At 62.3% G+C, this 57,671-nt stretch carries 47 protein-coding genes, 1 other RNA gene and 4 pseudogenes (1 of these 52 running past the window's edge); 31 read left to right on the forward strand and 21 right to left on the reverse strand.

The genetic code is table 11. The features are described 5' to 3' along the window. Positions 1-404: 404 nt before the first annotated feature. Both APH44_RS19025 and APH44_RS29810 read left to right on the forward strand, forming a co-directional pair. Positions 405-2,114 (forward strand): GMC family oxidoreductase, encoded by a 1,710-nt coding sequence (locus APH44_RS19025; protein ID WP_256216573.1) that lies wholly within the window; start codon positions 405-407, stop codon positions 2,112-2,114. Between the two features lie 17 nt (positions 2,115-2,131). Beyond that, positions 2,132-2,359: pseudogene (locus APH44_RS29810) on the forward strand (integrase core domain-containing protein); the annotation flags it as partial. An 89-nt stretch (positions 2,360-2,448) separates the two neighbouring features. Here APH44_RS29810 and APH44_RS19030 read toward each other — a convergent pair. The 3 genes from APH44_RS19030 to APH44_RS19040 all read right to left on the reverse strand — a co-directional run bounded on the left by APH44_RS19030 (position 2,449) and on the right by APH44_RS19040 (position 8,275). Next, positions 2,449-4,152: a LeoA/HP0731 family dynamin-like GTPase gene (locus APH44_RS19030; RefSeq protein WP_054894027.1), complete on the reverse strand. Its 1,704-nt coding sequence runs from the start codon at positions 4,150-4,152 to the stop codon at positions 2,449-2,451. Next, positions 4,152-7,400, reverse strand: a complete 3,249-nt coding sequence (locus tag APH44_RS19035; RefSeq protein ID WP_054894028.1) for a DUF726 domain-containing protein — start codon at positions 7,398-7,400, stop codon at positions 4,152-4,154. The genes APH44_RS19030 and APH44_RS19035 overlap by 1 nt, the downstream gene beginning before the upstream one ends. A gap of 290 nt (positions 7,401-7,690) precedes the next feature. Next, the gene (locus APH44_RS19040; RefSeq protein WP_256216578.1) at positions 7,691-8,275 is read right to left on the reverse strand and encodes a restriction endonuclease; all 585 of its coding nucleotides are present in this window, start codon (positions 8,273-8,275) and stop codon (positions 7,691-7,693) included. 250 nt (positions 8,276-8,525) lie between these two features. On the opposite strand from APH44_RS19040, the gene APH44_RS19045 reads away from it, so the two are divergent. From APH44_RS19045 to APH44_RS19055, 3 genes are all read left to right on the forward strand, one after another. Continuing rightward, positions 8,526-8,885 (forward strand): nucleotide pyrophosphohydrolase, encoded by a 360-nt coding sequence (locus APH44_RS19045; RefSeq protein ID WP_054894029.1) that lies wholly within the window; start codon positions 8,526-8,528, stop codon positions 8,883-8,885. Then, positions 8,882-9,859 (forward strand): hypothetical protein, encoded by a 978-nt coding sequence (locus APH44_RS19050; RefSeq protein ID WP_054894030.1) that lies wholly within the window; start codon positions 8,882-8,884, stop codon positions 9,857-9,859. Before APH44_RS19045 ends, APH44_RS19050 begins: the two co-directional genes overlap by 4 nt. Before the next feature lie 706 nt (positions 9,860-10,565). Further along, positions 10,566-10,790, forward strand: coding sequence for a hypothetical protein (locus APH44_RS19055; RefSeq protein ID WP_054894031.1), 225 nt, complete (start codon positions 10,566-10,568; stop codon positions 10,788-10,790). Positions 10,791-10,866: 76 nt separating this feature from the next. On the opposite strand, the gene ssrA is transcribed toward APH44_RS19055, so the two are convergent. Both ssrA and APH44_RS19060 read right to left on the reverse strand, forming a co-directional pair. Then, positions 10,867-11,258: a transfer-messenger RNA gene (gene ssrA / locus APH44_RS29295) on the reverse strand. A gap of 105 nt (positions 11,259-11,363) precedes the next feature. Next, a complete protein-coding gene (locus APH44_RS19060) occupies positions 11,364-11,657 on the reverse strand; it encodes a hypothetical protein (protein WP_054894032.1) in 294 nt (97 codons plus the stop codon). 352 nt (positions 11,658-12,009) lie between these two features. On the opposite strand from APH44_RS19060, the gene APH44_RS19065 reads away from it, so the two are divergent. Genes APH44_RS19065 through APH44_RS19075 form a run of 3 tightly spaced genes read left to right on the forward strand, consistent with a single transcriptional unit; the run spans position 12,010 to position 14,614 of the window. Further along, positions 12,010-13,449, forward strand: coding sequence for a cytochrome ubiquinol oxidase subunit I (locus APH44_RS19065; RefSeq protein WP_054894033.1), 1,440 nt, complete (start codon positions 12,010-12,012; stop codon positions 13,447-13,449). 3 nt (positions 13,450-13,452) lie between these two features. Then, positions 13,453-14,460 (forward strand): cytochrome d ubiquinol oxidase subunit II, encoded by a 1,008-nt coding sequence (cydB, locus tag APH44_RS19070; RefSeq protein ID WP_054894034.1) that lies wholly within the window; start codon positions 13,453-13,455, stop codon positions 14,458-14,460. A gap of 13 nt (positions 14,461-14,473) precedes the next feature. Next, a complete protein-coding gene (locus APH44_RS19075; RefSeq protein ID WP_063546145.1) occupies positions 14,474-14,614 on the forward strand; it encodes a DUF2474 domain-containing protein in 141 nt (46 codons plus the stop codon). A gap of 168 nt (positions 14,615-14,782) precedes the next feature. Here APH44_RS19075 and APH44_RS19080 read toward each other — a convergent pair whose 3' ends face one another. The 3 genes from APH44_RS19080 to APH44_RS19090 form a co-directional block, all read right to left on the reverse strand. Then, positions 14,783-15,028, reverse strand: coding sequence for a DUF3077 domain-containing protein (locus tag APH44_RS19080; protein ID WP_054894036.1), 246 nt, complete (start codon positions 15,026-15,028; stop codon positions 14,783-14,785). A gap of 533 nt (positions 15,029-15,561) precedes the next feature. Then, positions 15,562-16,686 (reverse strand): methyltransferase, encoded by a 1,125-nt coding sequence (locus tag APH44_RS19085; protein ID WP_054894037.1) that lies wholly within the window; start codon positions 16,684-16,686, stop codon positions 15,562-15,564. 91 nt (positions 16,687-16,777) lie between these two features. After that, positions 16,778-17,491 (reverse strand): autoinducer binding domain-containing protein, encoded by a 714-nt coding sequence (locus APH44_RS19090; protein ID WP_054894038.1) that lies wholly within the window; start codon positions 17,489-17,491, stop codon positions 16,778-16,780. 204 nt (positions 17,492-17,695) lie between these two features. Here APH44_RS19090 and APH44_RS19095 point away from each other — a divergent pair, with 204 nt between their 5' ends. Next, positions 17,696-18,472: a ferredoxin--NADP reductase gene (locus tag APH44_RS19095; protein ID WP_054894039.1), complete on the forward strand. Its 777-nt coding sequence runs from the start codon at positions 17,696-17,698 to the stop codon at positions 18,470-18,472. 42 nt (positions 18,473-18,514) lie between these two features. On the opposite strand, the gene mscL is transcribed toward APH44_RS19095, so the two are convergent. Then, entirely contained in the window at positions 18,515-18,928 is a 414-nt protein-coding gene (gene mscL / locus APH44_RS19100; protein ID WP_054894040.1) for a large-conductance mechanosensitive channel protein MscL, read from the reverse strand. Positions 18,929-19,107: 179 nt separating this feature from the next. On the opposite strand from mscL, the gene radA reads away from it, so the two are divergent. The 8 genes from radA to APH44_RS19140 all read left to right on the forward strand — a co-directional run bounded on the left by radA (position 19,108) and on the right by APH44_RS19140 (position 30,429). Next, on the forward strand, positions 19,108-20,475 hold the full coding sequence (gene radA, locus APH44_RS19105) for a DNA repair protein RadA (protein WP_054894041.1): 1,368 nt from the start codon (positions 19,108-19,110) through the stop codon (positions 20,473-20,475). 72 nt (positions 20,476-20,547) lie between these two features. Beyond that, a complete protein-coding gene (locus tag APH44_RS19110) occupies positions 20,548-21,051 on the forward strand; it encodes an RNA polymerase sigma factor (RefSeq protein WP_054894042.1) in 504 nt (167 codons plus the stop codon). A 68-nt stretch (positions 21,052-21,119) separates the two neighbouring features. Next, complete coding sequence (locus APH44_RS19115) at positions 21,120-22,109, forward strand: FecR domain-containing protein (RefSeq protein WP_054894043.1); 990 nt, start codon at positions 21,120-21,122, stop codon at positions 22,107-22,109. A gap of 334 nt (positions 22,110-22,443) precedes the next feature. Next, positions 22,444-25,113 (forward strand): TonB-dependent receptor, encoded by a 2,670-nt coding sequence (locus APH44_RS19120; protein ID WP_177339349.1) that lies wholly within the window; start codon positions 22,444-22,446, stop codon positions 25,111-25,113. A 78-nt stretch (positions 25,114-25,191) separates the two neighbouring features. Further along, a complete protein-coding gene (locus APH44_RS19125) occupies positions 25,192-25,809 on the forward strand; it encodes a heme acquisition protein HasA (RefSeq protein ID WP_054894045.1) in 618 nt (205 codons plus the stop codon). A 162-nt stretch (positions 25,810-25,971) separates the two neighbouring features. Beyond that, positions 25,972-27,735, forward strand: coding sequence for a type I secretion system permease/ATPase (locus APH44_RS19130; protein ID WP_054894046.1), 1,764 nt, complete (start codon positions 25,972-25,974; stop codon positions 27,733-27,735). A gap of 2 nt (positions 27,736-27,737) precedes the next feature. After that, positions 27,738-29,084 (forward strand): HlyD family type I secretion periplasmic adaptor subunit, encoded by a 1,347-nt coding sequence (locus APH44_RS19135; protein WP_054894047.1) that lies wholly within the window; start codon positions 27,738-27,740, stop codon positions 29,082-29,084. A gap of 4 nt (positions 29,085-29,088) precedes the next feature. After that, a complete protein-coding gene (locus APH44_RS19140; protein ID WP_054894048.1) occupies positions 29,089-30,429 on the forward strand; it encodes a TolC family outer membrane protein in 1,341 nt (446 codons plus the stop codon). 248 nt (positions 30,430-30,677) lie between these two features. Here the strand turns inward: APH44_RS19140 and APH44_RS19145 are convergent, their stop codons facing one another. The 3 genes from APH44_RS19145 to APH44_RS29815 all read right to left on the reverse strand — a co-directional run bounded on the left by APH44_RS19145 (position 30,678) and on the right by APH44_RS29815 (position 33,057). Continuing rightward, positions 30,678-32,195: a nucleobase:cation symporter-2 family protein gene (locus APH44_RS19145; protein WP_054894049.1), complete on the reverse strand. Its 1,518-nt coding sequence runs from the start codon at positions 32,193-32,195 to the stop codon at positions 30,678-30,680. Positions 32,196-32,455: 260 nt separating this feature from the next. Next, positions 32,456-32,830 carry a PilZ domain-containing protein gene (locus APH44_RS19150; protein WP_054894050.1) on the reverse strand — a complete coding sequence of 125 codons (375 nt, stop codon included), beginning with the start codon at positions 32,828-32,830 and terminating at the stop codon, positions 32,456-32,458. A gap of 86 nt (positions 32,831-32,916) precedes the next feature. Continuing rightward, the gene (locus APH44_RS29815) at positions 32,917-33,057 is read right to left on the reverse strand and encodes a hypothetical protein (protein WP_153774733.1); all 141 of its coding nucleotides are present in this window, start codon (positions 33,055-33,057) and stop codon (positions 32,917-32,919) included. A gap of 208 nt (positions 33,058-33,265) precedes the next feature. Between APH44_RS29815 and APH44_RS19155 the strand changes: the two are divergent. The 3 genes and pseudogenes from APH44_RS19155 to yjiA all read left to right on the forward strand — a co-directional run bounded on the left by APH44_RS19155 (position 33,266) and on the right by yjiA (position 36,598). After that, positions 33,266-35,332: pseudogene (locus tag APH44_RS19155) on the forward strand (carbon starvation CstA family protein). A gap of 13 nt (positions 35,333-35,345) precedes the next feature. Next, positions 35,346-35,543 carry a YbdD/YjiX family protein gene (locus tag APH44_RS19160; protein WP_054894051.1) on the forward strand — a complete coding sequence of 66 codons (198 nt, stop codon included), beginning with the start codon at positions 35,346-35,348 and terminating at the stop codon, positions 35,541-35,543. An 80-nt stretch (positions 35,544-35,623) separates the two neighbouring features. Next, positions 35,624-36,598, forward strand: a complete 975-nt coding sequence (gene yjiA, locus APH44_RS19165) for a GTPase (RefSeq protein ID WP_054894052.1) — start codon at positions 35,624-35,626, stop codon at positions 36,596-36,598. Positions 36,599-36,666: 68 nt separating this feature from the next. On the opposite strand, the gene glyA is transcribed toward yjiA, so the two are convergent. Together glyA and APH44_RS19175 are read right to left on the reverse strand one after the other, a co-directional pair. Next, positions 36,667-37,920, reverse strand: a complete 1,254-nt coding sequence (glyA, locus tag APH44_RS19170) for a serine hydroxymethyltransferase (protein ID WP_054894053.1) — start codon at positions 37,918-37,920, stop codon at positions 36,667-36,669. A gap of 323 nt (positions 37,921-38,243) precedes the next feature. Continuing rightward, a complete protein-coding gene (locus APH44_RS19175) occupies positions 38,244-42,065 on the reverse strand; it encodes an EAL domain-containing protein (protein ID WP_054894054.1) in 3,822 nt (1,273 codons plus the stop codon). A gap of 371 nt (positions 42,066-42,436) precedes the next feature. On the opposite strand from APH44_RS19175, the gene APH44_RS19180 reads away from it, so the two are divergent. Next, complete coding sequence (locus APH44_RS19180; RefSeq protein ID WP_054894073.1) at positions 42,437-42,829, forward strand: hypothetical protein; 393 nt, start codon at positions 42,437-42,439, stop codon at positions 42,827-42,829. Between the two features lie 86 nt (positions 42,830-42,915). On the opposite strand, the gene APH44_RS19185 is transcribed toward APH44_RS19180, so the two are convergent. After that, positions 42,916-43,215, reverse strand: a complete 300-nt coding sequence (locus APH44_RS19185) for a hypothetical protein (protein WP_054894055.1) — start codon at positions 43,213-43,215, stop codon at positions 42,916-42,918. A gap of 360 nt (positions 43,216-43,575) precedes the next feature. On the opposite strand from APH44_RS19185, the pseudogene APH44_RS19190 reads away from it, so the two are divergent. The 5 genes and pseudogenes from APH44_RS19190 to gdhA all read left to right on the forward strand — a co-directional run. Then, positions 43,576-43,836: pseudogene (locus APH44_RS19190) on the forward strand (general stress protein); the annotation flags it as partial. Then, positions 43,837-43,929, forward strand: a pseudogene (locus tag APH44_RS30455) (general stress protein); the annotation flags it as partial. Between the two features lie 60 nt (positions 43,930-43,989). Next, positions 43,990-44,865 carry a manganese catalase family protein gene (locus tag APH44_RS19195; RefSeq protein ID WP_054894057.1) on the forward strand — a complete coding sequence of 292 codons (876 nt, stop codon included), beginning with the start codon at positions 43,990-43,992 and terminating at the stop codon, positions 44,863-44,865. A 387-nt stretch (positions 44,866-45,252) separates the two neighbouring features. Further along, positions 45,253-46,920, forward strand: coding sequence for an energy-dependent translational throttle protein EttA (gene ettA / locus APH44_RS19200; protein ID WP_054894058.1), 1,668 nt, complete (start codon positions 45,253-45,255; stop codon positions 46,918-46,920). Between the two features lie 299 nt (positions 46,921-47,219). After that, positions 47,220-48,560 carry an NADP-specific glutamate dehydrogenase gene (gene gdhA / locus APH44_RS19205; protein WP_054894074.1) on the forward strand — a complete coding sequence of 447 codons (1,341 nt, stop codon included), beginning with the start codon at positions 47,220-47,222 and terminating at the stop codon, positions 48,558-48,560. Positions 48,561-48,668: 108 nt separating this feature from the next. Here gdhA and APH44_RS19210 read toward each other — a convergent pair whose 3' ends face one another. From APH44_RS19210 to APH44_RS19225, 4 genes are all read right to left on the reverse strand, one after another. Further along, a complete protein-coding gene (locus APH44_RS19210) occupies positions 48,669-49,166 on the reverse strand; it encodes a GreA/GreB family elongation factor (RefSeq protein WP_054894059.1) in 498 nt (165 codons plus the stop codon). 68 nt (positions 49,167-49,234) lie between these two features. Beyond that, on the reverse strand, positions 49,235-49,591 hold the full coding sequence (locus APH44_RS19215; RefSeq protein WP_054894060.1) for a hypothetical protein: 357 nt from the start codon (positions 49,589-49,591) through the stop codon (positions 49,235-49,237). 110 nt (positions 49,592-49,701) lie between these two features. Continuing rightward, positions 49,702-51,555, reverse strand: coding sequence for a DUF4105 domain-containing protein (locus APH44_RS19220; RefSeq protein ID WP_054894061.1), 1,854 nt, complete (start codon positions 51,553-51,555; stop codon positions 49,702-49,704). A gap of 78 nt (positions 51,556-51,633) precedes the next feature. After that, positions 51,634-52,122, reverse strand: a complete 489-nt coding sequence (locus APH44_RS19225) for a DUF3015 domain-containing protein (protein ID WP_054894062.1) — start codon at positions 52,120-52,122, stop codon at positions 51,634-51,636. Between the two features lie 252 nt (positions 52,123-52,374). Between APH44_RS19225 and APH44_RS19230 the strand changes: the two genes are divergently transcribed. From APH44_RS19230 to APH44_RS19250, 5 genes are all read left to right on the forward strand, one after another. Further along, positions 52,375-54,813 carry a Lon protease family protein gene (locus APH44_RS19230; RefSeq protein ID WP_054894063.1) on the forward strand — a complete coding sequence of 813 codons (2,439 nt, stop codon included), beginning with the start codon at positions 52,375-52,377 and terminating at the stop codon, positions 54,811-54,813. 160 nt (positions 54,814-54,973) lie between these two features. After that, positions 54,974-55,312: a hypothetical protein gene (locus APH44_RS19235; protein WP_054894064.1), complete on the forward strand. Its 339-nt coding sequence runs from the start codon at positions 54,974-54,976 to the stop codon at positions 55,310-55,312. Between the two features lie 99 nt (positions 55,313-55,411). Beyond that, positions 55,412-55,900 carry a TIGR00645 family protein gene (locus APH44_RS19240; protein ID WP_054894065.1) on the forward strand — a complete coding sequence of 163 codons (489 nt, stop codon included), beginning with the start codon at positions 55,412-55,414 and terminating at the stop codon, positions 55,898-55,900. Between the two features lie 136 nt (positions 55,901-56,036). Next, a complete protein-coding gene (locus APH44_RS19245; RefSeq protein WP_054894066.1) occupies positions 56,037-56,342 on the forward strand; it encodes a DUF6482 family protein in 306 nt (101 codons plus the stop codon). 86 nt (positions 56,343-56,428) lie between these two features. Beyond that, positions 56,429-57,046 carry an FKBP-type peptidyl-prolyl cis-trans isomerase gene (locus APH44_RS19250; RefSeq protein ID WP_054894067.1) on the forward strand — a complete coding sequence of 206 codons (618 nt, stop codon included), beginning with the start codon at positions 56,429-56,431 and terminating at the stop codon, positions 57,044-57,046. Positions 57,047-57,163: 117 nt separating this feature from the next. Here APH44_RS19250 and APH44_RS19255 read toward each other — a convergent pair whose 3' ends face one another. Beyond that, positions 57,164-57,409 carry a hypothetical protein gene (locus tag APH44_RS19255; protein ID WP_054894068.1) on the reverse strand — a complete coding sequence of 82 codons (246 nt, stop codon included), beginning with the start codon at positions 57,407-57,409 and terminating at the stop codon, positions 57,164-57,166. Between the two features lie 146 nt (positions 57,410-57,555). Continuing rightward, on the reverse strand, positions 57,556-57,671 hold the 3' portion of the coding sequence (locus APH44_RS19260) for a zinc ribbon domain-containing protein YjdM (protein WP_054894069.1). It continues 226 nt past the right edge of the window; the window shows 116 of its 342 coding nt (coding positions 227-342); its start codon lies off the right edge, out of view; the stop codon is at positions 57,556-57,558.

Below are 57,671 nucleotides of genomic sequence, written 5' to 3' on the forward strand. Positions count from 1 at the left end.
CCAAGAGTCAGTGATGTAGGATATCTTGCGGCTGTCATAAAGCTCATTCATCTTGGTCATCTTGTGCTCCTGAAGGGCGAACCCCTGAGTTTCGGTTTGGATAACGACGAACGCATGAGGGCCGGCTGTATTCCAGGTTAAACAAGAAGCAGACCTATCCGCCCTACAGGCTTGGGGGCCATGTTGGGTGAGGAATAACAGGGCCGGCAACTGGCAGACTTGTCAGTTGCTGGTTGCCTGTAGGGCTTCTATATTCAGCGCTTTTGTTTGTATTTGGATTGAGTCGGCTACGAGTATTCACAAAGCCAGCACCCTGTGTCGGCAGGGGAGCAGCATTCAGTCATGCAGCCACGGCTTGAGCTCGGCCAGGTTGCTGATGACCACTTGATGTGCCAATTCACTCCGTGGCTGTCATCCTGCTGCTGTTCCTGGTGCTGGTGACCTACGTGCCTTTCTTTTTGCCGGCGCGCCTTGCGCCGGGTCGGATAATCGACCGATACCTGCGCGGCACGCTGCGCAGCAGAATCTTCGGTTCCTACTGGCACTCAGGGACTGAACGCATGCAGCAACTGATTGATCGCACTTACGACTTCATCGTCTGCGGCGCCGGCACCTCAGGGTGTGTGGTCGCCGCTCGCCTTGCCGACCAGCCCGGCGTCCGTGTCCTGCTGATCGAAGCCGGCAGTGCCTACACCGGCCCGGAGGTCACCGATCCCGCGCAATGGCCGGCGAACCTCGGTTCCGAGCGCGACTGGGGTTTCGAGGCGCAACCCAACTCCGCCTTGAACGGCCGCCGCATGGCGTTGAACATGGGCAAGGGCCTCGGTGGCGGCTCCAGCATCAACGTGATGGTGTGGGCACGCGGGCACCGCACCGACTGGGACCACTTCGCCGAGGAAAGCGGCGACCCCGGCTGGGGCTACGAATCGGTGCTCGGCTATTACCGCCGCATCGAAAACTGGCAAGGCCAGCCCGACGGCCTGCGTCGCGGCTCGACCGGCCCCGTGCACGTCGCCCAACCTCGCGCGCCCCAGCCCCTCGCCTTGACCACCCTGGAGGCCGCCAGCCAACTGGGCATCCCCCGTTTCGATAGCCCCAACGGCGAGATGATGGAAGGCCCCGGCGGCGTCGCCATCGCTGACCTGCGCATCAAGCAAGGCAAGCGAGAATCCGTGTACGACGCCTATATCGCGCCGCGCCTGCACAACCCGAACCTGCACATCCTCACGCACGCGCTGGTGGCGCGCGTGTTGTTCCAGGGCCGCACGGCGATTGGCGTCGAGGTCGTGGTCGACGGCCAGTTGCAGCGTTTCCACGCGACGGGCGAAGTGATCCTGTCGATGGGTGCGGTGAACACCCCCAAGGTCTTGATGCAGTCCGGCATCGGCCCGGAGGCCGAATTGCGCGCGCACGGCATCCCGTTGCTCAACGTATTGCCTGGCGTGGGGCGGAACCACCAGGACCACGTCGCCTTCGGCTGCACCTGGGCGTACTCGCAGCCGCAGCCGGTCGGCGGCGGAGGTTGCGAGGCCACTTTGTACTGGAAGAGCGACGCCCGCCTCGACGCGCCGGACTTGCTGCACTGCCAACTGGAATTCGCCGTACCTTCACCCCCCGAGGTCGGCATTGCCCCGCCGGCGCAGGGCTGGACGATGTTCGCCGGCTTGGCCAGGCCCGTCAGCCGCGGGCAGTTGCGGCTGTCGGGCGCCGGGGTGCTGGACAGGATGCTGATCGAGCCGAACACCTTGAGCGCGCCGGAGGACATGGCCGCCGCGTTGGCTTCGGTGGAGTTGTGCAGGGAGTTGGGGAACCACCGCGCGTTTGCCGGGTTGGTGAGCGGAGAGGTCGTACCTGGGCCGCGGGATAGGCAGGGGATGGAGAGGTTCTTGCGCAACTCGGCGGTGAGTTTCTGGCACCAGTGCGGAACGGCGAAGATGGGCCGGGATGAGAGGGCGGTGGTGGATCGAGCGTTGAGGGTTTATGGGGTGAGCGGCTTGCGAGTGGTGGATGCTTCGGTGATGCCGCGGATCACCGTGGGGAATACGATGGCGGCTTGTGTGGTGATTGGGGAGCGGGGGGCGGACCTTTTGGTGGGCAGTCGAGCGGTGTTGTAAGGGGTCTGCTGATACGCAGCTTTCGAGGGGACGGGTGGGATAATGCACCGATGGAGCGTGTATTTCGCAGTTGGAAATCAGACTGGATACCGACCACGGGCTACCTGACCGGGCAACAAGTTCAACGAGACATTGGCCAATACCTGATGAGCCACTACAACTGGATCCGACCTCATCAGTTCAACGATGGACTGGCTCCGGCGAAAGCTGAAGAAAAACTCAAAACCGTGTCCGGGATGAGTTGACCACTACATATCGACGATAGGGCGTGAGCCGACGAAGCCCAGAGTTGCAGCCCCAGGCTTCTGTTTGCCCCGTGCGAGTATTGGGGCGGTTAGTTCAACGTTCTGAACTCAGCATCGATGGTTTCAGCTTCAACCCGCCATGCCTGGAAGAGCTGTCGACGCACCCGGCTTTCATCCAGATTGCTTTGCAGCTCTTGTCGGCGAGTATTGAGCTGAAGGTAGTCGGGGAAGAATTCTTCCTTGAAACGTTCAGCGTTCACCAGAGCGATGAAGTCCTGGCGCTGTTTTTCGAAGTTGTCGACCATCGTTGCAATGGTTTTCTTGAAGGCTTCTTCGCGTTTGTATTGCTCCCAGCTGTCCCACGCTTCGAGTGCCACACCCAGCAAAGCCAGGGCACCATTAGCGCCCTTGGCGAATTTTACTGCGCCCCAGGGTTTGAATTTCAGGTACTTGCCGATATCCATGCCAACCGTCTTGGCAATTGTCGAGATGCCATCTCGAGCGGCCAGTACCGTGGTGTTGTTGATGAGATTGCCCTTGAGCACGTGGTTGATGCCTTGTTTTCCGAGGGCTTTGACCGTCGTATTGAAGTGATTGACCTCACTGTCGAAGCCAACCTGCATCTTCTCGACCTCAAGCGTGATCGACTGGGTCTGGCGGCTGAACTCGTTTTGCAGCCGTGTAGCGAGGATGATGCCTTCGGCACCGACCTCTCGTTCGAAGAAATCGGTGAACGTTTCAAGGCTACAGCCTTTGGCCTGCAGGATCAGATCGGCGAAGTAGCGCGTGGCAAACTCGCGCAGGCTGATACGTGCTTCTTCGATCTGCTGACCGGTGCTTGCCAATTGCTTACCTAACCGACCATTGAGCTCTTCGAGTTTGCTGACTTCGAGGGAAACCTTGTGGTCGTTCTCGACAGCGATCGGCAGTTGGTTGTTGAGCACATCGCGAATTACGCTGGTGCGCATTTCATTGGCCAGCGCAGCGCTCCCACCATTGTGCTCAATCTTCGCTGTGGTCGCCGTCTGCAGGGTTGCGATATGCGACAGCGCCTTGAATTCTTCAAGGTTGGACAGCCAGTGCTCGGCCCCCAGGTCAAAGGGATTGGCAGCCACTGCAACTATCGAAAGATCGGCTGCTTCCTGATCGCTCAGACCAATCTGTTCGCGAAGCCTGCCCGTGACGTTATCGTGCTTGATCTGCAGATTGGACTGATAGTCCTGTTCGTCTTCAACATCAGCCACCTCATCGAAGCGACTGAGCACGAACACCGTGCGCGGCAACAGGCCCAAGGTGCGGAACAACCAGGTCAGGTCTTCCTTATGGCTTTCCTTGATCGGGTTGGTCGAGTTCATCACGTACAGCACCAGGTGAGATTCGCTCACATACTTCTTGGTGATGTCCTTGTACTTCTCGATGGCGTGGGTTTCGGCGTTTTCCTGCTCCTTGAAACCGAACAGGCCCGGGGTGTCGATCAGTACGAAATCATCATCGACCTCGTAGATTTTCACCTCGTTAGAGGACTCTGCATGACTGATCTTCATACTGGATTTATCCAGCTTCTCCATCCAGGCTGCCGCGATTGATGTCTTGCCCTCGGAGAAGCCGCCGATCAGTGCGACCTTGAGCTTTTCACCGGATACGCTGTTGATGGCGTTCCTCAACTTGCTGCTCAGGGCCCCGTCGATCGGCACGCCGGCCTTTGCACCCTGGTCGAGAAAACCTTGCAACCGTTCGAGCAGCGACAGTGCGTCGGCCTGTTGGGCCTTGAATGTCTTGAGGGTATTTTCCATTACAGTTTTCCTGCGATTTCGATTTGGCGGGAGAGCACTTTCAGGCGTTTGGTGGAGCGCGCCAGCGTTTCAACCTGGCTGGAAGCTTGCTTGGCAGGTGCTTCCAGCGCCCGATCAAGTTGCTCGATCGTCTTCTGCATTTCGCTTAGTGCGCTTTCCAGATTTTCACGTAACGCACTGCGCAGTTGTTCGGTAGCGCCGAGCAGGTTTTTATCGGTTGCCTGGCGTTGCTGAGATTTCTTGAAGTCGGAATCGAATGCGCCCCAGATCGCTTTGCCAACCGAGATCAAAGCGGTCAGTACCGAAGCCCCCACGAACCACAGGCTGGCACCGCCGGTGAAGGGGGCTGCTGCGATTCCCAGAAGGCTGGCGATCAGTCCCGCAACCTTGATGCCATTGTCGATTTTGATATTGAGTTTGAAAGGCTGATTGAACTTCATGCTGCCGAGCTTTCCATAGCTCGCGGTCAGTTCCTGAGCATGCTTTTCGAATCGCTTGAGAATATCGTCGGCAGCCTTCTGGAAGGTGCTCACTTCAACGTTGATGACCTTGGGTAACTGCTTGCCCAACGCGTGTTGCTGTTCCTCAAGCTGTCCGCTCAGGGCCGCCTTGAAGGCATCGTTGCTGATGTCTCCTTCGATCTTCGCATAGACGCTGTTTCGCACCTTACTGGCGAAGCCGTGGATCAAGGTCTCGCCTGATGATTCAAGGCGCTTCTTCAGCGCATTGAAGCTGCTGTTCAACTGACTCTTGGCGCTTTGCTCTTCTTCGTTGAGCTTGGCCGCCAGCGCCGAAAGCGTTTGTTGAACACCTGAGAGCGTGCCGGTGGTGTCGGTGAGTGCTTCATTGGCCTTATTGAAGTTGGCCCGAATGATCTTGGACTGGCCATCACGGATCAATTTCTCGTCGAGCAACTGCAGGAGGCCTCGCAGGCGAGACTTCTCCAGGAGTTCGTCGGCACCAAAGTCCGCGAGCACCTTGGCCCGACGATTGGCGTTCGATGAACCCGGCGCGAAGTGATGGGTCGAGGCAAGGAATGCTGGCAATGCGGTCAGCGCGAACACCTCCCGGTAGTGTTTGCCAAGCTGGTCGGCCATCTTCTGATCCAAGCCGGCAAGACTCGTGGTTTCGTCTTCGGAAACCAGTGGTCGGCCGTTCAGGGAGTTCTTGGGGCTGGTGATCTTCTTGTTGAAGATTGTCCAGACTTCGGTTTGTGCAGAGAGATGCTTCTTGATCTTCTCCAGTGTGCCCAAGTTCTGCCCATCGCCCGTCTGCGGAGGTGCTGCCTGGTTGGTGACGTAGAATACGGCGTGAGCAATTTGTACGGCGCGCTCGATCTCCTCCAGTACCAACCCTTCCTTGCCTTCGATACCCGGTACATCCAGCAAGGCGAAGGGGTGGCCGTCCAGCTCGAGGTCATAACGCTGTGTTTTCCGGGTGAAGTCGGCACTACCGTCACCGATGATCTGCCCGTCAGCGTGGACCTTCAGCTCGGTCACCAGTTGCACCAACTGAGTTTCAACTTCCAGGCGCTGTTGTACGAGCGTCCGTTGCTGCTCATTAGTCGCTGCCTGTTGAGCGGTAAGCGCCGTACAAGCATCGTCGCGTGCACGGGTGACTTCGGCTAACTTCTGCTCAAGTTCAGTGCGGGCGTGCTCGGCTTTCTGCCGTTCGGTTTCCAGTGTCACTGCAGCGCTGTCGCGTGCTGCCGTGGCGGTGGCCAACCGGGCAGTGGCATCGTTGAGCTGTAGTTCTTCCGGCATTTTTCTGAACAGGTTCAGCAGCGTCTGCCAGAGCGAAGCCGTGCTTTTACGTTCGGCGAGAAGGCTGTGCAAACGGGTAACGGCAGCTAGAGCATCTTTGTGTGCGTGCTCGTGTTGCTGGAGCGTGTTGTCCAATCTCTGTGTCAGCTCGCTGGACTGGGCATTGGCCCGATCCAACGCTTCGCGAGCCTGCTGGTAGGGTTGCTCGTACTGCTGCACTGCGGCGGTCAACTGCCGCGTGAGTTCATCAATTCGCGCTTCGGTCTCCTCAATGCTTTGTTGCAAGCGCTGGAGGTTTTCTTCAGTCAGTTCGTACTGTTCGTGCAGCTTGCGGAAGGCCTCCTGGCTCGCCCGCTTGCCTGGCTCCTGCAGCAGAATCCGCAACGTCTCGATGAGTGTCGACTTGCCTGCCCCGGTTTCACCATAGAAGGCAATGGTGAAGGTGTTCCACTCGGCATTCTTCTCCAGTTCCGCCAACCGATCGAACAGCGCGGTACGATGTTCGGTGAGCCGCCGCAGCGCTTCCTTCCTGGCCAGGTTCAAGGCTTCGTCGTCCGAAGAGTGCCTCAGCTCACCGATGATGAGGGCCAACTCATCGTTGATTTGCTGGTAAACCTCGCGGGGGCTGTTCAGTTCGAGAGTCATGTAGGGTTCTTCGGTGGATTTTTCGGGCGCCTGGGTTGGCGGGAAAGCCTCAGCATGAACGAGGGGTGGCTCAGGAGCGTTCGGCGTAATTGCTTTGAAACGTGTTTCGGTCAACACCTCGGGGAGTCGCTCCCAGTAATCTGTGTGACCGAAGTCGTTCATTTCGACGCTTTCGAAATGCTCGACCACGTTGCGTCCCAGGCAGGTTTCGCCCCAATTGAGCAGCAACGTCCGGTCTGTCTTCGAATACGCGTTGATCATCCTGCCTTGCAGGCGTTTGCGCATCTGACTCGCTTCAATGGCTGAGACCTCGACTGCCGCAGCCATCAGCAGTACATCGTTGATTGCCAACTGATGCCTTTTGGAGAAGCTTTTCAGACTGCTGACCACCACCCGACCGCCAAGAGAGTGGCCGATCAGATTGATGGTTTCGACCTGGGGGTGTTTGGTGCGCAGGTACTCTTTCAGTTGATCGAGCAGCACAACACCCATGCTCTCTGCACGAGCGCGGGCATCGCTGAAGTTCTTCAGACGGTCTTTGACCACGGCCCCCACCAATCCCAAGGAAGGACCGAAGCCCCCGGTAGCGCCGACCGGTACGAAGTTAAGGCTGCCCGCACCCAGCGACCAGAATGAAGCGATGTCGAAGTGCAGATAATGGTTTGATGGCCAGAACGCAAAGATATTGATGAAGTTACCGAGTTGCGCGGGAATTCTTTCAAGCAGGAGTTGCTTATCTTCGTCGTTGTGCCCGGCGCTGTAGCCATGGATGAAGATGTTGGCTTCGGTCGTGTTGGTGCTGGAGGACGGCGACGACTGGAACAGGAATGGCAGGGACATCGGCGGCTCCCTATCTGCAGGCGTGCTGCTTGCGGGGCGGTATTGGCCGAGAGGGGGAGTCTGAGTACTCCAGGCACAGATGCGATGAGGTCTGGCGCCTGAGGAGGGAGTCCTTGGCTTGGTCCATAGCTGCAACTTCCTTGTGATCGTGAACCGGGTTTCGTGTGGATGCCTGGAAGGGAATTTACCTCGTTTAGGTGGCATATTGCCATGCCTGGGGCAGGAACGACGCAGATTCCCTGCGGAGATCGGCGCAGGCGCATGGGCAGGAGGTCAACGCCACGGCGCAGTTAGTCCTCGGTGAAGTAGTCGCTATCCAGATGCTTCACTTCGTAGACCTGTTTAACGCTGCAGCCAAGGTTGTAATCGACCATCAGGCCGGCGAGTTCGGCACCATCGATAAGCACTACTTTGATGTCCAGGCTCAAGGCAGCGTCGCGGGCTCCGGCGGAGAAGTCGGATGTCGTGATGAAGACGCCTTTACGGGCGCGTTTACGGGTCAGCGCCCCGATGAACTTGTCGATCTCCGGCCGATGCACCGTGTTACCCCAGCGCTTGGCTTGCAGGTAGATGACATCCAGCCCGAGCTTGTCTTCCTTGATGATGCCGTCGATACCATCGTCGTTGGTTTGCTGGGTTGCGCTGCCGGCCTCTTTGCGTGAACCCCCGTAGCCCATGGCGATCATGAGATCGACTACTAATTGCTCGAAGAATGTCGGCGAAGCGGCGCGGACTTGGGCGAGGAGGTCGTCTGCCAGCGATGGCGTTGAGGAGCCATCGAGCGTTTGCCGGTTGGTGAGCGGGGAGGTGGTGCCTGAGCTGGGGGGAGGGAGGGTAAGGAGCGGTTTTGCGCACCTCGGCAGTGGTTTTGGCATCAGTGTAGGACGGCGAAGATGGGCCGGGATGAAGAGGTGGTGGTGGATTGAGCGTTGAGGGTTTATGGGTGAACCGGTTGCGAGTGGTGGATGCTTCGGTGATGCAGTGGGGGGAATACGATGGCAGCTTGTGTGGTGATTGGGGAGCGGGGGCGGACCTTGTAGTGGGGGGCGAAGCGTTGTTGTAGACAGGAAAATTCCTACGGGATACCGTTTCGCATTCCTACATTTATGCGCGCGATTTCCTTCCATGGATGCCCTGAAATCCCTGCGGACTGAACTGGCCGCGTTCGCCACCGAGCGCGACTGGGATCAATTCCATACACCCAAGAATTTAGCGATGGCCCTGTCCGGCGAAGCCGGCGAGTTGCTCGAGCGTTTCCAGTGGCTGACTCCAGAGCAAAGTGAGCGTAATGCGCTTTCGTCAGAGGCGCTCGAGGCAATCGAAGAAGAGATGGCGGATGTGCTGCTGTACTTGGTGCGTCTGGCGGATCGTCTAAACGTCGACCTTGAAATCGTTGCCCAGGCCAAGCTCAAGCGGAACGCAGAGAAATATCCGGTCAGTGAAGCCAAGGGCAATGCCGTCAAGTACTCGAGGCGAAGCGAATGACGCCTCGAGTGTTTTATCAGCCCTGCTCGCAGCCGATTGCTCGCAAAAACTTGCAGACCACCATTCTCAACCCAGTGCTGCTCGACGATATCGCGGACCTGCTGGAGCCCGAGTTACTGGCAGACCTGTATAAAGCCTACCCCGCAGGCAAGTTGTGCATCTGGGGGTTATCCTCGCCCAGAACCAGAAATGCCTGGCTCGCCATGGAGCCGGGCGACACCGTCATCTTCAATACCGAAACCGTCGTCACCGTTAGTGCATGTTTTACCCATCGCACACACAATCGCGAGCTGGCCTTGAGGCTCTGGGGCTGGGCAGATGCTGGGGCTGGAAAAACCTGGGAGAACATCTACTTCGTCACTGACGTTCGTCATCACGCTATTCGTTTCAAAGCCATTCAGGCACTAGCCGACAGTGGGCAGGATCGGTCTTTCTCTGGTTACGACGATGTGCAAAGTGCAGCCATTCTGGATCGTTATCCGGAGCTGGACCACGATTACTTCCCTGACCACGTCACGCTGGATGAGGCGCGTCGAGACATCCAGTCGACTGATGGAATGGGGACACGACCTACCCGGTTGGAGCACAAGTACATCGTGCGTCACCTCTTCCAAGGCAAGCCCACTGGCCACTGTTGCATTTGCCTGAACGAGTTCCCCAGGCACCTGCTGGTGGCGGCACATATCAAGAAGCGATCGGCTTGTAGCACGAAGGAAAAGCTCGATATCGAGAACATTGCTGTCCCCATGTGCCGACTGGGTTGCGATCCGCTGTTCGAGCATGGCTATCTCGCTGTCAGGAACGGTAAGGTCGTCCGACATCCTTCGCGTGTAATGACCGAGGCTACGGAGAGCTACGTGGAGAGGGTGCTTGGCACGCAGGTCATGGGTTGGAGCAGGAAAAATCGGAAGTATTTCGATTGGCATCTGGATGCCCATGGGTTCGAGCCTGGTGTACTGGCTGATTTGGAGTGACGACATCGTAAGTTGATGGTCGTGGAGTGTGCGAGGTTGCAGGCCAGTGAATCGCCCCTGGTTTCCTAGGCACTCTCCACGCTCAGGAAATAGCGTTTCTCATACTCTGCTGGCGACAGCTGCAGAAATCCTGGCGATAAGGGTGATCGCGTCCGCTTAAAAATATGCGGACACCATCGCTCTTGAAGCCGGAGTTCGAAAGGTGAGTTCGCCGGACGCTTACCATCGGTCGCCCCAGTGTGCTAATTGGTCAAGCTACCCACTTTTAGGAAATTTCCTTCCACGCTAGCGGTTGCGAACAGATTCGCCCTAAGGCTACATTCCCCAAGTCGCAGCAAAATCCGCGACCAGGTGTAGGAACCTGCTGGTAAACTTGGCGCACGCACTAGGCGCCCCATCTCAACGGCTGGCGCCTTTTTTGCGCCCGCTGCGATGTCATGGCGGCTGTGTGTGGGCAGGCTTCGGCCTGGCCGGGTTCCAAGTTTCCCGGTATTCCTACCCCATGCACAGCTGCCACCCAATCCCGTAGGAAGGATCGTGGTAGCTCCAAATCGCAAACTTGGAGTCTCATGCATGCTTATTCGCATTCTGAGCAGGATCCTCGCATCCGCTCTCCGCCGCCCAACCTCTGCGGCCACCCCATCCCCAACGTTTTACCCGATCGACAGCCAATCCCTCGCCAAACGTGCCAAGCGGGAGGTGTCCCATGGCTGACCGTGAGCGCTTGTCTACCCTCCAAAGCTACGTCTGGACTCTCGAACTGCTAGGAGAGGCGCTGGTCCAGCATGACGAGGTGCTGGAATGTGAGCACAACCCGCAACTGAGCTTGCGTAACACAGCGGGCATTCATCAAGCGATCCGGATCATCAGTCGGCTGGCCAGAGAGCAGTTCGCGAAGCTGGAGGCTATGAAGGAGGAGAGGGGAGGGTGATGGCGTGCTGCCGTTGAAACACTGAATCCCAGGCACAAAAAAAGACGCCCAAGGGCGTCTTCTTCTGTTTCGGATTTGGTGGAGCCGGGGGGATTTGAACCCCCGTCCGCCAGTACTCCGCTGTCGGTACTACATGCTTAGCCGTGTCTACTGAGTTAATCCGCAGCCGCCCGACGGGCAGGGTGCTTTGGACGAGTTGGGTAAGTTTTAGTCGCTTTGCCCCCAACGTGCTACACGACGATCCTGTTCTGTATGACAATCACTTCGGGTTTACAGGCATCCCCTAGTGATTGCTGGAGCCGAAGCTACCAGGAGAGCGGGCTCAGCTGCTTACGCAGCGAGAGCGTAGCCCTCGTAGTTTTCGTCATTGGCAACTATAGAAAGTTGCAACAGTGGATTTACGAGTTCTGTTACCAACTCGGCATGCACCTAGAGTTTCGCTACCGGCGTCGAATCCTGATCGGCCCCACACTCAGCTCTAGCTGACGTATCTCTCGACACGTGCCGCCGAGTATACGCCTTTGCGCGGGCGGCGTCGACTGCTGGTGCCGCCGCCCGTTGCAACAGAGCGGCTCAGGCGCCGCTGCCGCCGGCCGAGCCGCTGCCTTTCTCGGTTTTCTCAAGACGCTCCAGCACCTTGCTGGTGATGGCGATGCACTCTTTGGTGTCACCTTTGGCCTGGGCGGCCTTGGCTTGGTCGACGTGCTCGGTGATGGCCTTGTCCAGGCCTTCGGATGTGGCACCGGCGGTGGCCATGCTGTCGTCGATCTTCTGCAGGTTCAAAGCGCACAGGTCATCGGCAGCGAATACAGGCGAGGCCAGCAGGGTGGCGGCCGCGAAGAGGGCGGAAAGCGCTGTACCTTTCATGGGTGTCTCCTGGTGAAGGCCTCTGGAAGGTGGGCCTGAAAGGTGGACTGTGGCCATTGGCCAAGGGTTCCATCGGGTTGATCGGGCGATCCACCAAACCCGTCGCGAGTAAAGAGGGTGAGGCAACGGGTCACGCGGCAAACAACCACACAGCCTGCCCTGGCATTCGGGACTATGCTTCCCAACAGCCGTTGATCTGGATCAATCGTTCCAGATGAAACGAGTTGGCCGCCTGGCCAGAATCCCTGCGATCGAACAGAACAATTCGACAACAGCGCACTCGATTACCGTGGGGGCAGTGAGCGCGAGGGTCACGAGCCCGAACGCGCGGATTACCTGAAGAGGAAGCACTATGTTCGGTTTAGAGGCCTTGGAGCTCGCCCGAATCCAGTTTGCGTTTACCGTATCCTTCCACATCCTGTTCCCGGCCATCACCATTGGCCTGGCGAGCTACCTGGCGGTCCTCGAAGGCCTCTGGCTGAAGACCAACGACAACGTCTACCGCGACCTCTACCACTTCTGGTCGAAGATCTTTGCCGTCAACTTCGGCATGGGGGTGGTCTCGGGGCTGGTCATGGCCTACCAGTTCGGCACCAACTGGAGCCGTTTCTCCGATTTTGCCGGTGCCGTGACTGGGCCTTTGCTGACCTACGAAGTGCTGACTGCCTTCTTCCTCGAAGCGGGTTTCCTCGGGGTCATGTTGTTCGGCTGGAACCGCGTGGGGCGGGGGCTGCACTTCTTCGCCACGGTGATGGTGGCGCTCGGCACGCTGGTGTCGACCTTCTGGATCCTTGCCTCCAACAGCTGGATGCAGACGCCCCAGGGCCACGAGATCATCGATGGCCGGGTGGTGCCGGTCGACTGGCTGATGGTCATCTTCAACCCTTCGTTCCCCTACCGCCTGATGCACATGGCCACCGCTGCGTTCGTGGCCACGGCGTTCTTCGTCGGTGCGTCGGCGGCCTGGCATCTGCTGCGCGGGCGGGATAATCCGGCGGTGCGCAAGATGCTGTCGATGGCTATGTGGATGGCGTTGATCGTCGCGCCGATCCAGGCGGTGATCGGTGACTTCCACGGCCTGAATACGCTCAAGCACCAGCCGGTGAAGATCGCCGCCATCGAGGGTCACTGGGAGAACAAGCCCGGCGAGCCGACGCCGCTGATCCTGTTCGGCATCCCCGACATGAAGGCCGAGACCACGCGCTTCAAGGTGGAGATTCCAGCGTTGGGCAGCCTGATCCTGACCCACAGCCTGGACAAGCAAGTGCCGGCGATGAAGGAGTTTCCGCCTGAAGACCGGCCGAATTCGACCATCGTGTTCTGGTCGTTCCGGGTCATGGTCGGGCTGGGCTTCCTGATGATCTTCGTCGGCCTGTGGAGCCTGTGGCTGCGCAAGCGCGGCACGCTCTATACCTCGCGGCCGTTCCTCCATCTCACGCTGTGGATGGGGCCGTCGGGGTTGATTGCGATTCTTGCGGGCTGGTTCACCACCGAGATCGGTCGTCAGCCGTGGGTGGTGTATGGGCTGATGCGCACGGCGGACGGGGTGTCGAACCACAGCTACGGGCAGCTCGGCTTCACCCTGGTGATGTTCGTGGTTGTGTACTTCGCGCTGTTCGGTACCGGTCTGGGCTACATGATGCGCCTGGTACGCAAAGGGCCGCACACCGGGGAGGGTGACGCACAGCCGCCGGGCGGTCCGGGGCAGAAACGCACGCCAGCGCGGCCGTTGTCGGCTGCCGACGATGGTGGTGCGGACCACGATACTGCCAGCCTGAACAAGGGGAACTGAGCCATGGGTATCGATCTTCCGCTGATCTGGGCCGTGATCATCATCTTCGGGGTGATGATGTACGTGGTCATGGATGGCTTCGACCTGGGAATCGGCATGCTCTTCCCCTTCGTCAAGGGCGAGCGTGACCGTGATGTGATGATGAACACCGTCGCCCCGGTATGGGACGGCAACGAGACCTGGCTGGTGCTGGGCGGGGCGGGGCTGTTCGGGGCTTTCCCGATGGCCTATTCGGTGGTGCTCGAAGCGCTGTACCTGCCGCTGATCCTGATGTTGGTCGGCCTGATCTTCCGTGGCGTGGCCTTCGAGTTCCGCTTCAAGGCCAAGGACGACAAGCGCCACCTGTGGGACAAGGCGTTCATCTGGGGTTCGCTGGTGGCCACTTTCTTCCAGGGCGTGGCGCTGGGGGCCTTCATCGAGGGCTTCAAGGTGGTAGACCGCCACTACGCTGGTGGCGCATTTGACTGGCTGACGCCGTTCAGCATCTACAGCGGCCTGGGGCTGATCGTGGCCTACACGCTGCTGGGTTGCACCTGGCTGATCATGAAGACCGAAGGGCCGCTGCAGAAGCAGATGCACGACTTGGCGCGGCCGCTGGCGCTGGTGCTGCTGGTGGTGATCGGCATCGTCAGCCTGTGGACGCCGCTGGCTTATCCACAGATCGCCGATCGCTGGTTCAGCATGCCCAACCTGATCTGGTTCATGCCAGTACCGGTGTTGGTGCTGGTGACCTTCTATGGGTTACTCAAGGCGGTGGCGCGCAACGCCAACTACACGCCGTTCCTGCTGACCCTGGTGCTGATCTTCCTGGGCTACAGCGGGTTGGGCATCAGCCTGTGGCCGAACATCATCCCGCCGTCGATCTCGATCTGGGATGCCGCTGCGCCAGCGCAGAGCCAGGGCTTCATGCTGGTGGGGACGCTGTTCATCCTGCCGTTCATCCTGGGGTACACCTTCTGGAGCTACTACGTGTTCCGCGGCAAGGTGACCCATGACGATGGCTACCACTAGGGAGTGCCGGGTGATGGATATCGAGGAGAAGAAACCGCTGTGGCAGCGCCTGGGCTGGCTGGTGCTGATCTGGGCGCTGAGTGTCGCGGCGCTGGGAATCGTGGCCTATGGCATGCGCATGTTCATGAGTGCGGCGGGGTTGAGTACGCATTGAGCCGGGTAGGAGCACCTTCCTGGTTCAAAATCTAAAGGCCAGCCCAGCCCTTGTGGGAGCGGGCTGGTCCCGCGATCACCGGCGCAGCCGGTGCCAGACACCGCAGTGTCTTTTTCGCGGGACCAGTCGGGACGCCGAACCGTCGCTCTCACAGAGGTCACGTCCGGTTTAATGGACGCTGTTGCGGGCGATTTCCAGATCGTTCAGCAGGCCTTTGGCCAGTGCGCTGAGGTAATGCAGTGCTGTGATGGAGGCCGGGGCGGCCTGTTCCTGGTCGCTCAGGTCGCGAATGCAGCCCAGCAATACCGAAACTTCCTCCAGCACCCGCTCCGGTGACAGGCCGGGTTGCACGCGGAACATGTCCAGGAAACTTGCGACGCCTGCGGTGGTGTAGTCGTTGGGGTGATCACTCATGCTAGAGCCCTCGCATTAGCGGGGCTGGGGATGAAGCGGGGTGGGTCGGGGACGATCTTTTTCATGGCGAATATCCAGTATCGATAGATGAAACCGCCGTTCATCCTTCTCACCAGATGAGGGTGGCAGCCGCGTATGGGGTGAGAAAACCGAGGATACTGGAACCCGGCCAGACCGAAGTCTGCCCATACACGGCCGCCATGACTGCAAGCCTGGGTCAATATCGTTCGGGTTTCTCACGCCCGGTCGCCAACTCGACGACCCAGCGACGGTATCCCTGAGACATTTCCCCGGCAATCAAGACGCTTCCGCAAAATGCGTAGGATAGTTCCCAGGAAGATTTGCTTGAAGCTGGCGGGCTGCAGATTCAGAAACGTCCTATCCGGCGCCAGAATTTTTTGTGGGAGCGGGCTTGCCCGCGAAAAGGACACTGCGGTGCATGGCACCGGCTTCGCCGGTGATCGCGGGACAAGCCCGCTCCTACAGGGATTGGGCTGGTCTCCAGATTTTGAGCAAGACAGTTGGCTCTACGATCACTTGCGCGCCTTGAGCACCACGAACTTCGGCGTCGCCGCGACCTGCTCCACACCGCGGAACAACCGCGACAGCTTGCTGTGATAGCCCAGGTGGCGATTGCCGACGATGTACAGCGCGCCGCCGACCACCAGCGCCTCCCGAGCCTGCTGGAACATGCGCCAGGCAAGGAAGTCGCCGACCACCTGCTGTTGGTGGAATGGCGGGTTGCACAGCACCACATCCAGCGACTGCTTCTGCTGCCCGGCCAGGCCATCATCGGCGCGAATGTCCACCGCGCGATCGCCCAGTGCCGCCTGCCAATTTTCCCGCGCCGATTGCACGGCCATGTACGACTCGTCCACCAGGGTGTAGTGCGCATCCGGGTTGACCCGTGCACTGGCGATGGCCAACACGCCATTGCCGCACCCCAGGTCGGCGACGCGGGCGCTGCCGAGGTTGCGCGGCAGGTGCGGGAGGAAGGCGCGGGTGCCGATGTCCAGGCCTTCACGGCAGAACACGTTGGCATGGTTGACCAGCTCCAGCACTGGGCTGTCCAGGCGGTAGCGGGTGGGGTAGGGCGAGGTGGCGACAGGTCGCTCCCCGACCGTGGCGATCAACAGGCGTGCCTTTTTCTGCGCAAGCGACGCCTGGACCGGGCCGATGTACTGCTCCATCAGGTCGCCGGCGGCGCGGGGCAGGTGCTTGATCATCGCCCCGGCGATCACCTCGGCGCCGGGCGCCAGCTTGCCTTGCAGGCGGATCAGTTGTTCCTCGAGCAATGCGAGGGTCTTGGGCACGCGAATCAGCACACGGTCGAACGGCCCTTGCCAATGCTCGCTGGAGGGTATGAAGGGCACGGCGTCGTAGGGTTTGCCATTGCGCGCGAGGTTTTTTTCCAGGGCCAGGTGGGCCAGGTGGGAGTCGCCGCTGCTGGTCACCTGCACATGGCCGGTGAGACTAGCCGCCAGGGCGCCGAAGCTGTCGTTGAGGATCAGCACGCGACACGTGGTTTGCGGTGCCTGGGCTGCCAAGTGGCTCAGCAGGTACTCGTCGGCAGCGTCGAAGGCTTGCAGGGGGTCGTTGTTCTGCTCCGGTTGACGGATCAGGTCGAGTTCGGCGAATGGGCTGGTCAGCAGGGGCATGGGGGAACGGGCTCGATGCGGCTTTGCCTGCGGTGGATGATCGCAAGCGTCAAAGCGTTCGATTCTACAGGGCTTTGCCGGTAGCGGGCAGTTACTTCCAGATCAGGCCGCGAGCGGCGGCAACTGCGGCGGCAGCGGTCTTGTTGGACACGCCGAGCTTGGTGATCACACTGCGGATATGGAAGTTCACGGTACTCTGCGACAACGAGAGAATGCAGGCGATGTCCGACGCGGTCTTGCCGTCAGCGGTCCACTTGGTGACTTCCAGCTCACGGTCGGTCAGGGCAGGGGCTGGGTCCATCAGTCTGCGGTGATGTTCGCAGATCAGTTCATGCAGTACGTTGTGCAGCCAGAGCAATTGTGCGCTCTTGGTCAGGAATTCGAGCGTCGAGACCTTGTGCTCGGGGCGGGCCACGCTGAGCTGGCTGGCGTGGTTGATGTGGTCGTAGAGCGACTGCGTCCACCCATGACGCAGGCCATGGCTGCAAGCGAGGCTGCGGTATTCGGGGGCTTCGTCGTAGAGCTTGTCTTCCCAGAGCACCGGGACCGTGGAGCGCCGGCTGAGGGCTATGATGGGGTCTTGCTCGATGAAGTTGCGATCCGCCTGATAGTGGGCATTCCATTCCTTTGGAAAATTGTTGTACAGGATTACATGGGCACGTTGCGCGGGAACATGCAGGTGCAGGGCAAGCCCCAGGTACTCCATGTCCATCTCCTGAACGAGTGCGATGGCGTGGTCGAACATACGTTCGGGGTGCCTTTCGCCCAGCAATATCTGGAGATTTTCCGGCTTCCAATGCGACATGTTGTTGCTCCAAGTGGATCCAAATTTCGGTGGCATCCATCCGAGTGTAGGAAAAGCTGACTAAAGCGCTGGAAATTTTTCGCTATAGCGTGTGCTATCGATATAGATTTAGTTGTACCGATTTTGTACGAGACCCTACAGCTCCTCGGTGTTCCTGGGCGTCACTTTGCGCCACACTTGGCGCATTCACCTCGGGAGTCCGTCATGACCGCCAGTGCCGACAAATTCACTTCACAAACCCTGCTCGATGTCCAACCTCTGACGCCGAACCTTTTCAGCCTGCGCGTAACCCGTGATGCGGGGTTCCGTTTCCGTGCCGGGCAGTTCGCGCGCCTTGGGGTGGCCAAGGCCGACGGCAGTGTGGTGTGGCGGGCCTACTCGATGGTCAGCGCGCCCCATGACGAGTTTCTTGATTTCTTTTCCATCGTGGTGCCGGGCGGGGAGTTCACCAGTGAGTTGAGCCGGCTGGGAGAGGGTGACACCCTGCTGATCGACCGCCAGGCCTTCGGCTACCTGACCCTGGATCGCTTCGTCGGTGGCCGCGACCTGTGGCTGCTGGCCACAGGCACCGGTATCGCCCCTTTCGTGTCGATCCTCCAGGACTTCGAGGCCTGGGAACGCTTCGACAACATCAAGCTGGTGTATTCGGTGCGCGAAGCCAAGGAGTTGGCGTACGTGGATCTGATCGCCGGGCTTGAACAGCGCGACTACCTGGCCGAGTTCGCCGGCAAGCTGCAGTTCATTCCGGTGGTTACGCGTGAGCTGCACCCTGGCGCGCTGAATGCGCGGATCACCACGCTGATCGAGAACGGCGAGCTGGAGCGGGCTGCGGGGCTTGAGTTTTCGCCGGAGCATTCGAGGATCATGCTGTGCGGCAACCCTGAAATGATCGACGAGACACGCAAGGTGCTGAAGGCGCGCGACCTGCAACTGAGTCTGAGCAAGCGGCCGGGACAGGTGGCGGTGGAGAACTACTGGTAGGAACGCTATCCGGGGCCGTATCACGGCCCCGGAACGTTTTGGTCAGGGCTGGCGGTTCTGCGCCTTGAGCAGGTCGCGGATCTCGGTCAGCAGGGTTTCCTGCGGCGTCGGCACCGGCGGGGTGGTGGGCGCCACGGCCTCTTCGCGCTTGAGGCGGTTGATCGCCTTCACGCCCATGAAGATGGCGAAGGCCACGATCACGAAGTCTATGACGGTCTGGATGAACTTGCCGTAAGCCAGCACCACTGCCGGGATATCACCCTCTGCAGCCTTGAGCGTGATCGCCAGGTCACTGAAGTCGACCCCGCCGATCAGCAGGCCCAGTGGCGGCATGATCACGTCGCCCACGAATGACGAGACGATCTTGCCGAAGGCCGCGCCGATGATGATACCAACCGCCATGTCGACGACATTTCCCTTGACCGCGAAGGCCTTGAACTCGCTGAGCACGCCCATGTTTTATTCCTTTGTAACAAATGGTGAGGTAAACGCAGTGTAAGCCACTAAAACGCTTCATGCGCTGCATTCAGGGCTACAGACTGCCATTAGAACGAATAGTTTTGTCGCACGCAGCAGCGCCCGAGGCACATCGGGCTTGGGCTATCATGGCGGTCTTTGCCCAGGAGACTGACCCGATGGCCAAGGCCAAGCGCTTGTATGGCTGCACCGAGTGCGGCGCGACCTTTCCCAAATGGGCCGGCCAGTGTGGCGAATGTGGCGCCTGGAACACGCTGGTCGAGACCATGATCGAAAGCGGCGGCGCTGCGGCGCCTGCCGGGCGTGCGGGCTGGACCGGGCAGCAGGCGCAGATCAAGACCCTGGCCGAGGTGAGTGTCGAGGAGATCCCGCGCTTCACCACCAGCAGCACCGAGCTCGACCGTGTGCTCGGCGGCGGCCTGGTCGATGGTTCGGTGGTGCTGATTGGCGGTGACCCGGGTATCGGCAAGTCCACCATCCTGCTGCAGACCCTGTGCAACATCGCCACGCAGATGCCTGCGCTGTACGTCACCGGCGAGGAGTCGCAGCAGCAGGTGGCCATGCGTTCGCGGCGCCTGGGCCTGCCGCAGGACCAGCTCAAGGTGATGACTGAAACCTGCATCGAAACCATCATCGCCACGGCGCGGGTGGAAAAACCGCGGGTGATGGTGATCGACTCGATCCAGACCATCTTCACCGAACAGCTGCAATCGGCTCCCGGTGGCGTGGCCCAGGTGCGCGAGAGCACGGCGCTGCTGGTGCGTTACGCCAAGCAGAGCGGCACGGCGATCTTCCTGGTTGGCCACGTGACCAAGGAAGGCTCGCTGGCAGGCCCGCGGGTGCTGGAGCACATGGTCGACACCGTGCTGTATTTCGAGGGCGAATCGGACGGACGCCTGCGCCTGCTGCGAGCGGTGAAGAACCGTTTCGGCGCGGTCAACGAACTGGGTGTGTTCGGCATGACCGACCGTGGCCTGAAGGAGGTCTCCAACCCTTCGGCGATCTTCCTCAACCGCACCCAGGAAGAGGTGCCGGGCAGCGTGGTGATGGCCACCTGGGAGGGCACCCGACCGATGCTGGTCGAGGTGCAGGCGCTGGTCGACGACAGCCACCTGGCCAACCCGCGGCGGGTCACCCTGGGCCTGGACCAGAACCGCCTGGCGATGTTGCTGGCGGTGTTGCACCGCCACGGCGGCATTCCCACCCATGACCAGGACGTTTTCCTCAACGTGGTCGGCGGGGTCAAGGTGCTCGAGACCGCCTCTGACCTGGCGCTGCTGGCAGCGGTGATGTCGAGCCTGCGCAATCGACCGTTGGCCCATGGCCTGCTGGTGTTCGGCGAGATCGGTCTTTCTGGCGAGGTGCGCCCGGTGCCCAGCGGCCAGGAGCGCCTGAAGGAGGCGGCCAAGCATGGCTTCAAGCGCGCCATCGTGCCCAAGGGCAACGCCCCCAAGGAACCGCCAGCAGGCTTGCAGGTGATTGCGGTGACGCGTCTGGAGCAGGCCCTGGACGCACTGTTCGAGTGATCGCACTTCTTGCAAGTGATTCTCAGTAGCGAGTAGCATTCCGCCACCTTGCGACCACCAGCTGGAGTGCGTGTGGCGGAGTCCGACCTCAAGCGCTTGTTCATCAAGCATGCGAAAACCCTGCAGGGGCTGCTGACGCGCAAGGTGCGCGATCCGCAGCTCGCTGCCGATCTGGTGCAGGAAAGCTTCCTGCGCCTGGCCGAACAGCAGCGCCAGGAAACCATCGAAAACACGCCGGGCTACCTGTACCGCACGGCGCACAACCTGATGATCGACCACCTGCGCCAGCAGCAGCGGCGCAAGACCGACCCGGTGCCCCACGAGGCTCTCGAAGGCATCGTCGAAGAACGCCCAGGGCTTGAGGAGCAGGCGGCGCGCGAGCAGCATCTGCGGCGCCTGCAAGCCATGCTCGAAGAGCTTCCCGAGCGCACCCAGCAGGTGTTTCGTCTCAACCGCCTGGAAGGCATGACCCACGCCGAGGTCGCCCGCCACCTGGGGATTTCCGACAGCTCCGTGCAGAAGCATCTGGCCAAGGCCCTGGCCTATGTGATGCAGTGCCTGCAGGACGGTGGATGACGAGCGGTTTACTGACAATTGCCCCTTCAGACGTCAGCCCAGACATAACCAGATCGCGAGAGAACCGTGTGAGCAGCGAGAACCAGCCCGAGCAAGCGATTCGCGAGCGGGCCGCCGAGTGGGCGGTGCGCGACAGTGCCGGCCCCTTGAGCGATGAGCAGCAGCGGGCGCTGGAGCAGTGGTGCGCCGCCGATCCGCGGCATGCCCAGGCCTATGAGTTCGCCCGCACGACCTGGGCCGATCTGGGGGCCTTGGGGCAAATCGCGCCGCCTGTGCGCCGCGCATCGCTCTCCACCCTGGCCCGACCAATGCCTCGCCGTTCGCGCCTGCGCCGGGCGATGACCGGCGTGGCTGCACTGCTGGTGCTGGCCTTTGGTGTCGCGCAGGCGCCGCAGTTGCTGCTGGACTGGCGTGCCGACTACATCACCGCGGCCGGCGAAGTACGCCGCGTGACGTTGCCCGATGGCAGCCTGGTCGACCTGGACAGCCGCAGCGCCATCGCCCTGGCCTTCGACGACCGCGAGCGACGTGTGCGCTTGCTGGCGGGGGAGGCGGTGTTCAGCGCCGCGCCTGTTTCGGCGCAGGAGCGCAGACCTTTCGTGGTCGAGTATGCCGGGGCGACCACCCGTGCGCTGGGCACGCGCTTCGTGGTGGGGCAGGCGGGCGAGGGCGGCTGGGTCGGTATGCTCGAGCATCGCGTGGCCGTCGATCTGCTGACGCCGCCAGCGCGTGGCCGTGCCGATCAGGTGGTCGAACAGGGGCAGAGCGTGCGTTATGACCACGCCCGTGGTGTGCGGTCCTGGCCGGAGCAGAATCTGCAGCGCGCCACCGACTGGGAGCGTGGCGTGCTGGTGTTCGAGCGTCAGCCGCTGGCCGAGGTGGTGGCGCGGCTCAACCGCTATCGTCCGGGGCGCTTGATGGTGGTGGATTCGCAGTTGGCGCAGCGCGAGGTAAGCGGGGTGTTTCGCCTTGACCAGCTGGCGGCGGTTGGCGGGGTGTTGAGCGATGAGCTGCAGGCGCAGCGGCTCGAGCTGCCTGGGTTGACCTTGATCTACTGATCTTTGCTCGGTGGTGGGCTTTTCGCGGGCAAGCCCGCTCCTACAGGTACTCCACTGATTTTTGTGGGAGCGGGCTTGCCCGCGAAAAGAACACCACCATGTATGGCACCGGCCATGCCGGTAATCGCGCACCCCGCCACCCCCCGCACAATCTTTTTTCATTTCCCCTTACTGACTTTTCCATCCCCGCACGTCTGATTGTTGAGATTGATTTTCATTACTAGAAAACGCCAACAACAGACGAGCCTTCGCAGTGACCACGCCACGACAACAGCCCCTTCGACCTTTCGGTCGCCTCGCCCTGGCCAGCAGCCTGGTCCTGGGCACCTGTGCCATGCCGATGGGGATCGGTATGGCGCACGCCGCGCCAGCGACCAATGCCGCCAGCCGCCAGATGATCCAGTTCGACATCCCGGCCCAGGCCCTCGACAGTGCCGTGCTGGCCTACGCCGAGCAGTCGGGCGTGCAGGTGTTCTTCGACAGCCGCAAGCTGGCCGGGCTCAACAGTGCCGGCCTGCACGGCGCGCATGCCGCTGAAGACGGCCTGCGCCAGCTGCTGCAGGGCACCCCGGTGCGCTATCGCTTCAGTGCGGCCGGCCAGGTAGGGCTGGAGCGGGTGGAGGCCGATGGCCAGGCGCTGGAGCTGGGGACTACTCATGTCGAGTCGACCCGTGACGGCGACTGGGTCTACATGACCCCGCGCTCGGTCAGCGTCGTCACCCGCAAGCAGATCGACCAGCGCCCGCCGCGCCACGCCGCCGACATGCTCGAGCAGACCGCCGGGGTATACACCGCGGTCAACCAGCGCGACCCCGGGCTCTCGGTGAACATTCGCGGCGTGCAGGACTATGGCCGGGTCAACATGAACATCGATGGCATGCGCCAGAACTTCAGCGTCAATGGCCATCAGCAGCGCAACGGCGTGATGTTCATCGACCCCGAGTTCGTGCAGAACGTCGAGATCGACAAGGGCACCTCCGCCGGCATGGGCGGCGCCGGGGTGATCGGCGGGATCGCCAGCTTCGCCACCCTCGACGCCCGCGACCTGCTCGCCCCTGGCAAGGAAATCGGCGGCCGCCTGCGCGCCGGGCATGGTATCGGCGAGCTGGGCAACGGCACCTACTTCAACGGCAGTGCGCTGTTCGCCGTGGGCAACGAGGTCGGCGATATCCTGGTCGGCCACAGCGAACGGCATTTCGGCGACTACCGCAGCGGCACGCAGAACGCCGGCAACCTCGGCACCCAGATGCGCGGCAAGCTCGAAGACCGTCAGGCCTGGAAGAGCTGGCTCAACGGCGAGGTCGGAGGCATGGACAGCGTGACCCGCTCGCAGATCTTCAAGCTCGGCCTGAACCTGCCCGATGAGCAGCGTCTGCAGTTCAGCTACTTCGAGATCGACACCGACAGCAAGGACGCCTGGACGGTAAAGGACTCCGGCAGCCACGACTACTACTACCGCGTCACCGGCACCAACGACATCAACGCCAGGAACGCGGCCCTGGACTACAGCTTCAACCCCAACGAGCTGATCGACTTCAAGGCCAAGCTCTACTACGTCACCACCCGCCAGGATCGCTGGAACGCCAATAACGCCTCGTCCGAGAACAGCGGCAACCGTGTCGAGGACTACACCGATCGCTACCAGACCGACACCTGGGGTCTGCAGTTGCAGAACACCTCGCGCTGGCATCTGTTCCAGGCCGACAGCCTCACGTTCAACTATGGCAGCGAGGCTTTCCAGGACACCTTCCGCCCCAGCACCAACCGTATCGCGGCGGTCAACGAGACCGAGTCGCTGCCGTACGTGCAGGGCGCGAACCCCAAGGGCAAGCGGGTCATGGCCAGCCTGTTCGGCAACCTCAGCTACGAGCATGACGACTGGCTGGTGGTCGATGCCGGGCTGCGCTATGACCGCTATCGCCTGACCGGCAAGACCGGCGTCACGACCTGGATGTACCCCGAGGGTGTCACCGAGACCAACCTGCGCCGTCAGCGCACCGACCTGTTGTTCGAGGAAGATCGCGAGGAAGGCCGCTTCTCGCCGACCTTCGGCATCGCCGTGAAGCCGGGGCTGGACTGGCTGCAGGTCTACACCCGCTGGGGCCGTGGCTGGCGTCCGCCGGCGGTGACCGAGGCGTACATGAGCGGCCGCCCGCATGGCGGGGGCAACGAGATGGTCTATCCCAACCCCTTCCTCAAGGCCGAGGAATCGCACAACTGGGAGTTGGGGCTGAACATCTTCAAGGAGTCGCTGCTGCGCAGTGGCGACCGCTTCGCCGCCAAGATCGCCTACTTCGACACCCGTATCGACAACTTCTCGTTTCTCGACACCAACGCCAGCCTGCCGGGCTCCAGCGTATCGGGCATCGCCCTGGGCCGCTCGGTGTACCAGAACAACCTCGAGACCACACAGTTTCGTGGCGTGGAATACAGCCTCGACTACGACGCCGGCGATTACTACGGCCAGCTCAGCTACACCCACATGATCGGCAGCAACGACTTCTGCTCCAACCAGTTCTACCTCGGCGGCGCCCAGCAACTGGTCAGCGCCGGTACCGTGCTGCGCCCGGTGCAGGTTGGCAGCCGCATCATCATGCTGCCGGTGCGGGTCTCGCGCGCCGAGGCCAATGCCACCGAGAACAACCGCATCAGCTGCGGCGACATCATGGGCAACGCCTCCTATATGCCGGCCGACCGTGGCTCGCTGACTCTGGGCATGCGTTTTCTCGACAAGACCCTGGATGTCGGCATGCGCCTGCGCTACAGCGAGGGCAATGGCAAGAACCTCGACACCCACGGCTACAGCCAGATCGACCAGGCCATGTGGCCCAAATACAAGGTCTACGACCTGTACGCCAGCTACTGGATGACCCCCAGCCTGAACCTTGCGCTGTCGTTGGAGAACGCCACCGACGAGGCCTATTTCGTCGCCATGGGCGACGTCAACAACCTGTCCCTGGCCCGCGGCCGGACCCTGAGCGGCATGCTCGAATACCGATTCTGAAACACCTGCGTTCGCCCACTCCGGGCAACACGAGGGCAAGACGCCTTCGTTCAAACCAAGCAGCACAGAGGAACCGTCATGACTATTTCCGTCACCTACGATCCAGCATTCGGCAGCGCCACCGTCGACGACTACCTGGCCTTCTGGAGCGCAGGTTTCGTCACTGCCGGTCACGGCTACAGCAACACCGGCGGCTTCAGCAACGGCAGCCGTGATGGCGACCAGTACGCCACCCACGGCGCCAACGGTTCGGACTACGCCTTCATCGCCGACTCCGACACTTCCAACGGCCTGCACTACGTCTTCGATCCGCTGAAGGCGCCGGGCGACAACCTGAACCACTACCTGTGGGGTTCGCTGGACAACGTCAGCCTGGGCGAAGTGCTCGGCGGTGGCGGCGGCAGCGACTTCAGCCTGAGCAACTACGTGGTCAGCTTCAACGGCCTGGACCTGGATGCCGCGCTGGGTGCCGGTCGTGCCGGCAACGAAGTACAGGGCGTGATCTACGGCCTGATGCAGGGCAATACCTCGGCGCTGGAAGGCGTGCTGGACAACCTGCTGGCCAGCTACGGCGTGTCGACCGACAGCACCTTCGACGCCATTGCCGCGGCACTGAGTGGTGGTGCTGCGAACGTCGCGGCTGCCGAAGCCGTGGGTATCCAGGCACTGCCTGAAGACCTGGCCCTGGCTGCCTGACGCCAGGCATGAAAAAGGCCAATGGCAGATCGCTCTGTCATTGGCCCTGTTGCATGCACCCTGGCCCGTGTCTTGTCGGGCCCAGGCCGGGGTGCCGCGAAATTCTGCGAGGTGGCGGCTGCCAGGTCAATGGCGACGCCGCCTCGCCCTTCGAGGTCAGCGATGAGTACACCGCGAAACGCCGCCGCCGATGAACTGTGGCAGGCCCTCAAGTCCTGCCGGGGTGGGCTGGGCAACATCGCTCTGTTCACCGCCGTGGCCAACGTGCTGATGCTGGCGCCGGCGCTGTACATGCTGCAGGTCTACGACCGCGTGCTGTCGTCGGGCAACGAGATGACCTTGCTGATGCTCAGCCTGATGGTGCTGGGCCTGTTCGCCTTCATGGGCGTGCTGGAATGGCTGCGCAGCCTGGTGGTGATCCGCCTGGGCACGCGCATGGACCTGCAACTCAACCCTCGGGTGTTCGATGCCGCATACCAGGCCAGCCTCGACGGGCACAAAGGTAGCGCCCAGCAAGCCCTGGGCGACCTGACCCAGTTGCGCCAGTTCGCCACCGGCCAGGCGTTGTTCGCCTTCTTCGATGCGCCGTGGTTTCCGCTGTACCTGCTGGTGATCTTTCTGTTCAGCCCGTGGCTGGGTCTGCTGGCGGTGATCGGTGCGCTGCTGCTGGCCGGGCTTGCCTGGCTCAACGAGCGCCTGACCCATGGCGAGTTCATCGAGGCCGGGCGGCTGTCGCAGCAGGCGATGCAGCAGGCTTCGGGCAACTTGGGCAATGCCGAGGCGATCGCCGCCATGGGCATGCTTGGTGCCGTGCGCCAGCGCTGGAGCCTGCTGCACCATGGCTTCCTGGCCCGGCAGAACCTGGGCAGCGAGCGCAGCGCGGCAATCACTGCGGTGTCCAAGAGCGTGCGCCTGGCATTGCAGTCGCTGGTGTTGGGGCTGGGGGCCTGGCTGGCGCTGGAGCACCTGATCAGTCCGGGGATGATGATCGCCGGTTCCATCCTGATGGCGCGGGTGCTGGCGCCGATCGATCAGCTGATTGGCGTGTGGCGCCAGTGGGGTTCGGCACGCCAGAGCGCCGAGCGGCTGGGTTTGCTGTTGCGCCGTTATCCACCGTTGGCCAGTGCGATGCCGCTGCCTGCGCCACAGGGGCGGCTGCGGGTCGAGCAGTTGCATGCCCGGGTGCCTGGCGGGCAGCGCGTCTGCCTGAGTGGTATCGATTTCGAGCTGGCGGCCGGTGAGTCGCTGGGGCTGATCGGTGCCTCGGGGTCTGGAAAATCGACCCTGGCCCGCCTGTTGGTAGGGGCTGCGAACCCTGAGTCGGGCAAGGTCTGCCTCGACGGTGCGGCGCTGGCCCAGTGGGATCGCCAGGCGCTCGGCGAGCACATCGGCTACCTGCCGCAGGACGTGCAACTGTTTGCCGGCAGCATTGCCGACAACATCGCCCGGCTTGGCCCGGTGGACGCCTCGGAGGTGGTCGCAGCGGCGCAATTGGCCGGCGTGCACGAGCTGATCCTGCAACTGCCGCAGGGCTACGACACGTTGCTGGGCGAAGGTGGCGCGGGGCTGTCCGGTGGACAGCGACAAAGGATCGGCCTGGCCCGGGCGCTGTACCGGTTGCCGGCGCTGGTGGTGCTCGACGAACCCAACGCCAGCCTCGACGAGGCCGGCGAGCGCGCCTTGCTGGCGGCGCTCGCCGAGCTCAAGGCGCGCGGGCGCACGCTGGTGATGATCAGCCATAAGTCGAGCCTGCTGTTGGGGCTGGACAAGCTGCTGGTGCTGCACGGCGGCGTGATCCAGCAGTTCGGCCCGACCGCACGGGTACTTCAGGCTGCGGCCCGTCCTGCAGCCCCCAGCGTCGCACCACCCTCCGCGGCGCGTAGCGGCGTGACCTACAGCTTCAACCAGGGCGGCCAGAGATCTTGAGCATGAGTGTGCACCCGTTGTTTACCCCCGCGTCTGGCGCTGCGTCTGACAAGGTTCATCAACTGCGCGACGATGCCCGAGGCCCGGCGAAGGCCGGGCGTTGGCTGGTGCTGGCAGGCTTTGGCGGCTTCCTGTTGTGGGCCGCGCTGGCGCCGCTGGACAAGGGCGTGCCGGTCAGCGGCAATGTGGTGGTGGCCGGCAGTCGGCAAGCGGTTCAGCATCCCACCGGAGGGGTGATCGGGCAGCTTGCGGTGCGCGACGGCGATCAGGTCCAGGCAGGCCAGGTACTGCTCAGCCTCGACCCAACCCAGGCCCAGGCCCAGCGCGGTTCGTTGCAGGTGCAGTACGTGAATGCGCGGGCCATGGAGGCACGTCTGCTGGCCGAACGCGATTCAGCGCCCGGCGTGACCTTTGCCGCCGACCTGCTCGAGGAGGCCGCCACGCCGTGGGTGGCGACGGTACTGGAGACCCAGCCACAACTGCGCAACAGCCGCGCCCAGGCGCTGGAGCTGGAGTTGGCGGGTTTGAGCGAGAGCATCGCCGGGGCCGAGGCGTCGCTCAGTGGCCTGCAAGGCTCGCTGAGCAGCAAACAGGCCCAGCGTGAGGCGCTGGACGAGCAACTGCGCGGCCTGCGCGAGCTGGCCCGTGACGGCTACATTCCGCGCAACCGTCTGCTCGACAGCGAGCGCCTGCTGGCGCAGGTCAACGGCTCGATTGCCGAAGACCTTGGCAATATCGGTCGCACCCGGCGCCAGGTCCAGGAGCTGAAACTGCGTGCCAGCCAGCGCCGTCAGGAATTCCAGAACGAGGTGCGCCAGCAGTTGAGCGAGTCCCAGGCCAGCGCCGAGGACCTGGGCAACCGCCTGCGCAGCGCCGAGTTCGACCTGGCCCACACCCAGGTGCGTGCGCCGGTCGCCGGTACCGTGGTGGGCTTGAGTGTGTTCACCAACGGCGGGGTGATCGCGCGCGGGCAGCAGTTGATGGAAATCGTCCCCAGCGATGCGCCGTTGCTGGTCGATGCTCGGGCGCCGGTGGAGCTGGTCGATCGCTTGCGGCCGGGCTTGCCGGTGGAGTTGCTGTTCGTCGCCTTCAACCAGAGCACCACGCCACGGGTGGCAGGTGAGGTAAGCCTGGTCTCGGCGGACCGCCTGCTCGATGAAAAGACCCAGCAGCCGTATTACCAGGTGCGCATCAAGGTCAGCGAGGACGGCGCGCGGCAGCTTGCTGGGCTGGATATCCGCCCCGGTATGCCGGTGGAGGCTTTCGTGCGCAGTGGCGAGCGCTCGCTGCTCAGCTACCTGTTCAAGCCGTTGGCCGACCGGGTGCATATCGCCCTGAGCGAGGAGTGAGCCGATGCGCCTGTTGTTGCCCACGGTATTGTCGGGCGTGTTGTCGGGCCTGGTATTGCCAGCGCAAGCCCTGGACCTGAGCGATGCCTATGCCCTGGCCCTGCGCAACGATCCGACCCTGCACGCGGCGATCGCTGAGCGCGACGCGGGTGTCGAGAACCTCGCCATCGGTCGCGCAGGGCTGTTGCCGAATCTTTCCTACCGCTACAACCGTGCCCGCAACGACTCGGAAGTGACCCAGCGCAGCCAGCTCGGTGATGTCACCAGCCAGCGTGATTACCGCAGCTACAGCTCGACCCTGACCTTGCAGCAGCCGTTGTTCGATTACGCCGTATGGAGCGACTATCGCCGCGGCGTGGCCCAGGCTGCGCTGGCCGACGAGCGCCTGCGCGGTCGAGGCCAGGAAATGATGGTGCGGGTGTTTTCGGCCTACAGCGAAGCATTGTTCGCCGACGAGCAGATTGCCCTGGCCCAGGCCCAGCGGCGCACCTACGCCGAGCAACTGCAGCTCAACGAGCGCCTGCTCAAGAATGGCGAGGGCACCCGCACCGACGTGCTGGAAACCCGTGCCCGCTACGAGTTGGCCCAGGCCCAGGAGATCGAGGCTGGCGACAACCTCGACGTGGCGCTGCGCAGCCTGCAGGCGATCACCGGCGAGGCGATGAGTGCCGAAGACCTTGCGCCGATGTTGCCGTCACTCGCCGTGCAGCCGCTGGTACCGGCGCGCTTCGAGCTCTGGCGCGACCTGGCCGTGGCGCATAACGCCGAGCTGGCCAGCCAGCGACATGCCCTGGATGTCGCTGACCAAGGTGTGGAGCGTCAGCGTGCAGGGCACCTGCCTAGCTTGAGTGCCTACGTGAGCAAGGGCATTTCCAGTTCGAGCTCGGAAAGCACCTACAACCAGCGCTATGACACCGACAGTGTCGGGATTCAGTTGAGTGTGCCGCTGTTCGCCGGTGGCGGTGTATCGGCGCGGGTGCGCCAGGCACAGGCGGAGCGAGATGGCTTGCAGTTCCAGGTCGATGCGCAGGTCAGCGACACGCTCAATCAGTTGCGTCGCCAGTTCAACCTGTGCGCCAGCAGCACCGCGAAGATCCGGGCCTACGGGATGGCGGTGAATGCTGCCAGTGCGTTGGTCGAGGCGACTCGGCGCAGCGTGCAGGGGGGAGAGCGGGTCAACCTCGATGTGCTCGATGCCGAGCAGCAGCTGTACGGGGCGCGGCGTGACCTGGCCCAGGCCCGGCATGAGTACCTGCGGGCCTGGGTGCAGTTGCGCTACTTGGCGGGAGTACTGGATGCCAAGGATGTGGAGATATTGAACGGGTACTTCGTGGCGCGCGGTTGAAGGCGGTGTGGCCCTGCCATGCTTGTAGGAGAACTGTCTTGCTCAATATCCAAAGGCCAGCCCAATACCTGTGGGAGCGACTGTCTTGCTCAAAACCTAAAGACCAGCCCAATCCCCTGTGGGAGCGGCGGTTCGGCGCCCCGACTTGTCCCGCGAACACGGGCGTAGCCCGTGCCAGGCAGCGCGGTGTCATTTTCGCGGGCAAGTCGGGGCGCCGAACCGCCGCTCCTACAGGTATGGCATCCTGGTCAGTGCTCCGCCACCGTCTTGCGCCTGAGTACCTGTTCGCCGTGTTCATCGATGTCCATCACTGGCACTTCATTGCCATCGGCATCGAACAGCTTGCCATCCTTGAAGTAGTCGCCATCGCGCAGCACCGAGATGTCCGAATACTGGATAGTGCGCTCGTACCCGGCGGCGAAGACCGACTGCTGGTCCGAATTGCCGGCCTTGAAGTGGTTGAAGATCAGGTTCAGCAGGATCGCCATGATCGCCGCCGAGCTGATGCCCGAGTGGAAGATGGTCTCGAACCAGTTGGGGAACTGATGGTAGAAGCTCGGCGCGGCGATGGGGATCATGCCGAAGCCCAGCGAGGCCGCCACGATGATCAGGTTGACGTTGTTCTTGTAGTTCACCTTCGACAGGGTACGGATGCCGCTCGCCGCCACGGTGCCGAACAGCACGATGCCTGCGCCGCCCAGGACCGGGGTGGGTACTGCGGCGATGATCCGGCCCATGATCGGGAGCAGGCCAAGCACCACCAGGATCACCCCGCCCGTGGCCACCACGTAGCGGCTCTTCACCCCGGTCACGGCCACCAGGCCGACGTTCTGGGCGAACGCGCTCTGGGTGAAGGAGCCGAAGATCGGCGCCAGGATGCTCGATGCCATGTCGGCGCGCAGGCCGTCGCCCAGGCGCTTGGAGTCGACCTTGGTGTCGATGATCTCACCGACCGCGAGGATATCCGCCGAGGTCTCCACCAGGGTCACCATGATCACGATGCACATCGACAGGATCGCCGCGATGTGGAACGTCGGCATGCCGAAGTGGAACGGGGTAGGGAAGGCGAACATCGGGCCTTCGCCGACCTTGCTGAAATCGGCCATGCCCAGTGCCCAGGCGATCAGCGTGCCGGCAACCATGGCCAGGAGGATCGACAGGCGCGAGATGCTGGCGCTGCCCAGCTTGCTCAGCAGCAGGACGATGGCGAAGGTCAGCGCCGCCAGGCCGATGTTGGCCATGCTGCCGAACTCCGGCGAGGCGCTGTTGCCACCCATCACCCAGCGTGCGGCCACCGGCATCAGGGTCAGGCCGATGGTGGTGATGACGATGCCGGTCACCAGCGGCGGGAAGAACTTGGTGATCCGCGAGAACACCGGAGTGATCAGAAAGCCGATCAGCGATGCTGCCATGACTGCGCCCAGCACCGCCGGCAGGCCGCCGCCGCCCTGGCTGCCGAGAATCGCGCCCATGGTGGCCACGCCAGCGAACGACACGCCCTGCACCAGTGGCAACTGGCAGCCGAAGAACGGCAGGCCCAGAGTCTGCAACAGGGTGGCCAGTCCGCCAGCAAACAATGATGCGGCAATCAGCAGGCCGATCTCCGCCGGGGCCAGGCCGGCGGCCTGACCCAGGATCAGTGGCACGGCGACGATCCCTCCGTACATGGTCAGGACATGCTGCAGGCCATAAGCCAGGTTGGCACCAAGCCCGAGGTTTTCGTCCTCGGGGCGCTTGGCAGGAGACGTGCTGGTGGACGTAGTCATTGGAGCAGGCTCTCTGTTTATTGTTGTGCCGATACTGTAGACAGCTCCGACAAAATATTGCCAGACAAATTGTATACAATATTTTGATCTGGGCAGCCGCAGATCCGGCAGGGCGGTGTCTCTGACCGCAATGCAGATAGCGTTCCAACATGGGAAAGGCGGTTTAGAAGGGTGTGTACAAAAAGCTCGGCAGCCCGTGAAAAGCTGTCTAGGTAGGCAGGAAATGCGGGTGGGTCATGTTCTTAGCAAGCTAAAAGATTTCAATCTTCGATAAGTTCGCGCAGCTCGCGCATCATTTCGGTGCTGTCGGCCAGGTTCAGTTCCACAAGACGGTGCAGATGGGTCATCGACTCAACGTCTATATAGAGGCAGACGAAACCCAGCCGAGTGGGTTCTTCGTGGCGTAATTCCACCTGCATGTGGACCGTGACCTCTTTGTCGAGGTGGATGAGCGCATCGAAATCCTGGGTCAGGTCGGCGTCCCAGGGCTCCGGCCGCTCGACCAGCAGGCCCTTGAGCGACAGGTCGAGCAGTTTCACCGGCCAGTGCTGCTCGCCCTGGCACAATTCGGTGGGGGCGTCGAAGTCGATGCGCTGGAAGCGCCTGCGCTCGTCAGTTCCAGAGGGATGTGTCATGGCGGATCCTCGTCAGTTGATCTGACTATAGACCAGCCACGCTTGTTGCGGCCTGGCGGCTACTGATGCGATTCAGCCTGCGGGCCCTACCGGGTGCTGGGTTGTTCTGCGTGCTGGCGCGGCGTGGGGGTGACCAGCGGCTCCTTGCGGGCCTGCAGCGCGAACAGAATCCCTGCCGCCAACAGCACGAGCAAGCCGATTTGTATGGCCCGGATACGGTTCTTCATTGCGACATCTCTGTCTGATCAGCGATGTCGAAATATTCGGGCGGCCAGGGCCAAGGCACAACTGGTAGAAATATCAGGTCGCTTTTCGCACCCTGCCCGCGCCGCTCTAGGGCGGCGCGGGCAGGGTGCAATTGAATATGGTAAAGCTGGCAAGCAGGCCCTAGACTCAGTGAGCTGTCTATTCCAACCACTTAGCTGGAAGCATGCCATGAATAACAATAACAGCCTGCTACGTCACATTCCGTGGCTGGCGCTGGCAGTCATAGGAGCCTGTGCGCTGGGTGTGGTCGCCCTGCGTCGCGGTGAAGCCATCAACGCCTTGTGGATCGTGGTTGCGGCTGTGGCCATCTACCTGGTCGCCTACCGCTACTACAGCCTGTTCATCGCCACCAAGGTGATGCAACTCGATCCGCGCCGGGCTACCCCGGCGGTACTCAACAACGATGGCCTGGACTACGTCCCGACCAACAAGCACATCCTCTTCGGTCACCATTTTGCCGCCATCGCTGGCGCCGGCCCGCTGGTCGGTCCGGTGCTCGCCGCGCAGATGGGCTACCTGCCCGGTACGCTCTGGCTGATTGCCGGCGTAGTACTGGCAGGGGCCGTGCAGGACTTCATGGTCCTGTTCCTCTCCACCCGCCGTAACGGCCGTTCCCTGGGCGACATGGTGCGTGAGGAAATGGGCCGCATTCCGGGCACCATCGCCCTGTTCGGCTGCTTCCTGATCATGATCATCATCCTCGCGGTGCTGGCGCTGATCGTGGTAAAGGCCCTGGCCGAGAGCCCATGGGGCATGTTCACGGTGATGGCGACCATCCCGATCGCCATGTTCATGGGCATCTACATGCGCTTCATCCGCCCGGGCCGTATCGGCGAGATCTCGCTGATCGGCGTGGTGCTGCTGCTGGCATCGATCTGGCTGGGTGGCGTGATCGCGGCCGATCCGGTGTGGGGCCCGGCGTTCACTTTCACCGGCGTGCAGATCACCTGGATGCTGGTCGGCTATGGCTTCGTCGCCGCCGTGCTGCCGGTGTGACTGGTGCTGGCACCGCGTGACTACCTCTCGACCTTCCTCAAGATCGGCACCATCATTGGCCTGGCCATCGGTATCCTGATCATTGCGCCTGAGCTGAAGATGCCGGCCCTGACCCAGTTCACCGACGGTACGGGGCCTGTGTGGAAGGGCACCCTGTTCCCGTTCCTGTTCATCACCATCGCCTGCGGCGCGGTGTCCGGCTTCCATGCCCTGATCAGCTCGGGCACCACGCCCAAGCTGCTGGACAACGAAACCAACGCCCGTTACATCGGCTACGGCGGCATGCTGATGGAATCGTTCGTCGCCATCATGGCCATGGTCGCTGCTTCGGTGATCGAGCCGGGTGTGTACTTCGCCATGAACAGCCCGGCCGCCGTGGTCGGTGCCGACGTCGTGTCGGTGGCGCAGACCGTCAGCAGTTGGGGCTTCACCATCACCCCCGAGCAGCTCGAGGCCACTGCCCGTGACATCGGCGAGCACACCATCCTGGCGCGTGCCGGTGGTGCGCCGACGCTGGCGGTGGGGATCGCGCAGATCCTCCACCAGGTACTGCCGGGTGAAAACACCATGGCCTTCTGGTACCACTTCGCGATTCTGTTCGAGGCGTTGTTCATCCTGACCGCCGTGGATGCCGGTACCCGTGCCGGGCGCTTCATGCTGCAGGATTTGCTCGGCAGCTTCGTGCCAGCGCTCAAGCGCACCGAGTCGTGGACGGCCAACCTGATCGGCACCGCCGGTTGCGTGGCGTTGTGGGGCTACCTGCTGTACCAGGGCGTGATCGACCCGTTGGGCGGTATCAACACGTTGTGGCCGCTGTTCGGTATCTCCAACCAGATGCTGGCTGGTATCGCGCTGATGCTCGGCACCGTGGTATTGATCAAGATGAAGCGCGAGCGCTATATCTGGGTCACCTTGCTGCCGGCGCTGTGGCTGCTGATTTGCACCACCACCGCAGGCCTGATCAAGCTGTTCGACCCGAATCCTGCGGTCGGCTTCCTGGCCCTGGCCAAGAAGTACAGCGCCGCGCTGGATGCCGGTCAGGTCCTGGCACCGGCCAAGGACATCGGCCAGATGCAGCACGTGATCTTCAACGCCTACACCAACGCCGGTCTCACCGTGCTGTTCCTGGTGGTGGTGTTCAGCGTACTGTTCTTCGCCATCAAGGTCGGCATCGCCGCCTTGGGTCGCAAGGAGCGCAGCGACAAGGAAACCCCGTTCCAGGCCCTGCCTGACGCTTGAGAGGATTGCAGCGATGTTCAACGACCTGGGTCGACTGGGTAAGTATCTGGGGCAGGCTGCCCGACTGATGGTCGGCATGCCCGACTACGACACCTATGTCGAGCACATGCAGAACAAGCATCCGGACAAGCCGGTGATGAGCTACGAGGACTTCTTCAAGGAGCGCCAGGAAGCCCGTTATGGCGGCAAAGCCGGCCCCAAGTGCTGTTGAACCTGCACCCTGCTTGAACCTGTGGGAGCCCGCGCAATCGGGCTCCCACAGTCATTTTCGGCTTCAATGGAGGCAAACGCGTGCATACCCCCATTCCCGTCACCGTGCTCACTGGCTTTCTCGGTGCTGGCAAGACCACCCTGCTCAAGCACATGCTCAAGGCCGAGCATGGCCTGAAGATCGCCGTGATCGAGAACGAATTCAGCGAGGCGGGCATCGACAGCCAGCTGCTGGGCGACGAACCGGTACAGGTGATGACCCTGGCCAACGGTTGTGTGTGCTGCAGCATCCATGGCGACCTCACCCGTGCCCTGTACCTGCTGCTCGAACGCCTGGATGCCGGTGAAATCGCCTTCGATCGTCTGGTGATCGAGTGCACCGGCCTCGCCGACCCGGCGCCGGTGGCGCAGACCTTCTTCATCGACGAGGAGCTGCGCGAGCGCTATATCCTCGACGGCATCATCACCCTGGTGGACGCCAAGCATGCCGAGTTCCACCTGACCCAGACCATCGCCCAGGCCCAGGTCGGGTTTGCCGATCGCCTGCTGCTGAGCAAGACGGACCTGGTCGAAGCAGACGTGGTCGACGCGCTGCGCGAGCGTTTGGCACGGATCAATGGCCGTGCACAGATTCGCGTGGTCGAGCATGGCCGTATCGACCTGGCCGAGCTGCTCGATGTGCGCGGTTTCAATCTCAACCCGGACTTGGGCCTGAGCTCGAGGCCGACCCTGCGCCCGGTGTTCAAGCCCGCGACCCCGGACCGTATCTCCACCCTTGTGCTGCGCACGGAAAAGCCGCTGGACATCGACCGGCTCAGCGACTTCATGAACGAGCTGCTGGAAGAGCACGGCAAGCAATTGCTGCGCTACAAGGGAGTACTGAACATCGCAGGCGAGGACCGCCGGCTGGTGTTCCAGGGCGTGCTCAAGCTGTATGGCTTTGACTGGGATGCCGAGTGGAAGGAGGGCGAGGCGCGCGAAAGCGTGATGGTGTTCATCGGTGATGAGCTGCCGCAAGACAGCATACGCGAGGGTTTTGCCGCCTTGGCCGGCTGACAGGGCTGCAAGACATCAGCAAAAAGCCCGGCACAAGGCCGGGCTTTTTCACATCAGGCGATTGCCAATCAGTTGCCGTACACCGGCAGCTTCTTGCAGATGGCCTTGACCTTCTCGCGAACGGCGTCGATCACCGCTTCGTTGTTCAGGTCGGCGAGGATGTCGCAGATCCAGCCGGCCAGCTCGCGGCACTCGGCTTCCTTGAAACCACGGGTGGTGACGGCTGGGGTGCCGAAGCGCAGGCCCGAGGTGACGAACGGCGAACGTGGGTCGTTCGGGACCGAGTTCTTGTTCACGGTGATGAAGGCTTTGCCCAGTGCGGCGTCAGCGTCCTTGCCCGAGATTTCCTGCTTGATCAGCGACAGCAGGAACAGGTGGTTTTCGGTGCCGCCGGAAACGACGTCGAAACCACGCTCGATGAACACGCTGGCCATGGCCTGGGCGTTCTTCACCACTTGCTGCTGGTAGGCCTTGAACTCAGGCTGCAGCGCTTCCTTGAAGCAGATCGCCTTGGCGGCGATGACGTGCTCCAGCGGGCCACCCTGGGCGCCCGGGAAGACTGCGGAGTTCAGCTTCTTCTCGATGTCGGCGTTGGCGCGGGCCAGGATCAGGCCGCCACGTGGACCACGCAGGGTCTTGTGGGTGGTGGTGGTGACCACGTCGGCGAATGGTACTGGGTTCGGGTAGACGCCAGCGGCGACCAGGCCAGCGACGTGGGCCATGTCGACGAACAGGTAGGCACCGACTTTGTCGGCGATTTCGCGGAAGCGGGCGAAGTCCAGGACCTGCGAGTAGGCGGAGAAGCCGGCGACGATCATCTTCGGCTTGTGCTCGACAGCCAGGCGCTCGACTTCGTCGTAGTCGATCAGGCCGTTGCCGTCGATGCCGTACTGGACGGCGTTGTACAGCTTGCCCGAGGAGCTGACGCTGGCGCCGTGGGTCAGGTGACCGCCGTGGGCCAGGCTCATGCCCAGGATGGTGTCACCGGCCGACAGCAGCGCCAGGTAGACAGCAGCGTTGGCTTGCGAGCCAGCGTGCGGCTGGACGTTGGCGTAGTCGGCGCCGAACAGCTCCTTGGCGCGGTCGATGGCCAGCTGCTCGACGACGTCGACGTACTCGCAACCGCCGTAGTAGCGCTTGCCTGGGTAGCCTTCGGCGTATTTGTTGGTCAGAACCGAGCCCTGGGCCTCCATGACCGCTGGGCTGGTGTAGTTTTCCGAAGCGATCAGCTCGATATGCTCTTCCTGGCGCAGAGCTTCTTGCTGCATGGCTTCGAAGAGCTCGGCGTCGTACTTGGCAATGGTCAAATCACGGCTGAACATGGCGGTCCTCAAGGATCGGGGCTGAATTGGGATGGCATTCTAACCGATTGGGTCGGGGCTGGCATATGAAGTGGCATCAAGTCGCGGACCAATGGGCTTCATGTTGCAGGCCGCGCGGGGACTGGGCTCAGGCAGGGCGCTAGTTGACTCCGAAGTCCGTTTTTTCGATGCCTGGTGGAGGCTGGATTGGTGTCCAACTTCTTGGGGGCAGCCCACCCTGTAGGAGCGGGCTTGCCCGCGAACACGGGCGTAGTCCGTGCCAGGCGGCGCGGTGTCCTTTTCGCGGGCAAGCCCGCTCCTACAGTGACTGCGTCGCAGCACGATCACTGAAACATGAACAAGGTTTCGTTGCTGAACTGCGCCTCGAACTGGTTGGCCGGCATCGGGCGGCCGAACAGGTAGCCCTGGACTTCGTCGCAGCCGTGCTCGCGCAGGAACTCCAGCTGTTCATGCGTCTCCACGCCTTCGGCGATCACCGCCAGGTTGAGGCTGTGGGCCATGGCGATGATCGCCCGTGCGATCTGCGCATCCTGCTCGCCTTCGGGCAGGCCGTCGACGAAGGTACGGTCGATCTTCAGCACATCGATGGGGAACTGCTTGAGGTAGTTGAGCGATGAATAGCCCGTGCCGAAGTCGTCCACCGCGATGCTCAGCCCCAGGTTCTTCAGGCTGTCGAGGATCTGCATGGCCTCGTTGACCTCGCGCATCAGGATACTCTCGGTCAGTTCCAGCTCCAGGCACGCCGGCGGCAGGCCGGTCTCCTCGAGAATAGTGGCGATCCGCTTGCCCAGCTGGCCGTCGGAGAATTGCCGGGCCGAGATGTTCACCGACACCTTCGGCACCCGCACCTTGGCCTTGTGCCAGGCCTTGAGCTGGCGGCTGGCCTCGCGCAACACCCAGTCGCCGACGTCGACTACCAGGCCCAGTTCCTCGATCACCGGGATGAAGTCGCCCGGCGGCACCAGGCCGCGGCGTGGATGGCGCCAGCGTAGCAGCGCCTCGGCGCCGGTCAGGCGCTTGCCGTCGCCGCTGAACTGCGGCTGGTAGTAAAGAATGAACTCGTTCTGCTCCAGGGCGTGACGCAGGTCGCTTTCCAGCTCCAGGCGCTCCAGGGCGCTGGCGTTCATGTCGGCCTGGTAGAACTGGAAGTTGTTCTTGCCGCGCTCCTTGGCATGGTACATCGCCGTGTCGGCGTTCTTCATCAGCTGGCTCAGCTCGTTACCGTCCTGCGGGCTGAGGGCGATGCCGATACTGGCGGTGACGAAGAACTCGCGACTCTCCAGCACGAATGGCCGCACCAGGCTGGCGAGGATGTTCTCGGCCACGTGAATGGCGCGGTTCAGCGCCATTTCACGGCTGGTACGCGACTGCAGCAGCAGGGTGAACTCGTCGCCGCCCATGCGCGCCACAGTGTCGTCTTCATCGACACAGGCCAGGAGGCGCTCGGCCATGTCCTTGAGCATGCGATCGCCGGCGGCGTGGCCGAGGGAGTCGTTGATCGGCTTGAAACGGTCGAGGTCGAGGAACATCAGCACCACCCACGACTTGTGCCGCTCGGCCTGCTGCAATGCCGTGTGCAGACGGTCCTGGAACAGGGTGCGGTTGGGCAGGTGGGTGAGGGCGTCGTAGTACGCGAGGCGGTGGATGCGCTGCTCGCTGGCCTTGCGCTCGCTGATGTCGGTGAAGAAACACACATAGCTGGCCAGGTCGCGCTCATCGTCGAGCACCGCGGTGATGCCGACCCAGGCCGGATAGTGCTCGCCGCTGCGGCGCTTGAGCCACACTTCACCTTCCCAGGTGCCGCGTTGGTTCAGTTGCTTGAGCACATAGCCCAGGTGCGCGTCCTGCTGGCCTTCGACGGTGAGCATGTTCGGGCGTTGGTCGAGTACTTCATCGGGCGCATAGCCACTGACCCGGCTGAAGGCCTCGTTGACCTGGACGATGTAGCCCGCCGGGTCGGTGATCAGGATCGCCGAGGTCGAGTGCTCGAATACCGTCGCGGCCATGCGCAGGTCTTTCTCGGCGCGTCGTTGCTGACTGATGTCGCGCGCTACCCCAAGGACGCCCTCGAAGCGCTCGTGGTCGTCCCACACCAGCACCAGGCGCAGCTCGATGGGTATCTTGCGACCGTCGGCACGCAGGCAGTCGAACAGGAACACCTGGGTCGGCAGCTGGCTGCGCAACTGGCGCAGTTGCTCGCGGTCGTCCAGCGCCTTGCTGACCCGCTCCATGAGCGTCTGCATGCCGCTGAGCTGGGAGGGGTTGGCGATGATCGATGGCCAGCCGTTGTCGAAGATGTAGTCCACCGAGTAGCCCAGCACCGTCTGCACCGAGGGGCTGATGTAGTTGAGCTGCAGTTGGTTGTCGGTGGAGAAGATCACGTCACTGATGCTTTCGGCGAGCATCCGGTAGCGCTGCTCGCTGTCACGCAGCGACTGGCTGGCCTCGATCTGCACCGTGACATCCTTGCCCACCCCGATGATCCGCGTGACCTGGCCTTCGCCATCACGTGCCAGGACCTGTTCGCGGATGTCGTAGCAGCGCCAGCCGCCGTCGCGGTGGCGGAAGCGCAGTTGGCAGTGCAGTGATTGGCTGTGACCGCTGTCGCGCTGTTGCTGGCGCAGGCTGCGGTAGTGCTCGGCATCCTCGGGGTGCAGCAGCAGCTCCCAGAAGTGATCGCCCATCTGCGCAAGTTCCGAGCGGTCGTAGCCCAGGGTTTGTCCCAGGTGGCGGTTGCTGAAGATCATGCGTCGGTTGTGCACGTCCTGAACGTAGAGCTGGTCGGGTACGGTACGCACGACGTCCGACCAGAAGCTTTCACGTTCGAGCAGCGACAGTTCGACCTGCTTGCGGCTGGTGATGTCGCTGATGCTGAGGATCACGGCCTGGTAGTCGCGCCGCTGCTGGGGCAGGCGGGCCATCAGCCACAGGTGCAGCTCGCCACCCAGTGGCGCGGGCAGGCGTACTTCGAGCTCGAACTGTGCGCGCTGCTCGATCAGCGCGTCGAGCAACTGCATGCCGATGCTCTCGCGGCCGTCGCCGCTACCCTCGATCAGCCGTTGCCAGGCGCCCTCGTTGCAGGTCACGTTGAGCAACTGGCGTGCAACTTCGTTGATCTCGGTGATCTTCAGTTCCTGCAGCAGGTTGCGCCGCAGGCCCGGCTCCAGTGCCAGGCTTTGCTTGAGTGCGGCGAGGTTGCGCAGGTGGTAGCGATCGAGCTGGCCGGGCAGGCTCGACAGGTCGAGCACGCACAGGGCCACGCCGGTGCTCTCGAAGATATCCTGATAGCGCCGGCGGTCTTCCTGCAAGGCACGCTGGCGACGGCGCATGTTGATCAACGCCAGGCCCGGCAGCAGGGCGCAGAACAGCACCAGCAAACTCTTGCCCAGCAGCGCCGGCAATAGTTTCTCGCGGGCCGAGGTCGGGTCGTACAGGCCGCGGACCTGCCAGGTGCTGTTGTCGATGAAGGCCAGCAGCACGCTGTGCAGTGCCGATGGGTTGGCGTGGGCGACACCGCTGCGCTCGATCACCGCGCCGTCACGGCTGTTTTCCAGCAGCCAGAGCGGGTGGATCGGCGTGTTGAGCTTGCTGGTCAGCTCCTGGTAGTAGTCGGTGGACAGGCGCAGCAGCCAGTAGCCGCGGTCCTGTTCGGCGGGCTGGCGCAGCAGCAGGTAGACCAGCTGGTTGTCGCTCGAATTGCCATAGAAGTAGGCATTACCCTGGTTCAGGCGCACCAGGCCGTCGATCGTTTGACGGTCCGGGCTGTCGCGCAGGCTGTCGCCGCGGATCTGCCCATTGCTGTCCAGCCAGGCCAGGCCGCGCAAGGCCGGCAAGCGTCCCCTGAGGGTCTGCAGCAGCGCCGGCAACGCCGCCGGTGACGGTGGCTTGACGTAGGGCTGCACCAGATTCATGGCTTGCTGCGCCTTGAGCGCCATGTTCAGGGTGAGGTGGTCGGCCAGTTCCGCACTCGTTGCCACGCTTTGCTGGCGCAGGTCGGCCTGTGTGTGGCGGAACTGCGAGAACAGTTGCCAGAACAACAGACCCAGCAGGACCAGGGCCAGCAGAGCAAGCGCACCCTTGAGCGAGCCTCGCAACGAAGCAGACGGCGCAGGGCGCTGGATGGGCGGTTGGGTGAAGTTGGTCAAGCGTTGGTCCTGCGATTGGGCTGGCGAAGGCAGGGGAGATCATGCACGCGGCATGCCGCCGTGGCGCACTATAAGGCCGGACATACGAAAGCGGCTAGGTTCAACCTCATATGTATCTGCACTCGCCCATACTGCGTTGAAACGGAGCGAGCAATGCGCATGTACTTCAGTACACTGCGCTTGCTCGCTCCGTTTCGCCTTGTCTGGCCTTCGCGCAGACACATTTCAGACTGACCCTAGCATGCCTTGGATTATGGCAAAGTGCCAGTCCATATGTCGCCGATCCAACGCTGACCGTGCATTCGGCAACCCGCTTCCACCTGTGCGAGAATGCCGGCCGTTTCATAGTCAATGCATCGGAGAAGTACGGTTTGGTTACTCACTATTCCACCAATGGCCTCGATTCCGCCTGTGGGCGCAGCAGTCAGACCCTGGTCAGCACTGCCGTGGCCGACGACGTATCCTGCAAGTCCTGCCAGCGCTCGTTCACCAAGCCCGACGCCGCGGCTGCGCAGCGCAAGACACCCTCGCTGGCCGAGCTGCGCAAGTCGGCCAAGGTTGCTGTCGAGCCTGTCATGGCGGCGGTCGTCACGGCCGATTTGGAGCCCGCTGCCAAGGTTGTGAACAAGTCGGCGAGCAGGTCCGTCCAGACTCCTGCCCGTGCCGGCGGTTTCAGCGCCAAGGCTGCCTGGGCTGCGCGCCTGGCCGAAGAGAGCGGGCAGTCTCGCCTGCCGCGCGGCATGGGCAAGCAACGCCACGTCTGAGTCACGCTGCTTGTGGTGGCGAGGCTTGCCTGCGAAAAAGCCCCTGCGCTGTCTGGCACCCGCCAAGCCGGTGTTCGGGGCCAGGCCTATCGATCTGTTACCCGTTCGTCATTGAACGCCTGGCCCTCGATCGCGATGCGCCTGGCATACCCGACGCCCCATACCAACGCCCGGCTCATGTTTTCGCCTGGGCGTTGGACATAGGCTTGTTCGTATAACGCCGAGCCATCGGCGCGATAGACACCGATGAACAACTGTGTCGCCCCCGTACGTGACAAGCGTGCCTGCACTTCAAGGCAGGCGCCGGTGCTCAGCGTTTCCTCATGGATTTGGTGGTGCAGGATCGGGTCGTACCACTGTCGATAGGTTTTGCCTCTTTTTTTCATCTGTCTACCCTCTGCATTGTTGTCAGCGGTAGATCACTTCCTGTGCGTATTCCGTCCAATTCAAACGGCACCATCGGACAGTCGGCAGACTTGTACAAATAGTCCTTGTTTGTACACCTAAGTTGTCGTCAATCCATAAATCCAAACCCATTCCTGATTGTCATTGGACAAGACTTTCGGGCCGTTGATAAGCGTGGCTGATATGCCCGCTCGCCAGGTTTGTGTCTACAAGATTAAAGACTCAAGTTCATTAGAGCCTTTCGTCCCCGCATTCAAAATCTTTTGCACGATGAGCCGTTTGCCCCCGGTCACTCATTTACACAGACCGTTCTGTGTAACTAACGACATGAGGTGTCAATCATGGCTAACAATCAAGACAATCGTGGCAATCAGGGTGGTAATGCCAACACCAATCCGGGCAACTTCGCCAACGATCGCGAAAAAGCCTCCGAAGCGGGACACAAAGGCGGCCAGGTGTCTGGGGGTAACTTCAAAAACGATCCGGAACGCGCTTCGGAAGCAGGTCACAAAGGTGGACAAGCATCCGGTGGCAACTTCAAGAACGATCCTGAACGTGCCTCCGAAGCTGGCCATAAGGGAGGCCAGGTGTCGGGCGGCAACTTTGCCAATGATCGTGAGAAAGCCTCCGAAGCGGGGCGTGTCGGTGGACAGCATAGCCACGGCGGCGGTCGCAAGAGTGGCGACAACCGCTAGTCATCCGTGAAAAGCGCAAGGGCAGCCGAGCTGCCCTTATGCGTTGATGAGGACCCGCTTATGTTCATGCACAACAAACGATTGCAGTACACCGTGCGCGTGGCGCAACCCAATCCCGGCCTTGCCAATTTGCTCCTGGAACAGTTCGGAGGTCCACAGGGTGAGCTGGCTGCAGCCATGCGCTATTTCACCCAGGCTGTCAGTGAGGACGATCCAGGACGCAAGGATATGCTCTATGACATTGCGACCGAAGAACTCAGCCACCTGGAGATCATCGGTTCGATCGTGGTGATGCTCAACAAGGGGGCCAAGGGCAACCTGGCCGAAGGCATAGAGAGCGAGGGCGAGCTTTACCGCTCGCTGACCGGCGCCGGCAACGACTCCCATATCACAAGCCTGTTGTATGGGGCTGGGGCGCCGCTGGTGAATTCCGCCGGCGTACCCTGGAGCGCAGCCTACATCGATACCATTGGCGAACCGACTGCCGACCTGCGTTCGAACATTGCCGCCGAGGCTCGCGCCAAGATTGTCTACGAACGGCTGATCAACGTCACCGATGATCCTGGCATCAAAGATGCGCTGGGTTTCCTGATGAGTCGCGAGATCGCCCACCAGATGTCGTTCGAAAAGGCGTTGCACGCCATCCAGCCAAACTTTCCACAAGGCAAGCTGCCAGGAGACCCTGAACTCAATCGCACCTACTTCAATTTGTCCAAAGGCGGTGAAATGCGCGGGGCGTGGAACGAGGGACAAGACTGGGTCTACGTCGACGAACCCCAGCCTGCAGTGGACGGCGGCGATGGATCGGCCAGTGTCCAGCTCGATGAAACCAGTGCGCAGGTTGTCGAGGCAATGAAACTCCGTACTCAGTCGAATCCAGAGGCGCAACCTTTGACCGGGGCGGAGCTCGGCAAGGTCAACAATGGACAGCAATGAGAACACCCCGCGCCGGAGCTGATTCGGCGCGGGGCGCTGGTCAACGCTTGGCTTCGGTGTCTGGAGGGGCGATCGGGCCGGGAACGCGCGGGTCACCTCTGGCGAATGGTCCTTCAGCTATTCAACCATGGCCACTTCTTCCTTGAGAATTGAGCGGCAGGCTTGCGCAGTGGCACTCTCTCCGACCGCAACCCTAGGTGGCCCGCCCCGCAAGCGCTGCCGCGGGCGTTTGGCCGCCAGCGACATGAGACCTCTTTTCAGACAGGCCACATCGTACCCAGCAAGCGAATTTGCGCTGAACGCCCTTAAAGCTCGACAATGGCCCATTTTGCAAAGCTGGCCAGGTAGTTGTCAGTTTTATTCACGTTTGTGCAAGAGGTCCTCAGAATGGCTCAATACGTCTACACCATGCATCGGCTGAGCAAGGTCGTGCCGCCGAAGCGGGAAATTCTCAAGAACATCTCCCTGTCGTTCTTCCCCGGCGCCAAGATCGGCGTACTGGGCCTGAACGGCGCCGGTAAGTCCACGCTGCTGCGGATCATGGCGGGTGTCGACAAGGAATTCGACGGCGAAGCCCGTCCGATGCCCGACATCAATGTTGGCTACCTGCCGCAGGAGCCCCAGCTGGACGCGAGCAAGACCGTGCGCGAAGTGGTCGAGGAAGCGGTCAGCGTGATCAAGGATGCCCAGGCGCGCCTGGACGAGGTCTACGCGGCCTACGCCGACCCGGATGCCGACTTCGACAAGCTGGCCGCCGAGCAGGCCAAGCTCGAAGCCATCCTGCAGGCCGCCGACGGTCACAACCTGGAGCGTCAGCTGGACGTCGCCGCCGATGCCCTGCGCCTGCCGGCCTGGGATGCGAAGATCGAACACTTGTCCGGTGGCGAGAAGCGTCGTGTGGCCCTGTGCCGCCTGCTGCTGTCGGCCCCCGACATGCTGCTGCTGGACGAACCGACCAACCACCTGGACGCCGACTCGGTAGCCTGGCTGGAGCGCTTCCTGCACGATTTCCCTGGCACCGTGGTGGCCATTACCCACGACCGTTACTTCCTCGACAACGTCGCCGGCTGGATCCTGGAACTGGACCGCGGCGCGGGCATCCCGTACGAAGGCAACTACTCGGGTTGGCTGGAAGCCAAGTCGGAGCGTCTGGCGCAGGAATCCAAGCAGCAAAGCGCCCACGAGAAGGCCATGAAAGAGGAACTGGAGTGGGTGCGCAAAGGCGCCAAGGCTCGCCAGTCAAAGTCCAAGGCCCGTCTGCAGCGTTTCGAAGAGATGCAATCGCAGGAATTCCAGAAGCGCAGCGAGACCAACGAGATCTACATCCCGGCAGGTCCGCGCCTGGGCGACAAGGTCATCGAGTTCAAGAATGTCTCCAAGGGCTATGGTGATCGCGTGCTGATCGACAACCTGTCGTTCTCCATGCCAAAAGGCGCCATCGTCGGCGTTATCGGTGGTAACGGTGCCGGTAAGTCGACCCTGTTCCGCATGCTGATGGGCAAGGAGCAGCCGGACTCGGGCAGCATCGAGATCGGTGAAACCGTGCAACTGGCCTGCGTCGACCAGAGCCGCGAGGACCTGGACGGCAGCAAGACCGTGTTCCAGCAGATCTCCGACGGTTCCGACCAGATCCGCATCGGCAACTACGAGATCCCGTCGCGTACCTACGTGGGCCGCTTCAACTTCAAGGGCGGCGACCAGCAGAAGTTCGTCAAGGACCTCTCCGGTGGTGAGCGTGGCCGTCTGCACCTGGCGCTGACCTTGAAAGAGGGCGGCAACGTCCTGCTGCTCGACGAACCGTCCAACGACCTCGACGTCGAGACCCTGCGTTCGCTGGAGGAAGCCCTGCTGGACTTCCCGGGCGCCGCCATCGTGATTTCCCACGACCGTTGGTTCCTGGACCGTGTGGCGACCCACATCCTGGCCTACGAAGATGATTCGAACGTGGTGTTCTTCGAGGGCAACTACACCGAGTACGAAGCCGATCGCAAGAAGCGCCTGGGCGACGCCGCTGCCCAGCCGCACCGGGTACGGCACAAGAAGCTGGCGCAGTAAGCCGGTTTCAGTTGCACAAGGATGGGGCCCTCAGGGGCCCCATTTTTGTGCCTGGCTGGGAGCGGTGGTGGCTTCATTCGCGGGCAAGCCCGCCCCTGCAAGGGCATGGAACTGCACGCTTCCCTGTAGGAGCGGGCTTGCCCGCGAATGCCACACCTCGGTGACAATTTGTATACATTTATATAAAACGCACCAAAAAAATTCAGAAAAACGACATTTTGCCCTGTTCCAGTGCGATTGCTTCTTGATAGAGTCCGGAAAAAATCAATAAGTCCAATCCTCTTGGTGAGATGTCTACCATGATCGAATCCGTCGACCATTTCCTTGCACGCCTGAAGCAGCGTGACCCTGCCCAACCCGAATTCCACCAGGCCGTCGAAGAGGTGCTGCGCAGTCTCTGGCCATTCCTCGAAGCCAATCCCCACTACCTGCAGGCCGGCATTCTCGAACGCATGGTCGAGCCGGAGCGTGCGGTACTGTTCCGTGTGTCGTGGGTCGATGACCAGGGCAAGGTCCAGGTCAACCGCGGCTATCGCATCCAGATGAGCAGCGCCATCGGCCCGTACAAGGGCGGCCTGCGTTTCCATCCGTCGGTGAACCTGGGTGTGCTCAAGTTCCTGGCCTTCGAGCAGGTGTTCAAGAACTCGCTGACCTCGCTGCCCATGGGGGGCGGCAAGGGCGGCTCGGACTTCGACCCCAAGGGCAAGAGCGACGCCGAAGTCATGCGCTTCTGTCAGGCGTTCATGAGCGAGCTGTACCGCCACATCGGTGCCGACCTCGACGTGCCGGCCGGCGATATCGGTGTGGGCGCCCGTGAGATCGGCTTCATGTTCGGCCAGTACAAGCGCCTGGCCAACCAGTTCACCTCGGTGCTGACCGGCAAGGGCATGACCTACGGCGGCAGCCTGATCCGTCCTGAGGCCACCGGCTACGGCTGCGTGTATTTCGCCGAAGAGATGCTCAAGCGCAAGGGCCTGCGCATCGACGGGCGTCGCGTGGCGATCTCCGGTTCTGGCAACGTCGCCCAGTATGCGGCGCGCAAGGTCATGGACCTGGGCGGCAAGGTGATCTCGCTGTCCGACTCCGAAGGCACGCTGTTCTGCGAAGCCGGCTTGAACGACGAGCAGTGGAATGCGCTGCTGGAGCTCAAGAACATCAAGCGCGGCCGCATCAGCGAGCTGGCCGAGCGTTTTGGCCTGGAGTTCCGCAAGGGCCAGACCCCGTGGAGCCTGCCGTGCGACATCGCCCTGCCGTGCGCCACGCAGAACGAACTGGACCTCGAGGATGCCCGCACACTGCTGAGCAACGGCTGCATCTGCGTGGCCGAAGGCGCCAACATGCCGACCACGCTCGAGGCGGTGGACCTGTTCATCGAGGCGGGTACCCTGTTTGCACCGGGCAAGGCGTCCAACGCCGGTGGCGTTGCGGTGTCGGGCCTTGAGATGTCGCAGAACGCCATGCGCCTGCTGTGGACGGCGGGTGAGGTGGACAGCAAGTTGCATGCGATCATGCAGTCGATCCACCATGCGTGCGTGCACTATGGCGAGGAGGCCGATGGGTCGGTCAACTACGTCAAGGGCGCGAACATCGCCGGCTTCGTGAAAGTGGCGGATGCCATGCTGGCGCAGGGCGTGGTCTGATTCGAGATCGTCGGGGCCGCTTTGCGGCCCAATCGCGGGACAAGCCCGCTCCCACAGGGATTGGGCTGGTCTTCCTGCAGGAATTGCGATTGGGCTGCGCAGCAGCCCCTAACCCTCTCCCAGGATCTCGACCACCTCGATGGACAGATCCCCCGCAGGCCGCCGCCATACCACTTCATCCCCAGGCCCCGCGCCAAGCAGCGCCCGCCCCAGCGGTGAGCCCCAGTTGATCAACCCCCGCGCTGCATCGGCCTGATCTTCCCCGACCAGCTGCACCCTGTGCTCCTCATCCTGCTCATCGACGAACCTCACCCGGCTACCGATCTGCACCTTGTCCCGCGAGGTTGCAGGTGGCACTACCTGGGCGCTCTGTACGCGTGCCCGGAAATAGCGCAGGTCGCGCTCGGTATCGGCCAGGCGCTGTTTGTCGGCATGCTCACCCTGGGCTTGCAGATCGCTGTGCAGGGCAATGAGCGCCGCCACGCGTTGCTGCAACTGTGCAAGCCCGCTGGCGGTGACGTAGTTGGGCTGGTCGCTGACCCGTCGCTCCACCGGCTGGCTGGCCTGGGCGGCGGCCTGGTCTTCGTTGACGAATGCTCGGCTCATGAACGGCCTCCTTGTTTCTGGAGACCATGGTGAGGGCTGTCGGGTTTCCCTGAATGTCTGGCTGCGACCTAATTGTGGCGATAGGCGCGCGCGGCACCGCGGTCTTTTTCCTGTTGCCAGTCGCGGTCACGCTCGTCCCAGTAGCGCTCTCGGTACTGGCGCGTGTCTTCGCTGTTCTGCATGGCATGGCACTGGCGAAAGCCGTCGTCCCAACCGCTTTCGTAGCGGCGGTCGTGAAGGTAGCGCGGCACGTCCTTGCGAAAATCACCGACCATCAGCCCGGCTGCCTGGCGGCCGCTGCTGCAGCCGTCCTGGAATCCATCGGCATAGGCCGGTGGATAGCCCTGGTCGAGCATCTGCTCGTGGGTGGACTGGCAGCCGACCAGCAGCAGGGTTATCCACAGGGCGAACGCGTACCGCAACATAGACTCTGGACCTCCGGGTGATAGGGGAAGTCTAGGTCGCGGATTGTCGTGGCGATGTCAAAACGCCGTCGAAGGATTGCACGTCATGATGCGAATCCCTGTGAGTGGTATCAGTACTGATACCACTTCAATTCGAGCATCACCTCGTTCTGCGCGGTGGCCAGGTGGCTGAACTCGCGCTTGGCGCTCAACCGCAGGCCTAGGTTCTGCGAAATCTCCCACTGCTGGTTCAGGCTCAGGCTGCGCCGCACTTCGCCATTGGTGAAGTAATCGCCTTTCGCCTCCAGGGTCATGTTGCCCAGCCCGTTGCGCCACAGCAGGCCGCCATTGAAACCGGCTGCCGGCGAGATGAACTCGGCGAAGTCGTTGTGGTGTTCGACCCGCACCGTACCGAGGGCGAAGCCCAGCAGGCCGTCGGTGAGCTGCCAGGTACCACCGCCGCCACCGTTGACGTGGCTGACCAACACTTCGTCGTCATGCTTGCCCGGCACCCGCTCGAGGCCGCCGGCCACCTGCCACGACCAGGGTTTGAGCAGCTCGTTGCGCGGGGTCAGTGAGCGGATGGTGGCCAGGTCGAGGCGTTGCACCTGCCAGTCGTTGCCCTCGTACTGGCGCAGCTTGAGCTGGAGGATCTCGATCTGTGCGCCGAGCGGGAAGCCGTAGGCGTTGTCGTTGAGGTCGTGGTAGGCCATGCGCAAGCCATATTCGGCGAAGGCGCGGTCTTCGCGGGTGCCGACACCCAACTGCCAGGTCCGCGACTGGTGACCGTCCTCAGGCAGGCCGGGGCGTTCGATCTGCAGCGGTGGCGGCGGGTTGCGGTTGATTGCCCGCAGCAGCTCGAAGCTGCGCCTGGCCTGTTCGGGGTCACGCTCCTGGCCGGTGGCGCGGTAGCGTTCCAGGCGATAGGCGGCATCTTGTACCAGGGCCTGGCGTTCGCGGGGCAGGGCGGTGAAGGCGGGGCTCTGCAATTGCGCGGTGTCGGCGCTGACGGCCAATACCTGCTGTTTTTCGTGATGGTCCAGTGGCTCGGCGCGGGCCAGCAGCTCGCGTTCGCGCGATGGCCGGTAGCGCACATCGGACACCAGCCCCGACTGCTTGACGGCCTTGACCGTGTCGGTGGGGATGGCGGTGAGCGGGAACTGCGAGGTCAGGTCCAGCCCGGGGCGGGCGACCTGCAGCAGCTCCAGCAGGCGGTAGGAGCAGTTCTCGTCGAAGAAGAAGTAGTCGAACTGCACCTGCTTGAGTTCCCAGACGTGCTCGACCATGCGCCCGGTCTCTTCAGGCGTCAGGTCCAGCTGGTACTCCCACAGGTCGCGGTTCTCCAGGCTACGGTATTCGGAGAGTTTCTCCTGGTACGGCATCATCGCGAACAGCCCGGGGTAGCCGCCCATCAGGCCTTTCCAGGCGTAGAGGATGCTGTTGTCGCTGCCTTCGATATAGGCGCCGAAGTTGATCGCGTAGCTGAGCAGCGTGGTGTCGTTGCTGCGGGTGTCGGCTTTGTCGATGCGCAGCAGGGTATGGCCGAACATCGAGGACGGGCTGTTGAGGTAGGCCGCCGGGAAGATCAACACCGCGCTGTGCGGTGCGACGTCGGCGTACCAGCGGCTGTATTCCTGGCAGTCCGGGGTCGGCAGGTCGCTGAGCTGCAGTTGCTCGCGCAGCCAGCGGGTGCGCGCCGGAAAGACGCATTGGGCGTGTTTGTCGCCCAGGCTGGCCGGGGCATACAGCGCATCGACCGTGGCCCGCAGTTCGCGATCCGGATGATGGGCGCCGTCCTCGGCGAGAAAGAATTTGTCGTCGTCCACATAACTGCGCCAACCGCCCAGCTTGGCGGTTTCGTAGTGACCCAGTGCGATCCAGTAGCGGTCGGCGGCCAACTGCTGCACGCGCGCCTCATCCAATGAAGGTGTCGCGTAGGCGGGGGCGCAGGCGCATAACGTCAGGTAGGCGAAGCGTTTGAGCATATCGGGCAACTACTTCTGAATGATGCCGAAGGGAGGCGGGCGAAACCCGCCCCGCAAGCGGGGCGGGCAGGGTCGAACTTACGCTTCGGTAGCGTACTTCGCCAGTTGCGGATCCTTTTTCAGGACCGCGATGGTGTTGCTGTGGACATCTTCGGCAGTGACATTGGCGCTGCTGAAGATCTGCTGGAAGTGGTCGTGGGTGACCGAGGCGAAGTGCGCGCGGTCTTCGGGTTTGACGCCCAGTACCACGGCGTAGGTGGTCAGGGCTTCGCCCTGGCCCTGGGCCATGTCTTCGGACAGTTCGTTCATGGTGCCATTCATGGCCAGCCACGATTTACCGCCGTAGGTGAGCGCTGCCTTGGTGGAGCAGCCGTTGGTGCCGGAGGTCATGCCGAAGGTGGCGTTACCGGAGGTGCCGTTGGTGGTGGAGGCCAGGAAGTGCGCCGGAGTGCCGCGCTGGCCTTCGAACAGCAGGTTGCCCCAACCGCAGTTCGGGCCGCCTGGCGCTTCGGCCATGGCGTTGATCGAAACCGCGGCGAACAAGGTACCCAGAAGAATCCGTTTCATAGCGTTATTCTCTTTTTCGATACGTATCAATGATCAGGGTTGTCTGGCAGTTCATGCCAGGACGGGGAAGCGTTTTACCCACCCGCGCAGTTTGGAGTTTAGGCACGATCCAATAGTTGCGTAGTTGATTGCGAAAAAATCTTGGACAAACCTTTTTAACGCCTGCGACATAAAGTCCTGCGGAGCCTTGCAAGGCGCGCGCCCCCGGCGCCAGAATGCTGCGTATCCGCCCCGCCGAAGTAAGGAAACCCAATGCCCGATCCTGTTGCTGCGCGCCTGCGTCTCGCGCCCGAAGCCCTGACCCGGCGTTTTTCCCCCGAGCAGTTTGCCTTCACCAACACCGATGATCTGGAGCCGTTTCGCGGAGTACTGGGCCAGGAGCGTGCCGTCGAGGCCCTGCAGTTCGGCGTGGCCATGCCACGCCCTGGCTACAACGTCTATGTGATGGGCGAGCCGGGCACCGGCCGCTTCTCCTTCGTCAAGCGCTACCTCAAGGCCGAGGGCAAGCGCCAGCAGACCCCGGCCGACCGGGTCTACGTCAACAATTTCGAAGACACCCGCGAGCCGCGTGCGCTGGAGTTGCCGGCAGGCACTGCTGGCGAGTTCATCGCCGACATGAACGGATTGATCGGCAACCTGCTGGCGACCTTCCCGGCGGTGTTCGAGCACCCGTCCTACCAACAGAAGAAGGGCGCCATCGATCGTGCCTTCAACCAGCGCTACGACCGTGCCCTGGATGTGATCGAACGCGCGTCGCTGGAAAAGGACGTGGCGCTGTACCGCGACGCCAGCAATGTCGCCTTCACCCCCATGGCCGACGGCAAGGCGCTGGATGAGGCCGAGTTCGCCCAGTTGCCCGAAGAGGTCCGCGAGCAGTTCCACGAAGACATCGCCGAGCTGGAGGAGCGTCTCAACGAGGAGCTGTCCAGCCTGCCGCAATGGAAGCGCGAGTCGAACAATCAGCTGCGCGAACTGAACGAAGAAACCATCACCCTGGCCCTGCAACCGCTACTGGCCCCTCTGTCGGAGAAGTACGCCGAGAACGCTGCGGTGTGCGCCTACCTGCAGTCGGTGCAGTTGAACCTGCTGCGCACCGTGGTCGAGCAACTGGTCGACGATGCCAAGACCGACGCGGTGGCGCGCAAGATGCTCGAGGAGCAGTACGCGCCAAGCCTGGTGGTGGGGCATCCGGTCAATGGCGGCGCGCCGGTGGTGTTCGAGCCGCACCCGACCTACGACAACCTGTTCGGTCGCATCGAGTACAGCACTGACCAGGGCGCGCTTTCCACTTCCTACCGCCAGCTGCGTCCCGGTGCATTGCACCGCGCCAACGGCGGCTTCCTGATCCTGGAAGCGGAAAAAATGCTGGGCGAGCCCTTCGTCTGGGATGCACTCAAGCGCGCGCTGCAGTCGCGCAAGCTGAAAATGGAGTCGCCGCTGGGCGAGCTGGGCCGCATCGCCACCGTCACCCTGACGCCGCAGATGATCCCGCTCAACGTCAAGCTGGTGATCATCGGCTCGCGTCAGCTCTACTACGCGCTGCAGGACCACGATTCGGACTTCCAGGAGATGTTCCGCGTACTGGTCGACTTCGACGAAGACATGCCGATGGTCGACGAGAACCTCGAGCAGTTCGCCCAGCTGCTGCGCACGCGTACCAATGAAGAGGGCATGGCGCCGCTGACCAGCGATGCCGTGGCGCGCCTGGCGACCTTCAGCGCGCGCCTGGCAGAGAACCAGTCGCGGCTCTCGGCGCGTATCGGCGACCTGTTCCAGCTGGTCAGCGAGGCGGACTTCATCCGCCAATTGGCCAACGACGAGATGACCGACGCAGGCCACATCGAGCGTGCGCTCAAGGCCAAGGCGACCCGCACCGGGCGAGTGTCGCAGCGGGTGCTCGATGACATGCTCGCCGGCATCATCCTGATCGACAGCGAAGGCGCTGCCATCGGCAAGTGCAACGGCCTGACGGTACTGGAGGTCGGCGATTCGGCATTTGGCATGCCTGCGCGGATCTCCGCCACGGTCTACCCGGGTGGCAGCGGCATCGTCGACATCGAGCGTGAGGTCAACCTCGGCCAGCCGATCCACTCCAAAGGCGTGATGATCCTCACCGGGTACCTGGGCAGCCGCTACGCCCAAGAGTTTCCCCTGGCGATCTCGGCGAGCATCGCCCTGGAGCAGTCCTACGGCTACGTGGACGGCGACAGTGCCTCGCTTGGCGAGGCCTGTACGCTGATCTCGGCGCTGTCGCGCACGCCGCTCAAGCAGTGCTTCGCCATCACCGGTTCGATCAACCAGTTCGGCGAAGTGCAGGCGGTGGGCGGGGTCAACGAGAAGATCGAAGGCTTCTTCCGCCTGTGCGAAGCGCGTGGCCTGACTGGCGAGCAAGGGGTGATCATCCCGCGCGCCAACGTTGCCACGCTGATGCTCGACGAGCGCGTGCTGCAGGCGGTCGAAGCCGGGCGCTTCCATGTCTATGCGGTGAGCCAGGCCGATGAAGCGCTGAGCCTGCTGGTGGGCGAGGATGCGGGGACGCCGGACGAGAAGGGCGAATTCCCTGAAGGCAGCGTCAACGCGCGGGTGGTCGAGCGTCTGCGGGTCATCGCCGAGATGATCAGCGAGGAAGAGATCAAGGAGGCCGAGAAGGAACGGCTGGAGGAGATGGTGGCCCAGGCCAAGCCGGCCTGAGTCAATAAACCGGCGCTGGCGGCCAAGTGCTACCGTTCAGCGCCGGTTTTCCAGCAATGCCCACCTGTCATCTATGCTGGAACTTAAGGAGTTTTCAGGGTTCAGGATGGAAACAGCCTGTCTTGCAGGCTGAACAGGGCTTCTCAGAGGGGACGCCGCCATGCGCAACCTCAGCCTCACCCGCCAGTGCCTTGGCCTGGTGACCCGCATCGAGTGCAGCATCCGTCCGCTGGCCGGCGACAACGGCATGTGGACCTTGCTGTTTGCCGCCGGCATGTCCGGTGAACAGCCTTCGGCGATCAAGGCACAAGGGCCGTTTCATGGGCCGATGGTGGCCGAATCGGTGATGAACGCCGTTGTCGACAGCTTGACCCTGCACGGCTACCAGGTGGCTGAAGACCCGCAGATCTGGTGCCTGCACCTGCAGGCGCAATTGCGGCGGATCAACGGAGAACGTTGCCGCAATATCGGGGACTACCAGTTCCGTCCGGATAATTGAAGAGGACTCTGCGGCAACCCGCCGCAGACTTTTGCTGTCATTGATGGCTGGCTATACTCGCGCACGCTTTTCCAGTCATCTCATGAGTCCCTATCCTCCATGGAACGTATTCTCGAAAACGCGATGTATGCCTCTCGCTGGCTGCTCGCACCCATCTATTTCGGCCTGTCGCTGGGCTTGCTGGCGCTGGCGCTGAAGTTCTTCCAGGAAGTGGTTCACGTCCTGCCCAACGTCTTCGCGCTGAGCGAAGCGGACCTGATCCTGGTGATCCTGTCGCTGATCGACATGTCGCTGGTCGGCGGCCTGCTGGTGATGGTGATGATCTCCGGCTACGAGAACTTCGTCTCGCAACTGGACATCGACGAGAGCAAGGAAAAGCTCAACTGGCTGGGCAAGATGGACTCTTCTTCGCTGAAGATGAAGGTTGCGGCGTCGATCGTGGCCATTTCCTCGATCCACCTGCTGCGCGTGTTCATGGATGCGCAGAACATCTCCACCGACTACCTGATGTTGTATGTGATCATCCACATGACCTTCGTGGTCTCGGCCTTCTGCATGGGCTATCTGGACAAGCTGACCAAGCATTGAGTTGGTGTTGCCCTTTTCGCGAGTTCGCCCGCGAGAAGGGCGACGTGCTTCCGGCCGACGAGTGGCCCCTTGTCTAATCCCGGCTTCTGTACAAAAAATGAGCACTCATGTGGGCTTCCCGCAGCGAGGTGCATCCATGAACCTGCATCAGCTCAATACCGAGGCCAGGGCCGGCCACGTCGATGAACTCAACCTGATCGCCATCGAAGGCGGCGATTACCTGCTCGAGGCCCGGATCAAGGGTCATGCCCATCCGTTGAACGATCCCCGTGGCGAGCGCCTGCGGGTGCACTCGGTCGAAGATGCTCGCTTGCTCCTGCAAGCCCTGCCCATGCTGTCGATGAACCTGGTGCACTGGTCGGTGCAGGATGAGATGTGCGGCATGGGCAGCCACCCGGAGGAAGACCTCAAGGTCCCGATATCCCAGCGTTCGGCCTGGTAGCTGCTTCGCGCGGCCCCAGTGTGCTAGGCTGCTTGCCCTTTTGATCAAGGGCGCGGATGCAGTGCGCCCTTAAGCGGAGCAAGCCAATGTCCGAACTCAACCTGTCCACCGACGAATCCCGCGTCAGCTACGGCATCGGCCGCCAGCTGGGCGGCCAGCTGCGAGACAACCCACCACCAGGCGTGAACCTGGAAGCGATTCTCGCTGGCCTGACCGACGCCTTCAACGGTGCCGACAGCCGTGTCAGCGAAGCCGACCTGTCTGCCAGCTTCAAGGTTATCCGCGAAGTGATGCAGGCCGAAGCTGCCGCCAAAGCCGAAGCTGCCGCCGCCGAGGGCAAGGCCTTCCTGGTCGAGAATGCCAAGCGTGACGGCATCACCACCCTGGCTTCGGGCCTGCAGTTCGAAGTGCTGACCGCTGGTAGCGGCGCCAAGCCGAGCCGCGAAGACAACGTGCGTACCCACTACCACGGCACCCTGATCGACGGCACCGTGTTCGACAGCTCCTACGAGCGCGGCCAGCCTGCCGAATTCCCGGTAGGTGGCGTGATCGCTGGCTGGACCGAAGCGCTGCAACTGATGAACGCTGGCAGCAAATGGCGCCTGTACGTGCCGAGCGAGCTGGCCTATGGCGCGCAAGGCGTTGGTAGCATCCCGCCGCACAGCGTGCTGGTGTTCGACGTCGAGCTGCTCGACGTTCTGTAAGACTGCGTTGTCTTCATCGCGGGACCAGCCCGCTCCCACATGTGCCCCGCAGGCTCTAGTGCGTAGGTGTATTGGTGGGAGCGGGCCTTGCCCGCGAAGAGGCCGGTAATGCCGGCCTCAATTCCAATCCGTTCCCCCTGGGCGCAACGCCCGCGCATAGCAGAACAGAAACAGATTCCTCACCAGTTCCTTCAGTACTCCAGGCTCACTCGAGTTCAGGCCGTTGAGGTCCAGGTCGCCCTGGTCACGCAGTTCGTCGAGCGCTTCTTCCTCGAGTACGGCACAGACTTCGCCGGTCTCGCGATGGAGGATGCGCAGGTAGGGATGGGGGCGGTCGAGCCAGGCGTCGATCAGGTAGGTCATGGCTATTCTCCTTGGAAAGCGTTCCAATGAGAATAATTCTTATTATCAAAATAGCAAGTGACTATTGGATTAATTCTGCCGAAGGGTGCAGATGATCCTGTTGCAGGATCTGTCAGGGTCACCCGAGGGCAGCCCTGCAAATAGGCTCAGACCTTGCGCACGAACTCGGACTTGAGTTTCATCGCGCCGATGCCGTCGATCTTGCAGTCGATATCGTGGTCGCCGTCGCACAGGCGGATGTTCTTGACCTTGGTGCCGACCT

The organism is Pseudomonas sp. NBRC 111143 (assembly GCF_001320965.1).
In the GTDB taxonomy this organism is placed as follows: Bacteria; Pseudomonadota; Gammaproteobacteria; order Pseudomonadales; family Pseudomonadaceae; genus Aquipseudomonas; species Aquipseudomonas machongensis.

Coding starts and splice junctions, on each gene's coding strand:
- APH44_RS19135 (WP_054894047.1), top strand. CDS start 27,738: ATGAGTGTGCACCCGTTGTTTACCCCCGCGTCTGGCGCTGCGTCTGAC.
- APH44_RS19240 (WP_054894065.1), top strand. CDS start 55,412: ATGGAACGTATTCTCGAAAACGCGATGTATGCCTCTCGCTGGCTGCTC.
- glyA (WP_054894053.1), bottom strand. CDS start 37,920: ATGTTCAGCCGTGATTTGACCATTGCCAAGTACGACGCCGAGCTCTTC.
- APH44_RS19035 (WP_054894028.1), bottom strand. CDS start 7,400: ATGTCCCTGCCATTCCTGTTCCAGTCGTCGCCGTCCTCCAGCACCAAC.
- APH44_RS19140 (WP_054894048.1), top strand. CDS start 29,089: ATGCGCCTGTTGTTGCCCACGGTATTGTCGGGCGTGTTGTCGGGCCTG.
- APH44_RS19210 (WP_054894059.1), bottom strand. CDS start 49,166: ATGAGCCGAGCATTCGTCAACGAAGACCAGGCCGCCGCCCAGGCCAGC.
- APH44_RS19255 (WP_054894068.1), bottom strand. CDS start 57,409: ATGACCTACCTGATCGACGCCTGGCTCGACCGCCCCCATCCCTACCTG.
- APH44_RS19075 (WP_063546145.1), top strand. CDS start 14,474: ATGGATATCGAGGAGAAGAAACCGCTGTGGCAGCGCCTGGGCTGGCTG.
- APH44_RS19145 (WP_054894049.1), bottom strand. CDS start 32,195: ATGACTACGTCCACCAGCACGTCTCCTGCCAAGCGCCCCGAGGACGAA.
- APH44_RS19045 (WP_054894029.1), top strand. CDS start 8,526: ATGGATGCCCTGAAATCCCTGCGGACTGAACTGGCCGCGTTCGCCACC.
- APH44_RS19230 (WP_054894063.1), top strand. CDS start 52,375: ATGCCCGATCCTGTTGCTGCGCGCCTGCGTCTCGCGCCCGAAGCCCTG.
- ettA (WP_054894058.1), top strand. CDS start 45,253: ATGGCTCAATACGTCTACACCATGCATCGGCTGAGCAAGGTCGTGCCG.
- APH44_RS19150 (WP_054894050.1), bottom strand. CDS start 32,830: ATGACACATCCCTCTGGAACTGACGAGCGCAGGCGCTTCCAGCGCATC.
- APH44_RS19245 (WP_054894066.1), top strand. CDS start 56,037: ATGAACCTGCATCAGCTCAATACCGAGGCCAGGGCCGGCCACGTCGAT.
- APH44_RS19215 (WP_054894060.1), bottom strand. CDS start 49,591: ATGTTGCGGTACGCGTTCGCCCTGTGGATAACCCTGCTGCTGGTCGGC.
- APH44_RS19220 (WP_054894061.1), bottom strand. CDS start 51,555: ATGCTCAAACGCTTCGCCTACCTGACGTTATGCGCCTGCGCCCCCGCC.
- APH44_RS19095 (WP_054894039.1), top strand. CDS start 17,696: ATGACCGCCAGTGCCGACAAATTCACTTCACAAACCCTGCTCGATGTC.
- APH44_RS19160 (WP_054894051.1), top strand. CDS start 35,346: ATGTTCAACGACCTGGGTCGACTGGGTAAGTATCTGGGGCAGGCTGCC.
- cydB (WP_054894034.1), top strand. CDS start 13,453: ATGGGTATCGATCTTCCGCTGATCTGGGCCGTGATCATCATCTTCGGG.
- APH44_RS29815 (WP_153774733.1), bottom strand. CDS start 33,057: ATGAAGAACCGTATCCGGGCCATACAAATCGGCTTGCTCGTGCTGTTG.
- gdhA (WP_054894074.1), top strand. CDS start 47,220: ATGATCGAATCCGTCGACCATTTCCTTGCACGCCTGAAGCAGCGTGAC.
- APH44_RS19055 (WP_054894031.1), top strand. CDS start 10,566: ATGGCTGACCGTGAGCGCTTGTCTACCCTCCAAAGCTACGTCTGGACT.
- APH44_RS19090 (WP_054894038.1), bottom strand. CDS start 17,491: ATGTCGCATTGGAAGCCGGAAAATCTCCAGATATTGCTGGGCGAAAGG.
- APH44_RS19130 (WP_054894046.1), top strand. CDS start 25,972: ATGAGTACACCGCGAAACGCCGCCGCCGATGAACTGTGGCAGGCCCTC.
- APH44_RS19030 (WP_054894027.1), bottom strand. CDS start 4,152: ATGGAAAATACCCTCAAGACATTCAAGGCCCAACAGGCCGACGCACTG.
- APH44_RS19225 (WP_054894062.1), bottom strand. CDS start 52,122: ATGAAACGGATTCTTCTGGGTACCTTGTTCGCCGCGGTTTCGATCAAC.
- APH44_RS19080 (WP_054894036.1), bottom strand. CDS start 15,028: ATGAGTGATCACCCCAACGACTACACCACCGCAGGCGTCGCAAGTTTC.
- APH44_RS19250 (WP_054894067.1), top strand. CDS start 56,429: ATGTCCGAACTCAACCTGTCCACCGACGAATCCCGCGTCAGCTACGGC.
- APH44_RS19050 (WP_054894030.1), top strand. CDS start 8,882: ATGACGCCTCGAGTGTTTTATCAGCCCTGCTCGCAGCCGATTGCTCGC.
- APH44_RS19040 (WP_256216578.1), bottom strand. CDS start 8,275: ATGCCAAAACCACTGCCGAGGTGCGCAAAACCGCTCCTTACCCTCCCT.
- APH44_RS19120 (WP_177339349.1), top strand. CDS start 22,444: ATGCCGATGGGGATCGGTATGGCGCACGCCGCGCCAGCGACCAATGCC.
- APH44_RS19185 (WP_054894055.1), bottom strand. CDS start 43,215: ATGAAAAAAAGAGGCAAAACCTATCGACAGTGGTACGACCCGATCCTG.
- APH44_RS19065 (WP_054894033.1), top strand. CDS start 12,010: ATGTTCGGTTTAGAGGCCTTGGAGCTCGCCCGAATCCAGTTTGCGTTT.
- APH44_RS19195 (WP_054894057.1), top strand. CDS start 43,990: ATGTTCATGCACAACAAACGATTGCAGTACACCGTGCGCGTGGCGCAA.
- mscL (WP_054894040.1), bottom strand. CDS start 18,928: ATGGGCGTGCTCAGCGAGTTCAAGGCCTTCGCGGTCAAGGGAAATGTC.
- APH44_RS19085 (WP_054894037.1), bottom strand. CDS start 16,686: ATGCCCCTGCTGACCAGCCCATTCGCCGAACTCGACCTGATCCGTCAA.
- APH44_RS19060 (WP_054894032.1), bottom strand. CDS start 11,657: ATGAAAGGTACAGCGCTTTCCGCCCTCTTCGCGGCCGCCACCCTGCTG.
- radA (WP_054894041.1), top strand. CDS start 19,108: ATGGCCAAGGCCAAGCGCTTGTATGGCTGCACCGAGTGCGGCGCGACC.
- APH44_RS19235 (WP_054894064.1), top strand. CDS start 54,974: ATGCGCAACCTCAGCCTCACCCGCCAGTGCCTTGGCCTGGTGACCCGC.
- APH44_RS19125 (WP_054894045.1), top strand. CDS start 25,192: ATGACTATTTCCGTCACCTACGATCCAGCATTCGGCAGCGCCACCGTC.